Source organism: Parafrankia sp. EUN1f, assembly GCF_000177675.1.
Lineage (GTDB): Bacteria > Actinomycetota > Actinomycetes > Frankiales > Frankiaceae > Parafrankia.
Genome location: NZ_ADGX01000057.1, coordinates 1 through 49387 on the forward strand (window position 1 = coordinate 1; position 49387 = coordinate 49387).

A 49387-nucleotide genomic window follows, 5' to 3' on the forward strand; every position below is an offset into this window, starting at 1 on the left:
CAGCCAGAACCGGCCGTCACGGTGGCGCAGTGTCGGCGCGAAGATGCCCGCGTTCGCGCCGGCCAGACCGGCTGACACGTTCAGCTGGGTGCGGCGGGTGAGCACATTGCCGATCTGGTCCCAGTCGGTCAGGTTCGTGCTGTGGAAGATCGGCACGCCCGGGAAGTACTCGAAGCTGGACGTGGCGAGGTAGTAGTCGTCGCCGACCCGGCAGATCGTCGGGTCCGGGTGGAATCCGGGCAGGATCGGATTCACGTTCACGGTGCTGAGCTTCCCTTCGCGGAGGTCAGTGCGGAGGTCAGCCAGGCCGTCATCCGGTCCAGGCTGCGTTCGGCGGCCGCTGTGAACGGCTCGTTCAGATGCCCGTGGAGGGAACCCGGCTCGAACTCGACGCGGACCGGGACGCTGGCCGTGGCGAGCTGCGCGGCATAGGCCTCTCCCGAGGCGCGCAGGAAGTCCGTGTCGGAGTTGAGCACGTACACCGGCGGCTGACCCGCCACGTCGCCGTTGGCGGGGAACGCGTACGGGTCGGCCAGCGCGGCCTCGTCACCGGTGAAGTTCCGGTTGATCTCGGGGGCCATGTCGGGGGTGAGGAAAAGTCCGGTCGCCGAGTCCGTCCTGGCCCGAAGATCCGCGCTCGCGGGCGGCAGCTGCGCGTGCAGGACGCCGTACACGATCACCAGAGATGCGGGCAGCGGTCCGGCGCCGTCCCGCAGCCGTTTGGTCACGCCGGCGGCCAGGTTTCCGCCCGCGCTGGCCCCGCCGAGGTGCAGCCCGGACGGTTCGACCCGCAGTTCCCCGGCGCGCTCGACCGCCCACTGCCAGGCGGCGAGGACGTCGTCGGACGGTGCGGGGAAATGCGTGCCCCGCAGGCACTTGCGGTACTCGACCGACAGCACCGGAACACCCCGCGAGGCCAGGGTCAGGCCGACCCAGTTCGCCTCGGGCATGTCGAGGTCGCCACCGACGAAGGCGCCGCCATGCACCCAGACCAGCGCCGCGCCCGTCGCGTGGCCCGGCTCGCGGTAGAGGCGGGCAGCCATCCCGCCGGCGCCGCCGATGGTCACGTCCTGTACCTCGACCCGGGCCAGCTCGGGGTAGTGGGCGGTGAGGGCCGCGGTGTCCGGGCCGGCCGGCATCCGCTCGGCGACCAACTCCGGACTTGTGGTCTCCAGGAACCGGACCCAGCCGGCGAAGGGCGTGAGGCCTCCCTCGCCGGCGGCCTCGGTGGTCATGATGCCTCCAGGAGCTGTGGCGCCTCCGGCGTTGCGGTGCGCGCGGGAATGGTGATCGTGGCGCCGGCCCGGATGTCGTCGCTGCTGAGGCCGGCGAGCAGAGTCACCTCGCCGGCCTCGACACCCCGCGTGCCGTCGACCTGTGTGTAGAAGAGCCGCTCCACGGGAGCTTCGAGCGAGACGGTCGTGCGCTGCCCCGCCGCCAGCGTCAGCCGGGTGAAACCGATCAGCCGCCGGACGGGGCGGACCACGGTCGCGGCCTCGTCGCGGGCGTAGAGCTGGATGACGGTCGTGCCGTCGACGTCGCTGGTGTTGGTCACGACGAGCCGGGTCCGCAGGAGCCCGTCGACCTCCTCGACGGCCGGCCCGGCGGAGTCGTCGAGGGCGACGTCGAAGGTGCTGTAGGACAGGCCGTGGCCGAAGGGGTAGAGCGGGCTGTTGTCGGCCAGGTCGTTGTAGCCGTGCCGGGAGCCCGTCGGGTGGTCGTAGCCACTGCCGTAGTGGTGCCCGTGGTAGATGGGCACCTGGCCGAGGTGGCGGGGGAAGGTGCTGGGCAGCTTGCCGCTGGGGTTGACCGTGCCGAAGAGCGTGTCGGCGATCGCGGGGCCCGCCTCCTCGCCGAGCAGCGGCGCGAGCAGGACCGCGTTCGACGCCTCGGCGACCGGGCCGAGCAGCAGCGGCCGCCCGGAGACCACCACGGTCACCAGCGGCTTCCCCGTGGCGGCGAGCAGCGCGACGAGCGCCTCCTGGTCACCCGGCAGGGTGGGGGAGGCGGTCGACTGGCCCTCGCCGGCGGTGTTGTTGCCGACCCAGCCTGTCCGCTCGCCGACCACGGCGATGACGATGTCAGCGTCGGCCACCGCCTGCTCGACGGCGGCGCTGTCCAGCGGGTGTCCAGCGTCGGCCTCGAACCGCCCGAGTGGGACGTACGTGACGGACGGGTCGGCCTGCCGCAGCGCGTCGAGCACGGTGGGCGCGTCGGGGTGCAACCTGCGGGCCTCGGCCTCGAACCTCCCGTCCATCCCCGGCATCCGGGGCTGGAAGATGTCGGTGAAGACGAAGGTCGCCGGGTCGACGCCGGGGACCTGCCCGGTCATCACCGCGACCATGCCCAGCGGCACCTCGGCGTTCGAGGCCGAGGTGTAGGCGCCGAAGTGGATGCGCAGCTCGTCGGCCGCGGGGCCGACCACGACGACGCGGCCGGCCCGGGGTGTGAGCGGGAGGGTGCCGTCGTTGCCGAGCAGGACGATGCCCTGCTCGGCGATGGCGCGGCGCACCCTGCCCGGCTCGCCCGGCTCGCCCGGCTCGCCCGACCCGGCGGGGTCGGCCGGGTCGGCCGGGTCCGGCGTCCCGGCGGCAGGAGCGGGAGCGGACCGGCGTGCCGACAGGCCGGGGACGAGACCGGCGCTGGCCTTGGCGGCGAGGACGCGGGTGGTCGCGATGTCGATGATCTTCTCGTCGAGCCGGCCGCCGCGGACCTCCTCGACCAGGAAGGAGTAGTTCGTGTCGCCGGGGAGCTCGACGTCGAGACCGGCGGTCACCGACTGCACGGCGGCGTGCCCCGGCGTGACCGCGGTGTGGAAGAAGCGGGTCTGCAGCGTCACGGAGTCGTAGTCGCTGACGACCAGGCCGGTGAAGCCGAGCTGGTCACGCAGCAGCTCGGTGAGCAGCCAGCGGTCCGCGGCGCACGGGACGCCGTCGATCTCGTTGTAGGAGTTCATGACGGTCGCGAGGCCCGCCTCGGCGATGGCGCGGCGGAACGGCTCGGCGTACTCGTCGACGAGGGCCCGCCGCCCGAGCTGGGTGACGGCCTGGTTGAGGCCTCCCTCGGAGGCGCCGTACCCGACGAAGTGCTTGGCGCAGGCGAGTACTCCCGACTCGCCCTCGGCGCCCTGGATGCCGCGCACGAAGGCGACGGAGAACTGCGCGGCGAGCTCGGGGTCCTCCCCGTAGGTCTCGTGCACCCGGCCCCACCGCGGGTCGCGGGCGAGGTCCATGACCGGGGACAGCGCGTGCTGGATCCCGGCGGCGCGCATCCGGGCGGAGGTCACGGCCGCCGCCCGCGTCACGAGCCCGGGATTCCAGGTGGCGGCCTGCGCCCAGGAGGTCGGGAACTGCGGGCCTGAGCTGTGCAGCAGGCCGCTGATCGCCTCGAAGTGGATGAGCGCCCCGATCCCGAACGGCGTCACCTCGCGCACCGCCGCCTGGACCCGCGCGAGGTCGGAGCGCAGGCTCTCGGCGTCGTGGCCGAGGAACCACGCCAGCGACAGGTGCCCCACACCGTGGGGCCGCAGCGCCGGCAGCCGGTCGACGTCGATGGCGGGGCCGGCGTTCTCCGCGCCCGCGCCGCCGCCCGCGCCGCCGCCGGCACCGGGGCCGGGGCTGGTTGGACGCACGACGAGGTCGGTGACGGCGAATCCGGTGAGCTGCGCGACCTTCTGCTCCAGCGTGAGCTGGGAGACCAGGTCCGGGACCTTGCCGGGGGTCAATGTGGTGGCGGTCAAGACTTTTCCTCTTCGTGTCGCGGCCCGCCCGGCAGGCGCGGGGCGCCGGCGTGCACTGAGTCTTTTACGTCGTCGGCTCGGACCTGCGGAAACCTTCTCGGACAGCCGTGAGGTGGAAAAGGCTCACTGGTGGTTCCGAACGCCGCCCGGCCGTTGTCGCCGGCCGGGCGGCATGCGCACGGAGGCTGATCAGCCAGCGGTGAGGAATCCCTTCCTCGCCGGATCCCACGGCAGGATCCGCGGCGGGACATTGCCGGCCGGCGACTGGCGGCTGTATGTCGCGGCGTCGACGAGGACCGGTATGCGGAAGGTGCCCAGGGAGAACTCGGCATCCTGGAAGGACTTGTATGTCAGGTCCTTGCCCGCCTTCTCGGCGATGGCCTGGAAAAGGGTCAGGTAGCGGCAGGCGACCGATTCGGAGGTGCCCCATGACGGCTGCCCGGAAGGCGTGTCAGCCGGCTCGATGATCTTTCCTCTGGTCTGGGGAAGAGCGGCCTCGACCGTGGGAATGCACGTGTTGATCTTCGGGTCTGTGTAGTTCGCCGCCTGCCCCAGGGCGAGCGAGTTGTCGAGCACGCCGAGATTGTTGTCTCCGGCGGTCACCACGTAGGAGCTCGCGGTGGAGGAGTTCGCGAACAACAGGCGGGGACGGTAGTCGGTCTTCTGGAGCTCGGCGGGGAAGGCGGCCTGGGAGCCGCCGACGAGAAGAACGGTGTCCACGCCCGCGGACTGGAACTTCTGGATGAAGACGTTGAACTGCGACGAGACGGCGGCCGGGTCCGTGGTGTCGGCGTCGAGCACACCGGTCTCGGCGACCGGGATGTTCTTGGCGCGCAGGGTGGACAGGACGACCTTGTCCAGGACGGCCTGATCGTCACGGTAGGCGACGACCGCGAGCTTCTTGCCCTTCAGTACGCCCTTGTCGATGTACAACTGGAGGCCCTCGGCGAGCTCGTCGCCGCCGCGGAGGTCGGAGACCCACGGTGCCTGGGCCTTGGCGTAGCGCTCGGCGGTGAGATCGCCGCCGACGACGAGTGTCTTGTGGGTCTGCGCGTAGCAGTTCACGTCTTCGGCGTTGAGGCTGCCGATGACGGCGAAGACCTTCTCGTCCTCGGTCAGCTTGACGCAGGTCTCCGAGGCGCCGGCGGGCGACAGCACATCGACCGCTCCGTACACCGGCTCGAGCTTGCGGCCAGCGACGCCGCCATCCTTGTTGATCTTGTCGATCAGTGCCTGGAAGACGGCCTTGTAGTCGCCGTGGTCGACATCGACAAACTGCTTGACCTTCTCCAGGTCGGGATAGACGACGCCGATCTTTATGCTGTCGGCGGTGACCCCGGGTGCCGTCGCCGATGCCGGCGGAGGTGGATATGCCTCGGGGGTGGCCCCGCCTGCGGGCGGAGTGTCGCCGTCGTCCTTCGACTCGACACTGCACGCGGCGAACGTCAGCGCGGCGGTGGCCGCGAGGAATAAGGACCCGAATCTGCGAGCATGGCGACGCGAATTCATCTGAGAGAACTCCAGGAAGGTGATGGACGGTGGAAAGCAGAAATCTGGGTGGATGTCGCGGGTGTTCTGCTCACGGGGAAGTCGTCATGCCGATGACCTCGTGGTCGTTCGCCGCCGGTTTCGGCGCGCTGCCGCTTCGGCTGATGGCGCGTTCGTCGGTGCCGAGATAGCTGGCGATGACCCTGGGGTCGTTGCGGACGACGTCGGGGGCGCCTTCGGCGATGACCCGTCCGGTCTCGAGGCAGTAGACGCGGTCGCTGATGCCCATGATCAGTGGCATGTCGTGCTCGATGACGAGCATGGCCGCGTCCAGCTCGCGGCGGATCTCCTGGATGAGGGGCCCGAACGCCTCCGTCTCCCGCTGGGCGACTCCCGCGGTGGGCTCGTCGAGGCAGAGCAGGCGGGCGTCGAGGGCGAGCAGGCCGGCGAGCTCGACGATGCGGCGGGTGCCGGTGGACAGGTCGGCGATGAACGCGTCGGCGTAGCGGCCGAGGCCGAGGAAGCCGATCAGGTCGTCGGCCGCGGCACGTTGGGCGCGTTCGCGGCGGAAGGTGTGGGGCAGGTGCAGCGCGGTGCTCAGCAGCCTTGTGTGACCGCGTGCCTCCAGGGCGATCTGGACGGTCTGGCGGACGGTGAGCTCGGGAAACAGGGTGGCGGTCTGGAAGGTGCGGCCGAGCCCGGCGCGGGCGCGGGCGGCCGGGCTGGCGCCGGTGATGTCCTGGCCGGCGAGTTCGACGGTGCCGTCGGCGGCGACGAAGCCGCCGAGGGCGTGCATCAGGGTGGACTTGCCGGCGCCGTTGGTGCCGATCAGCCCGACGATCTCGCCTGGTCGGACCTGGAGGGACACCCCGTCGACGGCGGTGAGACCACCGAACCGGACGCGCAGGTCGGTCGCGGTGAGAACAGCCTGCTCGGCGGGGAGCGGCTCTCGGGTGATGGTCCGGCTCAGCGCCTTTGCGGCGACGACCCGCGGCGTGCTCGCGGGCGCGGGGCCCAGGCGCCGCTCGGCGGCGCGCAGGAGCGCGTCACGGGCGCTGTAGCCGAGCTGGACGAGGCCGCCGGGGAAGTAGAGCAGGAGGATGAGCAGGCCGAGGCTGGAGGTCAGCAGCGGGACGAGATCGTTGTCGGGGAAGATCGCGGGCAGGCCGATGACCCACATCGCGCCGAGGACGGGGCCGTAGACGGAGCCGAGGCCGCCGATGACCACGATCGACACGAGCGCGAGCGAGTCGGCGGACAGGAAGTACCGGTCGGCGTAGGGGACGTTCTGGACGGCTCCGGCGAGCAGGCTGCCCCCGAGGCCGGCGATGCCGCCGGCGAGCGCGAACGCGCGCAGCTTCACCCGGGTCGTGCCGACGGTGTACGCGGCGGCGGTCGCCGGGTTGTCCCGGACCCCGATGGTGGTCCGGCCGATGCCGGAGCGGCGCAGCCGGGCGACGACGGCCAGCACGACGGCGAGGACCACCAGAACGAGGTAGTAGTAGCTGCGCTGGCTGGTGATGTCGATGCCGAAGGCGGTGGTGCGGGGGAACGAGGCGCTGTGGGCCCCTTCGTCCTGGAACAGCTCGCGGCGGTAGAGGTACTGCTCGGCGGCGATGCCGAAGGCGAAGGTGCTGACCGCCAGCAGCAGCCCGCGCACGCGTAGCGCCCCGGTGCCGACCAGCGCGGCGATGGCGGCCGTGACGAGGCTCGCGATCAGAACGGCCAGCGGGAACGGCAGCGCGTTCAGGCTGATGGTGCTGCCCCCGAGCGAGATCCGCAGGCCGCGGTTCAGCGCAGCGGCGGTGAGGGCCCCGAGGCCCGCGAAGGCCATCTGCCCGAGGGAGAGCTGCCCGGCCCAGCCGGTGAGGATGGTGACCGAGGCGGCGCAGATCGCGTAGCAGAGAATGACCGTGTAGAGCAGCTGCCGGGATGACTGGTGGACCAGCAGCGGCAGGACGATGGCGAGTACTCCGAGCAGCAGGAGCGGGGCGCGCTCCAGGTGGCGCACCCACCAGACGTCACGCAACCGTTCAGGGACCGGCGCGGTCCTGGGTGCGAACGAGAACGCCGAGGTCCCGGTATCCCGGACGCGGCTGACGACGAGGACCGCGGCCAGGACCAGCAGGAGGATGACCAGGTCGGTCAGACCCGGCTGGTCGAGCCAGTTGAACTGGACGAACGACTGCAGCAGCCCGAGCGCCACACCGGCGAGCATCGCGACCCACAGCGACACCATCCGGGCGATCACCGCCGCGGCCAGCGCCCGGACCAGGGTGGTGGGGCCGAGCGTCGCGATCTGGTCCAGCGACTTGTTCTGCGCCGAGATCAGGATGAGGCTGAGCGTGCCGATCAGCCCCGCGAGGGCCCACATGGCGGTGGAGACGGCCTTCGGGCTGATGCCCTGCAGCCGGGCGAGCTCGGGGTTGCTGGCCGAGGCCCGGACGGTGCGGCCGAGCACGGTACGGCTGAGGAAGAGACCGAGCAGGAGGGCGACGACAGGCACCGTGACCAGGACGCTCAGCTGCGCCCCGGTGATCCGCAGGTCACTCGTCGGCGACCAGGCGCCGCCCCAGGGCACCGGGTAGTACTCCGACGGGTAGTCGTCGAGGTCGGGCAGCCCGGTGACGACGGTGAGCGCGAGCTGGGCGACCCCGATGGTGGCGACCAGCAGGATGACCCGCGGCGCCCGGAACAGCCGCCGGATCACCGTGAGGTCGACGAGCGCGCCGAAGGCCGCGCCGATGAGCAGCGACAGCGGCAGCGCCACCCAGTAGGGGACGTTCCACCGGACGACGAACAGCGCGAACAACGCCGAACCGATGAGGCCCATGTTCGCGACAGCGAAGTTGATGACCCGGGTGGAGCGGTGGACGAGGACGATGCTGATCGCGAGCAGGCCGATGACCAGCCCGCTGACGGCGCCGTCGAAGAGAAGCTGTGCGGTGGGCATCTGCATGGTGGTCAGCCGCCTTCCCGGCCGAGGAACACGGCGCGGGCCAGGTCGTCGCGTTCGGCGAGCTCGCGGGTGGGGCCGGTGAAGCGGACCTGCCCCTTCTCCAGGAACACGGCCCGGTCGGCGATGGCGAGGGCGATGTTCAGCGACTGCTCGACGACGACGATCGTCAGCCCGTCGGCCTTGAGCCGTTCGAGGATGGCGAGCAGGTCCTGCACCACCGCCGGCGCGAGCCCGAGGGAGAGCTCGTCGATCAGCAGTACCTCGGGGTCGTGCAGGAGGACCATCGCCAGCGCCAGCATCTGCTGCTGGCCGCCGGACAGCGACCCCGCCAGCTGCGACTGGCGGCCGGCGAGGTCGGGGAAGAGTTCGAGGACGTAGGCGAACCGGCGGTCGCGGCCGGCGCGGTCGCGGCGCATCCGGAACGCCGCCATCTCCAGGTTCTCCCGGATGGTCATGTCGGCGAACACGCCCTTGCCGCCCGGCAGCAGGTGCACGCCGTACTTCCCGCGCTGCTCCGGCGAGACGTAGGTGATCGTCCGGCCGCCGAGACGCACGACTCCGCGTGACGGGGTGCCGAGCCCGCAGACGACCTTCAGGATCGTCGACTTGCCGGCGCCGTTCGTCCCGAGCAGCGCCAGCGTCTCGCCGCGGCTGACCTCGAAGGCGACGTCGAACAGGACCTGCACGTTGCCGTAGGAGAAGTCGATGTTGTTGACATGCAGCACCGGGATGTTCTCGGGATCGGCCTTCTGCCGGTCGCGCTCGGCGAGCTCCTCGCGCAGGTCCGCGACCACCATCGACAGGTCGCTCTTCACGAACGACGCGCCGCGGATCATCATCAGGCCGCCGACGAGGGTCGCCGGGATCCCGATCACCAGGACGGCGACCCGTGGGTCGTAGGCGTTGCTGATCAGCCCGGAGAGGATCGCGCCACCGGTGGCGCCGACGAAGAACATGTAGACGGCTGCCAGCGCCATGCCGAGCCCGCGCAGCCGGTAGGGCGTCACCGACTGCACCACCGGGCCGACCATCGCGAACGCGACCGAGGCGAAGACCGCGCCGGGGATGCTGAGCACCATGAACGCGATCCAGTTCGGCATGAGCCACTGGATCGGCAGCAGCACCGCGCCCGGCAGCACGCACAGGCCGAGCAGCTTCACCGCGCGCTGCGGGTCGCGGTGGTAGAGCCGGTCGTAGCGGGGCGCGACGATCGGCAGCGCGACGACCAGCGCGGCACCGCCGAGCGAGCCCATCAGTCCGCGCTGGAACGTCGACATGCCGTAGTGGTCGTCAGCCCGCAGGTTCGCCAGGACACTCGTGGTGAACAGGCTGAACCCCAGCGCGGAGAAGGCGATGACCGCCGTCCTGACCGTGCGGATGCGCATCAGCCGGGCGAACGCGGCCTCGATCGAGATCGGCATCGGCTCGGCGTCCTCCACCACCTCGCCGAGGACCGACTTCATCTCCTGCTGGCCCCGTGCCGGCTCCGGCAGCCGGAACGCGATGATCGCGACGACCAGGGCCGGCAGCCCGAGGATCAGGAACGGCCAGCGCCAGCCCTCGTCCCCGCCGGCCAGGGTGGCGATGCCGGCGACGATCAGCGGGCTCAGCGCGCCGGCGACGCGCGCCGCGCCGTAGACGGAGGCGGAGAGCCGGCCCCGTACCCCGATCGGGTAGGCGTCGGCGATCAGCGAGCCGTGCACCGTGTTGTTGCTCGACTTCGCGATGCCGACGCCGAACCGGGCCAGGAAGAACAGGAACGCGTTTGCCGCCAGGCCGGAGGCGAGCACCATCGCCGAGAAGGCGACACCCGCCCAGCCGATCACGCGGCTGCGCCGCAGGTGGTCCGCCAGATAGCCCATCGGCAGAGCGCCCAGCACCAGGAAGGCGCCGGCCGCCGCCGAGATGAACACGATCGCGCCGTCGGAGAGCCCGAAGGAGTCCCGGATGTCCGGCGCCAGCACCGACAGCGCCGCCGACTCCAGTTCGTCCAGCGCGTTCAGCAGTACCAGGATCAGGAACGTCAGCGACCCGCCCGCGGCCAGCCCCTCGCGCAGTGACAGCGCCTCGCCACCGACACCTGGCAGGAGTTCGTCCGCGAACAGAACGTCCCGGCTGTCCTGGGCCTGCCGTGCCCGCCGATCCGCCTCCGCGTCGATGAGCCCGGCGGCTAACCCGGCTACCGAGGTCGTGGTCTCCGGAGCGGAGGCCACGACCTCCGGAGTATCCGGATTAGCGACCTCCGGAGTGTCCGGATTAGCGACCTCCGGAGTATCCGGATTAGCGACCTCCGGAGTGTCCGGAGTAGTGGAGACGTCAGGGGTGCTCATGGGCGTGCCAGGTCTGCGGGTCCTACCCGGAACCCGAACATGTCGGACACCGTTGGCCTGCTTTCGGAGGGTTGTCCGCGACGCCGGCGAGGCGTCGCCGATGGTGACAGCGGACAGGTAGGTGCGGCGGCCCTCGAGAACCACCGGTTCGCCGACGACCTCGAAGACCCCCCGCAGGCGGATGTCGTCGGATGAGCCACCCACGAGAACCTGGATGTGCCCGGGCTCCAGGAGGAAGCGCCCGTCGAGGCCGACGTAGCCGAGCTGGCTCATGGCCACGGTGAACTCGACAGTCGACGACGCCCCGGGTGCGAGGCCGATCCGGGTGAACCCGACCAGCTCCTGGGCGGGCCGGGTGACACCGGTGGCCTGGTCGGCCAGGTAAAGCTGGACGACTTCGTCGCCGGCGCGTTCGCCGGAGTTCCGCACCGTCAGCCGGACGGACACCGCCGCGTCGACGTCGACCTGGGACGGGCTGATCGCGAGATCGGTGTAGTCGAACGTGGTGTAGCTCAGACCGTGACCGAACGGGAACAGCGGGGTCGACGGCATGTCCAGGTAGCCCTGATGCATGTCGTGTCCGGTCCGCCGGAAGCCGGAGCCGGTGGGCTGGCCGACGTGGATCGGAACCTGCCCGGAGTGGCGGGGAAGCGAGATCGGGAGCCTGCCGCCGGGGTTCGCGGTACCGAAGAGAACCTCGGCGATGGCCGCGGCCGCATGCTGCCCGCCGTAGTAGCCGTACAGCAGCGCCGGCAGGGCATCGGCGATCGCGTTCAGTGCCAGCGGCCGGCCCGTCTGGACGACGCCCACGCACGGGGTGCCGGTTGCCGCCACCGCCTGGACGAGCGCGACCTGGTTCGCCGGAAGATCGATGTTGGCGGTGTCGCTGCCCTCGCCTTCGGTGATGTTGGCTGTGAACCAGCCGCCCCGGCCGCCCAGGGCGAGGATCACCACGTCGGCGTCCTGCGCCGCCGCCACCGCCGCGGGGATGTCGGCGGGTTCCCCGTCGAGCACACCGCACCCGGCGGCCACCGCCACCTGGGCGTCGGGGACGGCCGCGCGGACCGCTTCGGCGATGGACTGCGCGCCGTACATCTCGCGCAGGTAGTCGTCGATCGTCTTTCCCAGCGGGCCGGAAAGTTCCTCGATCATCAGCCGGACGGCATCCTCCGAGACCGCTCCGGCCATCTGCTCGGTTCCGGGAATGGTGGCCCGTTCTCCCCGGAACCGGGCGGCGAACATCTGCAACGCGCCCGGGTAGGTGTAGGCGGGGAAGGCGACCGCGACGCTGTCGGCGTGCGGGCCGATGACCGCGATGCGCCGCAGGCCGCGGGACAGCGGCAGCAGCCCGTCGTTCTTGAGCAGAGTGACGGACTGCTCGGCGAGACGACGCGAGAGCTCGACGCCGTCCCGGGCCGTCGCGTTGATGACCACCGGGTCCTCGGGGACGTAGGGCTGGTCGAACAGGCCCAGGGCGAACTTGTCCCGCAGTACCCGCCAGCAGGCCTGATCCAGCTGCCCGATGGGAACGTCGCCGTCGCGGACCGCCCGGGCGAGCACGGGGCCGTAGCCTTCGGCGATCGGCAGCTCGACGTCGATGCCGGCCGCCAGTGCCAGCGTGCCGGCCTCCGCGGCGTCGCGGGCGACACGGAGCCGCCGGTGCAGGTGGCCGATGGTGTCGTAGTCGGAGACGACGGTGCCGGCGAAGCCGAGACGGCCGCGCAGCAGCCTGGTGAGGACCTCGTGGCTCGCACCGGCCGGGACGCCGTCGACGGTGCTGTAGGAGTTCATCACCGCCGCGAGCCCGGCGAGCTTGATGGCGGCCTCGAACGGGCGGGCGTACACCTCGTAGAGCTCGCGCGCCCCGACGGTGGTCGCGGCCATGTTCTGGCCGGCCTCGGTGGCGCCGTAGCCGAGGAAGTGCTTGCCGGTCGCGATGGCGCCCTCGCGCAGGTCGCCGCCCTGCAGGCCGCGGGTGAACGCGACACTCATCGCCGAGACCAGATACGGGTCCTCGCCGTAGGTCTCGTGCACCCGCCCCCAGCGCGCGTCCCGTGCCACGTCCATCACCGGGGAGAGCACGAACGGGTGGCCGATCGCCCGGACCTGCCGGCGCAGGACGTCGGCCATCTCCTCGACCCCGTCCGGGTTCCAGGTCGCGGCCAGCCCGATCGCGGTCGGGAACGTGGAGAAGCCGGGCGACACCACCCCGTTCAACGCCTCGACGTGGAAGATCGCGGGAATGCCGAGCCGGGTGCGGGTGACCAGGAACCGCTGGATCTCGTTGACCGCCCTCGCCACCTGGTCGGGCGTCTTGTGACCCAGCATGCCCAGCGCGGCGACGTGCCCGATTCCCAGCCCGAGCTGACGATCCGCCTCGTCAGGCAGCAGACCGCCGACACCGAGCAGACCGACGGGCATGATCCCGGTGACCTGCTGTGCCTTCTCCTCGACGGTCAGCTTCCGCAGGAGTTCGGTCGCGCGCGTCTCCGGACTCGAGGTGGTGTTCAGCGGCATGGATGGCTCCCTGCCGCGCTGTGATCGGGGCGACCCGAGGGTGTGCCGGTCATCGGGAGTTCCTCGCTCTGGCCCGCCGGTGCCGCCTCAACGTGGACGTCCACGGGTGGGCAGCCGTCGGCGGTGACGGTCACTGTGATCACGCCCGCTGCGCTGGGACGAATGACGGCGAGCACCCGCCCGTCGAAAGTCGTCCGCACTGTGTCGAAGAAGTTCTCCTCCGACCGCGGGTCCGCGCTGCCGAATCCCTGCAGCATTCCCGGCCCGGCCAGCTCGATGGCGACCTGACGATCGGCGGTGTTGTACAGATTGCCGTCGGCGTCGACCAGCGTGACGGACACGAAGGCCAGATCACGGTCGTCGGCCGTGATCCGGCTCCGGTCGGCCTTGACGTCGAGCCGGACGTCGCCGGCGGCGGAGCGCAGGCAGGTTCGGCCGGTCTCGATGCCGTCGGTGTAGGCGACGGCGGTGAGCTCGCCAGGCTTGTAGACGGTGTCGAAGGAGGCGGTGAACCGGTTCTTCTCCCCGGCCGGAGCCCTGCCGACCGAACGCCCGTTGACGAGAAGCTCGATCTCATCCGCGGCGGAATAGACGTCGATACGGACCGGCTTTTGTTCGTGACCGTTCCAGCTCCAGCTGGAGACCGAGTCGCTCCACGACCACCAGGTCGCCAGCCGGACCGGCTCGCCGTGCCGCTCGGGGCGATGGACGGCGATGTAGGGCTCGGTTCGCAGCCCGAAGACGATCTCCCGATAGTACGAGGCCGGGCGTCGATGGCCGGTGATGTCGATGTCACCGCACCAGGCCGTGAGCCACGGAAAAGGACCCTGGTGACCCGGTGCGCCACCGGCCGGCGGCGTGGGATCGCTCTGGTACTCGACCCTGCCGATCCCGGGCTCGCCCAGATAGTCCCAGCCGGTCCAGGTGAAGTCCCCGATGACGTGGCTGTTGTCCCGCACCATCCGCCAGTTGCGGTCGATGTCCGAGGGGTACGTCTCGGTCCCGACGATCACCCGGTTGGGGAACAGCGTCCGGTCGAGCTCGTACCGGGATTCGAGGTAGTTGTAGCCGGCGACATCCAGGTAGGCCATGGACTCCGCGGTCCGGTTCGTCACGAGCTCCGAGGTCATCAACGTCGGCATGAACTCGCGAAAGCGGGTCATGAGGTCGTTGACGTCGCCCGACCCGCCGCCGTCCGGGGTGCTGGCCGAGCCGGCGTCTTTCGTGCCGCCCTCGGCGGATTCGGTCCTCCCTGCGGCCATGGCCGAGAAAAGCTCCGGTCCCGCGGCGAGCAGGCCGTTCACGGCGTTCGTGACAAGCCGGGTGCCGTCGAGTTCACGAACCTTCTCGGCGAGCCGGCGGCCGAGCACCGCCCCGGCGGCGGTGCCCACCTCCGGAATCTCGTTTCCTATGGAGTAGAGGACCACGCTGGGATGGTTGCGATCCTTGATGACCATCGAACGCAGGTCCGACTCCCACGAGCCGGCGAAATCACCGGCATAGTCCTGAGCGGACTTCGAACGGGTCCAGACATCACTCAGCTCGTCCATCACGAGCATGCCGAGTTCGTCGCAGGCCTCGAGCAGCGCCCTGCTGATCGGGTTGTGCGCGCTGCGGATCGCGTTGAACCCGGCCTGTCTGAGGATTTCCACCCGGCGCCACTCGGCCCGGTCGATGGTGGCCGCCCCGAGCACCCCGCTGTCGTGGTGCACACAGGCGCCGCGCAGCTCCACGGTCTCACCGTTGATCCGGAGGCCGCGCCGCGGGTCGACGGTCAGCGAACGGATGCCGAAGCGCGTCGTCCGACCGTCGAGCCGCTCGCCGTCGGCGGTGACGGAGGTCCGGCAGGTGTAGAGGTCGGGGTGCTCGACACCCCACAGGCGGGGCTCGGCGACGAGCAGTCGCTGACGCAGGACGGCTGCGTCACCGGGGAACACGGTGACCGGTGTGACGTCCCTGGCGACGATCGCGCCGCCGGCGTCCACGATCTCGTTGGAGACCTCAACGGTCCGTGTCACCGGCGACTCGTTCTGGATCTCGGTCGCCACGGCGACGACCGCCTGATCGCTCTCGATGACGGGGGTCGTGATCCGTACACCGTCCAGTGTCAGGTGAACCAGCCCGGAAACGATGATGCTTGTACCGCGGTAGATACCGCCGCCGGTGTACCACCGGCTGTCGTCCTGGCTTTGGGCCTCCACCCGAACCTCGTTGTCCGTGCCGTAGCGCAGCAGGTGGTCGGCGCGAATCCAGAATGTCGAGTAGCCGCTGGCGCACTGCCCGGCCAGATCGCCGTTTATATAGACACGGCCATGGCGGTAGACGCCTTCGAACTCGAAGGTGACCCGGCGCTCCCGGTACTCCTCCGGAACGAAGAAGGCCTTCTTGTACTCATAGCCGTCCGCCGGGAAGTAGCCCCGGTGACCTGCTTCCGGATCGGTGCCACTCCGCTTGCGGCGGATCATCGCGTCGTGCGGCAACCGCACCGGTTCCCAACCCTCGTTCGCCCTGCCGAGCAGGGCCTGGAAGGCGTCGGGTTTCCGGCGGTACGACCAGCCGTCGTTGAACGATGTACGGATCAATCCAGCTCTCCTGGTCAGGTACCAAGCAGGCCGTCGCCAGCGACGGCAGCCGACGGCAGGACGGACCCCGCGGCAGGCCCGCGCGCCTGGAACCGGGGGTGGGCTCGGCGGCGCGACCTCTTCCGTGGCCGACGCCACTAGCGGGGGCTAGTGGCGTGCGACGTAAGCTAGCATCAGCAACTAGCGCGCACAAGTCCGATCTGCCTCGGGCTGAGAGGGAGAGGGCGAGACGGTGGCCGTGTCGGAGCCGACCGCCAGCCGGCGGGTGACCGCCCTGGATGTCGCCCGCGAAGCGGGAGTGTCCCGGGCGACCGTTGGATTCGTCCTGAACAACACCCCGGGCCAGACCATCCCCAAGAGCACCCGCGAACGGGTACTGGGAGCGGCGGAACGCCTCGGCTACCGGCCCAACAGCGCCGCACGCACGCTCGCCAGCGGCCGCAGCCGCATCATCCTGCTCGTGCTGCCGGACTGGCCGATGGAGTTCCGGCTGCGCAACTACCTGGACGAAGCCTCCGACGCGCTCGACAAGGCCGGGTACTCACTGGTGACGTACACCCGCCACTCCGACCAGACGGCCCGGCCGCTGTGGGAGGCACTCAGCCCCGACCTGGTGGTCGGTGCCGCCCCGTTCAGCCCCTCCGACGTCGCGTCCATGGTCGCCTGCGGTGTCCGGAGGATCTATCCGCGTCCCGATCGGGCGGAGCCCGTCGACGCGTCCCTGGCGATCAGCGCGGGGCCGGAGCAACAGGTCGACCACCTCCATGAACGCGGCCACCGAAACCTGGTCTATGCCGCCTTCGCGCAGGCACACAAATCCTCGATGATCACCGCCCGATACCAGGCCGCGGTCGACAGGGCTCGTACCCTCGGCATGGCGGAACCCGGCCTGGAATGGATCGACTACCGTGACGGCTCCAGCGAAGTGGTCCGCCGATGGCTCGACGCCGGCATCACCGGCGTTGTCGCCTTCAATGACGACGTCGCCGCCGCGGTGGCCAGCGCGGCGGTTCGCACGGGCCTGCGGATGCCCGCTGATCTCGCGGTGATCGGTCACGATGATGCTCCGATCGCGACGATGTTCGTACCCGGGCTGTCCACCATTCGGATCGACACGGTCGCCCTCGGGCGCAGGTTCGCCGACTTCGTCCTCCACAAGGTCGAACAGCGACCTGCACCCGTCTCGCACACCGTGCCAGGGCCTGTTCTCGTCCAACGCGAATCCACCTGAACTGGACCTTTACGTCGCGGAAGGCTCAGGACGGCGACAGTGGGACCGCATCGCCAACGGTGTTTCCGCGGGTCTGATCAGCCGGCCGGTGCGGGGTGCGCTACCCAGCCGACAACGCCCGACGATGCGGTGGTGGTCGTACCTCTGCCTGTAGGCCGAACAGCAGGCTGGCGGTTGCCGGTACCCGGGGCGGTCAGGGCGCCGGTGGTAAGCCGGCCGCTGCCGGAGCCGGCAGGTACTCCGGTTGGAGTACGGCAGCCTGGAAAGGTACTGCGTCATACGTAGCCGGTAGTGCCTGCGGATGGACGATGACGGAGCGGCCCGGTCGGGACAGTATTGCGCGGGGTGCATAGACGCCCGGGCACGGCCGTCGACCAGATCAGGATGGGCGGCCGGCCCCGGCTCGGATGAAGGTAGCGGTGGAGACTGCGCGCGGCGTGTTCGTCCCGGGTGAACCCCTGCTTCCGCACGAGCCGACCGTCATCGGCCCGTATGTGCTGATGAGCCGGTTGGGCGTGGGTGGGATGGGTGCCGTCTACTACGCGCGCGACCAGCGGGGGAGGCCGGTCGCGGTCAAGATGATCAGGTCGGATCGGGCGAGGGACCAGGAGTTCCGCAGGCGATTCCGGTGGGAGGTCGAGGCGGCTCGCAGCGTCGCCTCGTTCTGCACCGCCGAGGTTCTCGACGCCGACCCGGAGGCGTTCGCGCCGTACCTGGTGACGGAGTTCATCGACGGCGCCCGGCTGGACAACGCTGTCGCCGACATGGGGCCGCTCGACTCGTCGACTCTTACCGGGCTGGCAGTCGGCGTCGCGACGGCGTTGACCGCGATTCATCATGCCGGGCTGGTCCACCGGGATCTCAAACCCAGCAATGTGATCCTCTCGCTGTCCGGCCCGCGGGTCATTGACTTCGGTATCGCCCGTGCTCTGGACAGCGCCGGTGAGCCGACGGCCTGGGGGTTCGGCTCGGCGGGCTGGATGGCACCCGAGCAGATCAACGGTCAGCCGATCGGGGCGGCGGCTGACGTGTTTGCCTGGGGAATTCTTGTCGCCTACGCGGGCACCGGGCGGCACCCTTTCGGGGACGGTCCGGATGTCGAGCTTTCCCGCCGGATCACCGCCGCCGAACCGGACCTGACCGGCCTGCCCGGGCAGGTGAAGGATCTCGTCCGCGATGCGTTGACGAAAGACGCGGCCGGCCGGCCTGATGCCCGGGACCTGCTCCTGCGTCTGGTCGAGCGCCGGCCGGGGGACCACTCCACCGATCCGGCTGTCCGCCTGCTCGGGCTCACCGCGGAGCTCGCGCATTCGCCGGACCGGTCCGCGGACCGGTCCGCGCATGTGCGGCGGCGGCTTCGGGGACGTGGCCGCGTTCTGCTGACCGTAAGTCTGGTGCTGGTCATGGTGGCCCTCACCGCGATCAGGCTGGCGGCGAACCGTGATGACGGGACGTCGGCTGAGCCGGCCACTCCCGCGGCCACGCCGGTGGAATCCCCGGAGGAATCCCCGGCATCCCCGGCCGGGTCGGTGGCGTCCCCAGCCGTACCGGCGGACTCCTCGGCCATGCCGCTTTCCGACCCGCGTACCGCACCGGGCCCCGGCGCCTTCCGGGACGGCCCGTTGTCGTTTGCCGTGGACGGCGTCGAATGCGGGGTCGAGCAGCTCGGCCTCGGGTTCCTGGCCCGCCACCCGGATGGCCAGTTCTGCCTGGTCGCCATAACGATCCGTAACACCGGTACGTCGCCCCGTGCCCTGGACAATTCCTACCAGTACGTGTACGACAGCACCGGGGCGCGTCGCACCGCCGACTACCTGTCGCGCTATTACCTGCCCGGCGAGACGATCTGGAACACCGCCGAGCCGGGTGCGTCCATTCACGGCAGGATGGTGTTCGATATACCGCGTGACGCCACGCTGCGGCGGCTGGAACTCCATGACAGCCCGACCAGTGGCGGCGGTTCCATTCCGTTGTAGTCGGGGCTGTCGCCCGTCCTGAACAACGGTATTACGGCGCTGTCGGCGTGCCCCTGGTGCCAGCGGTTTCACCATTCGAGAAGACAGGAGCCGTCCATGACCCTTATCGCGGCCCCGTCCCGGACGGCATCCGGAGAATCCGGATTCGGCGCGCGACATGCATTGATCCTGCTGGTGCTGATGTGGGCATCCCGGCTCCTGGGGCTGGGCGGCCTGCTGTCCGGCAACATTCGGGCCGAGATCGCCATAAATTTTCACACCGGGAGAATGCGGAACACCCGGACGGCTCGTCGGGTCTGACCCACGGGCCGCTGGTCGCGCTGGTATCGCGTCGCACGAGGGAGGGTTTCGGCGGGGCCCGTGAGGCGGGGGTCAGGGGGTGGGGCAGGCCTTCCAGCCCGCCGACGGCGGCGAGGTGCGCTCCGTCCCGTGATCCATTGGTAAGGAGCAATGCACCAAGAGTATGGTCTCTTGTATGGCGACGAAGAAGGTCACTGTGACGATTCCCGCGGATCTCCTGGACGAGATCCGCGCGGAGGCGGCGGAGCGGGGCCTGTCGGCGTACGTCGCCGACGCGCTGCGCTTCAAGCGCGACCGGGACCGGCTCCTCGAACTGGTCGACTGGCTGCAGGCAGAACACGGCCCCGTCACCGAGGATGAGCGTGCGGCAGCGCTCGACGAGTTTGAGGAACTCGACGCCGAACATGAGCGGCGCCGCACCGCCAGGCAGCGCGACGCCGGAGAGGCGGCGTGAGGCAACAGACCGGCGAGCGCGGGCGACGACCTCTCCGTGTCCTCGTTCTGGACTGTGAAGCACTGTCCCTCGCGGTGCGCGGCGATCGGAAGATGATCGCTCGGCTCGACGCCGCGGCGCGAGGGGAGGCCGAGGTGGTGACCTCTCCGATGACGCTCGTCGAGGCGCACGATGGCCGAACGACCGAACAGCGCTGGGACTGGGTGCTGTCCCGGCTCCAGGTCGTCGACATCGGGAAGGACGAGGCCCGCCAGGCACGCCGACTCCTGGCCGACGCCAGGTTGCACGGTCACAGGTACGCAATCGATGCCGTGCTCGCCGTCGTCGCGCGACAGCAGAAGGGGCAGGTCACCGTCTTCACGTCGGACATCGACGACCTGGCGAAACTGGTCCCTGACACGATCGTCGTCAGGCAGGTCTGACGTCGATCAACTTAGCGAACGAACGTTCGTACTTCAAGGGTGAACACCCGGTCGCTATGCTGTGGTGATGGCAGGCCGCCGATCCGTCGCCGCCGCGCTCGACACCCGCGCGGCGATCGTGCGATGCGCCGCCGACATCGCCTCGGTCGAGGGCATGGAGGGCGTCACGATCGGCCGGCTCGCCGCCGAGCTGGAGATGAGCAAGTCCGGCGTGATCGGCCACTTCGGGACGAAGGAGCAGCTTCAGCTCGCCACCCTCGAGTACGCGGTCGACCTCTTCAGAACACGTGTGTGGGATCCGGTCAGCCACCGACCGCCAGGCCTCGACCGCCTGCTCGCGATCTGCGAGTCCTGGACACGTCACGAGGACAAGCCGGGTTTCCCCGGCGGCTGCTTCATCGCGGCCGTGACGTTCGAATGGGACGGCCGTACCGGCCCGGTGCACGACGCGCTCGTCGTGACCACGGAGCGCTGGCGCGGCGTCCTGCGCCGGGAGATCGAGACCGCGGTGGCCGCGGGTGAGCTCGCCGCCGACACCGACCCGGGGCAGGTCGTCTTCGCCCTGGAAGCGCTGGCCGTCGGTGTCAACCCGGCACGCCAGCTCCACGGCGACGACCTGGCCCCCGCCTGGGCGCTGCGCGCCATGCACGCGGTGCTCGGAGTCCCCGCGCCGTCGAGCACCTGACACTGACCCGTCCGGCCGCCGTGCCGGTGCCGAGGTCTGCACGCTGCCCCCTCCGCTGGGGCCGGGCCTGATGGCCAAGTACGAGCACGAGCTGTCCGCCTTCGATGACCTGGGTCTCTCGGACGTCGACCGGGACGACTGCCTGACCTATCTGCTGTCCTTCGTCCAGGCCAATGCCCGCGCGGCCCGTGAGTCGGCCAGCGTGGCGGCCGGCCCCGACGGCGACGACACGCGGTGGTGGGCGCGGGTCGGCCCCCTGCTCGCCCGCGTGCTGGACGAACAGCGCTACCCGCGTGCGAGAGCCGCGTCGGCACGGCCGCCGGCCAGGCACACGGCAGCGCCCACGACCCTGACCACGCCTACCGCTTCGGCCTCGCCCGCCTTCTCGACGGCCTGGCACCTCTCATCGACGGGAGGTGACGGGCGTCCTGATCTGCTTGCGCGGCTCGGTGCCGGGGACACCGGTGGTGTTGTTGCGGACAACGGGCGTCCACTGTGCTGCCAAGAGGGCGTCGGACCGTCGGTCGAGGCGAGGTGACGTACGCGGTCGGTGGGCGTCGGGCGATGGCGGATGGGGGTCGGTGGGCGACGGCACAGTCCAGGACACGCGCGGATGTACCGCGGTCCCTGAGCGCCCGTGGCGCCGGGGGCGCTGGTCGGCCTGTCTCGTCCCGGGCTGCGGGGCGCGGGCGTGGCACGCTCCCGGAGTCGCTGTTCGCGGCATGCGGCGCGGCGGGCCAGGTGCTGGCGGCCAAGGACTGGTCCGCCACGACACTGGATCCGCCTCAGTTCTGGAGCCCGAGCCTGCGGACGGTGGTGTGCCTCTGTCTGGAGTCCCGGTTCCCGATGTTGGTGATGTGGGGATCGGAGCTCGCCTGTATTTACAACGACCCGTGTATACCTACGCTCGGTGACAAGCATCCGGCTGCTATGGGCATGTCCCTCCGGCGGGTCTGGCCGGAGGTCTGGGACGAGTTGCGCCCTTTGTCAGCCCAGGTGATGTCCGGGGGCGGGGCGACGTGGTCGTCGAACAAGCGCCTGTTGATTCACCGGCACGGCTACCTGGAGGAGACGTACTTCACCTTCTCGTTCAGTCCCATAAGGGACATCTCTGATGGTGGGCGAATAGCGGGAGTACTGTCGACGCATCAGGAGACGACCCGGGAAGTGATCCGTTCCAGGCGTCTCGCCTGTCAGCGGGAGCTGACCGCCGCCCTGACGCGGTTGCGGACGCAGCGGTCAGTATGCACTCGCACCCCCTCCGTGCTGGAAAAATATCCGGCGGATGTTCCATACAGCCTCGTGGCGCTCTGGGACGGGTTCCCGTCCTTGTCCGCGCCGTTGGCGGTCGCGGCATCAGGGCTGGGAGGGCGACGGGCGACCCGGCGCGCGCTCGCGGTGCTCGGCCGCAGTGGCGTTCTGCCGGAGGTGGTCAATGCGACGTCGCTGGCAGGCGTACGGGTTGTCTCGCGGCTTCCGGGGTGGGAATCCGTCCAGCTGGCCGACGGTTCTCCCGCGCCGGAAATCGCGATGATGGTGGCGTTGAGAAACCGCACGAGTGCCGCGCCCGTGGGCCTCCTCGTCATCGGGGCCAGCGATTTGCTTGCCTTGGATCAGGACTATCAGGATTTCGTCGAGACGATCGCCGGCCAGATCTCGCTTGCTCTGATGCTGGCGCGTTCGCGTGAGGCTGAGCGCACCCGGGCGGCCTCGGCGCGGCGCAGCTCGCTGCACGACGCTCTCACCGGGCTGCCGAACCGGACCTCGTTCCTGCGGAGTCTCGGCAGGGCACTTCTCCAGTCCCAGCGGAGAGGCGGTCGTGCGGCTGTCCTTTTCGTCGATCTCGACGGCTTCAAGGCAGTGAACGACACGCTGGGTCATCGCGCGGGTGACGATCTTCTCCGTGAGATCGCGGGCCGGTTGCGGCGAGCCGTCCGACCCGCCGATGTCGTCGCACGGTTCGCTGGTGACGAGTTCGCGGTGCTCTGCGAGGAGATCGCGACGGTTGGTGACGTCGAGGCGATTGCCCGCGACGTTGTCGATGCGCTTGCGCTGGCCAGGCGCGGCGACAGGCCGACGGTCGCCGCCAGCGTCGGCGTCGCGCTGTCCGGCCCGGGGCTCCTTGACCCCGAGGAACTGCTCAACGCGGCTGACATTGCGATGTATGCCGCCAAGCGGCAGGGCCGGGGGCGCTACCTCCTGTACGAGGAGGGCATGAGGAGTTGAGCTTCGCCGCCTATGTCCCCAGCGGGCGGCGGGCCAGCAGCTGTGCCTGGCGGCCCCGTTCCCCGTCTGTCGGTGTTCGTACCAGCTGCGCGACCTCGACCAGCCCGGCCTGCGTCGCCAGCTCCGTGAGCTGGCCGGGTGGCCAGCGGTAGGCGCCGGTCACCCGGTGGTCGTAGGTGTGCACCTCGGCGTCGGGCTCGTCGGTGGCCAGGAAGCCGAGCAGCAGATGGCCGCCGGGCGCCAGCAGGCGGTGCACCTCCGCGAGGGCGTCGAGAAGGTCGGCGGGCGGGGTGTGGATGAGCGAGTAACGGCAGAGGGCACCGCTGAGCGTGCGGTCCGGCAGGTTCAGCGCGGTCATCGTGCCCACCTCGAACCGCAACCCCGGATGAGAGTTCCGAGCCAGGGCGACCATCTCCGGTGACAGGTCCACGCCGAACACGTCCAGCCTCAGCCCGTGCAGGTAGGCCGTCACGTGGCCCGGCCCGCAGCCGAGGTCCGCGACGGGGCCGGGCAGCGGGCGCACGATATCGGCGAACGCGGACAGCAGCGCACGCTCCAGCGGCTGGCGGTCGAGCACGTCGGCGAAAAGCTCCGAATACACCTCGGCCACACCGTCATACGCCGCCGCGACGGTCGCCAGATAGCCCGGGGCGGATTCAGCCATGGCTGAATTATCCGCCACGAGGCCACCCGCGGGTGCGGCGGTTGCTGCCGGCAAGGTCGGATGTCCGTGCCCCGCCGCACGGCGACCTGCCGGGGATCCCGCTCCGCCGCGCAGCGCCAGCAACTCACATCAATAGCCGCAAATGGGGCGAAAAGTCGCCTGACAGTCCGCAAGAAGTGAGGATTTCGGTCGTGCTAGCAGCCGAAATCCTCAATCTTTGCTCGGAAGCGGCGGCGGCCGCCGCGCCCGCCGTGACTATTCGCGGGCGAGCATGGCCTCGGCCTCGCGTTCGAGGTCGACGTACGGCTCACCGCTGACATCGACCGCCACCCGGTGCAGGGTTCCGCCGGTGAAGGCGAAGGGGGCCTGCCCGCGGTAGTCGGAGGCGACGGCGTCGGCGCCGTCCCGGCCGACGTTGAGGCCCTCGCCGGCGAGGGTGAACCTGCCGGGCTGGGTCCTGATGCGCCCTTCGCCGACCTTCCGGTCACCGTGGTAGAGGCTGAGAATGCCGGTGGCGACGCCGGGGGACGCCTCCCCGTCCTTGTCGAACGAGGCCGCAAGAATGATCTTCTCGCCGGTCGGCAGGGCCTCGGTGGCGACGATCCGCTGCTCCTCACTGCCGAGGAAGTTGTACACGTACGTCAGCCGGCCGTCCTTCGCATAGAGCGCGTGACCGCCGAAACGCCCGCCGTGGGCGAACAGCACACCGGAGGCCTCCGCGCCGCCGGGCAGGTCGACGAGCGCGCCGATGGCGTACGAGCGGTTGCGGATGTTGACCGCCACGGACTCGGGGACCTCGGCGCCGCCGGGCCGGTAGACGTACCGGTTACGGGCCGGGGTGAGCTCGGGGCGCGAGGTGGACAGGATCTCCAGCGGGGAGCGGTCGTCGAGGGGAAACGCCTGGTTGACGCCGGCCTCGTAGAACCACCGGCCGATCAGCTCGGCCAGCCGCCAGGGTTCCTGCTCGGCGAGGTCGGTGATCTCGGAGCGGTCGACCTCGGCGTGGTAGAGCTCCCAGGTGTCGCGCGGGAAGTCGCCCCAGCCGCTGAGCGCGGGGTGGGTGGTGACGGCCTTCCAGCCCTGGTGCCAGATGCCGCGGGTGCCGAGCATGGCGTAGAACTGCGTGCGTCTGGCGGACGGCAGGGCGGCCGCGTCGAAGCTGTAACGCATGCTCACGCCCTGCAGCGGGATCTGCGTGGCGCCCCTGACCGTCCCAGGCAGCTCGAGGCCTAGGCAGTCGAGGAGGGTGGGGACGATGTCGATCGCGTGGTGGTACTGGTCGCGGACCTCGCCGCGGGCCGTGATGCCGGCCGGCCAGGCGATGATGCACGGGTCGCAGGTGCCGCCGTTGAAGGAGTACCGCTTCCACATCTTGAACGGCGTGTTGAAGGCCATGGCCCAGCCGTTGGGGTAGTGGCCGTACGTCTCGACACTGCCGAGCTTGTCGAGCATGGCGAGGTTCTCGGTGACGTCGTCGGCGACGTTGTTGAAGACCTTGTTCTCGTTGACCGAGCCGTTGGGGCCGCCCTCACCGCTGGCACCGTTGTCGGAGACCACAACGAAGATCGTGTTGTCGAGCTGCTCGATCTCCTCCAGGTAGGCGAGCAGCCGGCCGATCTGGTGGTCGCAGTGCGACAGGAACCCGGCGTAGACCTCGGCCATCCGGGCGAACAGCCTGCGCTCGTTCTCGTCCAACTCGGCCCAGGGGCGGGTGTAGTCCAACGGGGGGAAGGGCTCCCCGTTGGGGCCCGTGCGCGTCTCGGGGGTGCCGATCGGGTTCAACGGCGGCAGTTCGGTGTTCTGCGGGACGAGGCCGATCTTCTTCTGGCGGGCGAGGATCTCCTCGCGCATCGCCTCGTACCCGGCGTCGAACCGGCCCCGGTACCGCTCGATCCACTCGGGGGGCGCCTGGTGCGGGGCATGGGCGCAGCCAGGTGCGTAGTAGAGGAAGACGGGCTGGTCGGGTGCGATCGCCTTGACGTCGTCGATGTACTGGATGGCCTTGTCGGTGATGTCGACGCTGAGGTGGTAGCCGTCCTCGGGCCGGGCCGGCTGCTCGACGGGGTGCTGGTCCTCGACGAGGTCGGGATACCACTGGTTGGTCTCCGCGCCGAGGAATCCGTAGAACCGCTCGAAGCCGCGGCCGGTCGGCCAGTTGCGTCTCGTGGAGGCGAGGTTCATCTCGTCCTCCGGGGTCAGGTGCCATTTGCCGACCAGCGCGGTGCGGTAGCCCTGGTCGACGAGGAGCTCCGCGAGGGTGGCGCACTCGGGCGGGATGTGGCCGTTGCCGTTGGGGAAGCCGATCGAGGCCTCGCTGATGCAGGCCATGCCGTTGGTGGTGTGGTTGCGTCCGGTCAGCAGCGCCGAGCGGGTCGGTGAACACAGTGCCGTGGTATGCCACTGGGCGTAGCGCAGGCCGTTCGCGGCGATGCGGTCGATGTTCGGTGTCTCGATCGGGCCGCCGTAGCAGCTCATAGCCCCGAAGCCGACGTCGTCGAGGACGATGTACACGATGTTCGGCGAGCCGGCGGCCGCCTTCGGCTGCTCGTACGGGCCCCAGTCGGGCACCGAGTCGCGGACGTCCAGATTGACGACACCGCGGAACGTGTCTGGCATGGCCCAACTCCTCACGCGCGCGGCGGTACCCAGCCCCCGTGGCGGTACCCAGCCCTCGTGCACGGCGCCGGCGAGCGGCGGCTGCCAGCAGTCTCGGGCCTGCGTGGGCCGGCCGCCTCCCGGCGCGGGCGAGCGCGAGCAATGCCCGATACGCGGCCAGAGCCGAGGACCCGCTCGGCGCGGGCGCGTCGCAGCCGCGGTCGCGCGGTGTACGTCTGAGCACGGGGTGCCGCGCGGGCGAAGAACTCCCGGATGTGCGCCGCCAGGGTGGTCGTGTCCAGGCCGCGCTGGGTGGCTCATCGGTTCCTCAGTTCTGGGCGGGGCGGCCGTCGGGCCGGTCAGCGGATGACGCAGCGAAAGCCGAGGTGACAGGTCGCGGTGTCCTCGCTCTGGGCGCTGCGGGCGGCCGGTCGGTAGCGCAGGCAGTAGTTGGGCGCGCACAGGTGCGAGCCGCCCTTCGTCACTCGGCGCGGGAACCGTTCCGCCGGTGCCGGTGCCGGTGCCGGCGTCGCTGTGGTCGCGGTCGCGGTCGTGGTCGCAGTCATGGCCGCGGTCGCGGCTGGACGGTCGACACGCGGGTTGCGCGGAGCACAACAGGGCCGGGGGCGGGGTCCGGATGCCGGTCGGTGTAGTGGTCGGCCGTCCACTCCCATGTGTTGCCGGCCATGTCGTACAACCCGTAGCCGTTCGGCGGGAACGAACCCACCGGTGTCGTACCGGGCATCGGCTGCCCCGCCGACGCCGGGACGTACTGCCAGGGAAAGGCGCCGTGCCAGGTGTTGGCCATCCGCCGCCCCTTCGGCGTGAACTCGTCGCCCCAGGCGAAGACCGCCCCGTCCAGGCCGCCCCGGGCGGCGAACTCCCACTCCGCCTCCGTCGGCAGGTCCTTGCCCGCCCACGCCGCGTACGCTGCGGCATCCGCGAACGCCACCTGCGTCACCGGATGCCGTTCCCGCCCGTGCACCGTGCTGCCCGTGCCCAGCGGCCGGTGCCAGCAGGCCCCCGGCTCGTACGACCACCAGCGCCGCCAGTCGTCCAGGTCCACCGGACCGGACGTCATCCGGAAGACCAGCGCCCCGGGCACCAGCCCGGCGGGGTCGGCGCCCGGGTAGTCCGCCGGGTCGACCTGCCGCTCCGCGACCGTCACATGGCCGGTCGCCTTCACGAACGCGCGGAACCTCGCGACCGTCACCGGATGCTCGTCCATCCAGAACCCGTCCACCGCCACCGGATGAACGGGCCGCTCCTCGGCATAGAACTCATCGGACCCCATGAGGAACGTCCCGCCCGGGATCCGCACCATGCCCTTGGGGGACCGCGTGCGCTGGGGGGACCGCACGTTTCCGGCGCTGTGCTCCGGCTCGGCTGGGGCGCTCACGTACCCCACCGTGCCCTACCTCCGCGCATCGAGCCCGCAGCGACCCGCGCCAGGCGGCCGGCGGCCTTCGGTCCGAACGGGCTCGCCCGCCTTGGCCGTGCGTTCTTACTGAACCCCGGGCTCGCGTGTCACCTGCACGAGCTCGACGCGGATGCCGTCGGGGTCCGCGAGGAACAGGACGTCCATCGCGCCGTCCGGCATCGGGACGCGGGTGCGGGTGCGCTCGATCGGTGTGGCGCCGAGGCTGACGAGGAGTGCCTCGGTGGCGGCGAGATCGTCGACGTAGACCGACAGGTGGGTGAATCCGATCTGCGCCCGGGTGGTCAGGGCTGAGCCCTCCGCCGTCGGTGTCTTCCAGCCGAGCAGCTCCAGCTTCGTGTGGCCTTTGACGATCATCTGGGATCTGCAGCGGACCGGGGGCTCGACCTCGGCCAGCCCGGCGAGGGAACTGCCGATGTCGTACCCCTCGGCGACCTCGAACCCGAGCCCCTCGGTGTAGAAGCGCAGCGACCGTTCGTAGTCGGACACGCAGAGCCCGATGTGTGACACGACGCCGGCCGAACCCGCGGCCTTCTCCGGTAATTCAGGCATTCTTCGCTCCCTGTCCTGTGAGTCGCCGCCGGCGGGGGTGGCTGGGCGCCCTCGCACGCCTGGGTGGCGACCGAGCCCCGGCCTGCCCCGACTGACCTCTGGACAACGTTTTACAAACGTATAGCATCGCGCCTTACATCCGTACAAGATGCCGCTGTGTGGGGTGCTTTGTGCCCGTGGCCGAGCGACGAGGAGGCGCAGGTTGAGCAGGTTGGGTCGGGTCGCTGTGGTGACCGGCGGTGCGTCGGGGTTAGGGCTGTCGATCTGCGAGCATCTGGCTCGCCAGGGCAGCACGGTGGGCGTGCTCGACCTGGACTTCGACGCCGCGGAACGGGTGGCAGCCCGGCTGCGGTCAGAGGGGAACCGGGCGGTCGCCGCCGGGGTGGACGTCGCCGACCGGGCCTCGGTGGACAAGGCGTTCGACGTGGTGCGGGCCGAGCTCGGGCCGGTCGGGATCCTCGTCACCAGCGCCGGTGTCTCGGGGTTCGTGCCGTTCGAGGACCTGACCAACGAGGTCTGGTCGCGGGCCCTCGAGGTCAACCTGACGGGTACCTTCCACTGCGCGCAGGCGGCGATCGCCGACATGACGGCGGCCGGCTGGGGCCGCATCGTCACGATCTCCTCGGCGGCGGGCCAGACCGGGGTGGCCCGCCAGGCGCACTATGCGGCGTCCAAGGGCGGCGTCATCGCGCTGACCAAGACGTTGGCGCTGGAATACGCCGCCAGCGGGATCACGGTGAACACGATTCCGCCGTTCACCGCCGACACCCCGATGCTGCGGTCCATGCAGGCGTCGAGGCATCTGCCCAGGGCCGAGACGCTGGCACGGATGGTCCCGGCCGGCCGGCTGGGAACCGGTGACGACATCGCCGCGGTCTGCGCGTTCCTGTGCACCGACGAGGCCGGCTATCTCACCGGCCAGGTCATCGCCGTCAACGGAGGGGCCGTCACATGAGGGGGCGCCACATGAGGGACCGTTTCGCGCTCGACGGGCGGGTCGCCGTCATCACCGGCGGGGGGACCGGGATCGGCCGCGGCGCGGCGTTGGCGCTCGCCGAGTACGGCGCCGACGTCGTGCTCGCCGGGCGCCGGGCGGAGCCGTTGGAATCCACGGTGAAGGAGGTCGAGGCGTTGGGCCGCCGCGCGCTCGCGCTGCCGACCGACGTGACCAGCGCGCAGCAGTGCCAGCGGCTCGTCGACACCACCCTGGCCGAGTTCGGCCGGCTCGACATTCTCGTCAACTGCGCGGGCGGCGCGGAGACGAAGTCGCTACGGCGATGGACGGAGGACGAGTGGCACCAGGTGCTGGCGCTCAACCTCGGCAGCGTGTGGTTCCTCTCCCGGGCCGCCTCGGAGCCCATGCTGAAACGGGGCGGGGGCGCGATCGTGAACATCTCCTCGGGTGCCAGCCTGCTCGGAATGCCGCAGGCCGCGCCGTACGGTGCGGCGAAGGCCGGGGTCAACAGCCTGACCCGGTCGATGGCCGCCGCCTGGACGGGCAAGGGCATCCGGGTCAACACGATCGCCGTCGGGGCCGTCCGTGCCGCCACACTGACCGATGACGCCGCCCGCTACGGCCTCGACCCGGACGCGATCGGCCTGATGAACGGGTCCGGGCGGCTGGGGGAACCCGACGAGATCGGCAGCGCCGTGCTGTTCTTCGCCTCCGACGCCGCCAGCTTCTGCTCCGGGCAGACCCTCTACGTCCACGGCGGCCCTGGCCCGGCTGGCGTCTGACCCCCGCCGCGAATCCATTCAGGCACCATGCGCGTCCGCGCGCGCAGTCGAAGGGAACGTCGCACTGTGAAGAAGAAGCTGTTCCGATCGTCCCGATTACTGGCGGCCGCGATCGCCGTCGGGGTGGTGGCCGCCGCCTGCTCGAACTCCGGTGGCGACGGCGCCGACCCCGCGGCGTCGCGGGCAGCGAACGGATCGCCGGGAGTCACCGACTCCGAGATTCGTTTCGCCATGGTCGGCACGAAGTCGAACAACCCGCTGGGCACCTGCATGCTGGACTGTTTCGAGCAGGGCGTGAACGCCTATTTCGCCTACCGCAACAGTGCGGGTGGCGTGGATGGCCGCCAGCTGAAGGTCACCACGACGATCGATGACCAGCTGGGCCAGAACAAGCAGGCCTCCCTGCAGATCATCACGAAGAACGACACCTTCGCGACCTTCAGCGCCCCGATGATCGCGACCGGCTGGGCGGACCTCGCCGAGCAGGGCATTCCGGTCTACTCGCTGCCGTGGTACCCGCAGGACATGAACGACCGCAACTCGATCTTCGCGAGCAACGGCGTCGAGTGCATCGCCTGCACCCGGCGGATGCACGCCTATGCCGCGCAGACCGTCGGAGCCACCAGGATCGCCACGCTGGGCTACGGAGTCTCCCAGAGCTCGAAGGACTGCGCGGACTCCGCGGCCAGGACCATCGAGCTGTACAAGAACGACACCGGTGAGAGCGTCGTCTACTCGAACGACACCGTCGCCTTCGGAATGCCCAACGGAATCGGGCCCGAAGTGACCGCGATGAAGGCGGCCGGAGTCCAGTTCATTGTGAGCTGCTTCGACATCAACGGGCAGAAGACACTGGCCCAGGAGCTCAAGCGGCAGGGAATGGCGAACATTCCGGTCTACCACTCGAACTCCTACGACCTGGAGTTCATGAAGGCGGCCGGGGACCTGTTCGAGAGCGACATCGTCGGGATCACCTTCCGCCCGTTCGAGGCCGACGCGGAGGGCAACGGGCTGGCATTGTTCAAGAAATGGATGGGTGAGGCCGGAGCGGAACTCACCGAGGTCGCCGCGTACGGATGGATCGCCGCCGAGACCGCGTACGAGGGAATCAGGGCGGCCGGTCCCGGCTTCACGCAGGCGTCCGTGGTCGAGGCGACCAACCGGCTGACCGACTTCACGGCCGGCGGGCTGGTCCCGGCGATCGACTGGAGCCGCCAGCACACGATGCCGACCCAGGACGACCCGGCGGCCCATGGCCCGAAGCAGGAATGCCTGAGCATCCTCACCTACAAGGGCGGGAAGTACGAGTTCACCGGTGGCGCGACCCCGGAGAAGCCCTGGGTCTGCTGGTCCAACGACAACCGGGCCTGGTCCGACCCCGTCCCGACCAGTTTCGAGTAGCACCGCCGGCGGAACAGAGCCCCGCGGCGAAGACCGGAGACGACCATGGGAGTGCCCCGGGGGCCGTCCAGCCGCGCCTGACCCGCGATCTGCGATCTGCTGGCTCCTCCACGGGGCTGAGCCGGCGGGCGGGCCAGGAGTCGCCCGGCGGGCGGAGGTGAGGCCTGCCCCGCCCCGCCGGATTCCGCGACGGTGACCGCCGGTCGGCAGTTCTCCGCCCCGTCAGTTCTGTACGAATGTAAAGCGCTGTGCTATACGCTTGTAAAATCAGGTTCGAGGAGGATCCGTGAGCCAGGGCGATCTCTACTACGATCCGTATGACATCGACATCGATGTGGATCCCTACCCCACCTACCGCCGGCTGCGGGACGAGTCGCCGCTCTACTACAACGAGAAACTTGACTTCTGGGGGTTGAGTCGTTTCGCCGACGTCGGGGCCGCGCTGAAGGACCTGAAACGCCTCAGCTCGGCGAAGGGTGACATCCTCGAGGTCATCAAGGCCGACCCGGTCATGCCGCCCGGCGTTTTCATCAACGAGGACCCGCCGCTGCACACGGTGCACCGGGTCCTGGTGTCCCGCGCCTTCACCCCGAAGAAGATGAAGGCCCTGGAGGACAAGATCCGGGCCTTCTGCGTCGCCTGCCTGGAGCCCTTCGAGGGAGCGGACCGGTTCGACTTCGTCGTCGACCTCGGCGACGAGCTGCCGATGCGCGCCATCGGCATGCTCGTCGGCATCCCCGACGCGGAACAGCCGACGGTGCGTGACCATGCGCAGCGCGGCCTGCGCAACGAGCGCGGAAAACCACTCAAGGTCACCAAGGAGAAGTACTTCGACGGCGAGTTCTACGCCGACTACGTGGCCTGGCGGGAGAAGAACCCGTCCGACGACCTCATCACCGACCTGCTGAGCGTGGATTTCGAGGACGCCTCGGGCAGGACCCGGCGCCTGACCAAGGAAGAGATTCTGATCTTCCTCGCGGTCATCGCCGGAGCCGGTGTCGAGACCACCGGAAACCTGTTCGGCTGGCTCGGCAAGGTCCTCGCCGAACACCCCGACCAGCGGGCGCAGCTCACCGCCGACCGCTCACTCATCCCGAACGCCATCGAGGAGCTGCTCCGCTTCGAACCGCCCGGCCCGCACGTCGCCCGGTACGTCACCGACGACGTCGAGTACCACGGGCAGACGGTGCCGGCGGGCAGTGCCCTGCTGCTCATGCTGTCGTCCTCCAACCGGGACGAGCGGCAGTTCACCGACCCCGACCGCTTCGACATCCACCGCAGGATCAGCCAGCACCTGACCTTCGGCCACGGCTCGCATTTCTGCCTCGGTGCCGCCCTCGCCCGCATGGAGGGCCGTATCGCCCTCGACGAGGTGCTCAACCGCTTCCCCGAATGGGAGGTCGACCTGGCGAACGCTACCCGCAAGCCCACCACCACCGTGCGCGGCTGGGACAGCATGCCCGCGCAGATCGGCTGACACCTCAGGGCCCAGTGCCACCTGCCCCCACAGAATCCCGAAAGGATCCCGAATCAGCATGCGGCCTGACGACCTGATTCTTGTCAGCATCGACGACCACATCATCGAACCGCCGGACATGTTCGCGAACCATCTGCCGGAGCGGTACCGGGCGGACGCGCCGCGGGTGGTCAGCCTGCCGGACGGGGCGGACGCGTGGAAGTTCCGGGACACGGTGATCCCGAACGTGGCCCTGAACGCGGTGGCGGGGCGACCGAAGGAGGAGTACGGGCTGGAACCGCAGGGCCTCGACGAGATCCGGCCGGGCTGCTATCAGGTCGACGAGCGGGTGAAGGACATGGACGCGGGCGGGATCCTGGCGTCGATGAACTTCCCGTCGTTCCCGGGATTCGCGGCCCGGTTGTTCGCCACGGATGACCCGGATTTCTCGCTCGCGCTGGTAAGGGCGTACAACGACTGGCACATCGACGAGTGGTGCGGGGCGCATCCGGGGCGGTTCATCCCGATGGCACTGCCGGTGATCTGGGATGCCGAGGCGTGCGCGGCGGAGGTGCGCCGGGTCGCCGCCAAGGGCTGTCATTCGCTGACGTTCACGGAGAACCCGGCGGCACTGGGGTATCCGAGCTTCCATGACCCGTACTGGAACCCGCTGTGGGGGGCCGTCTGTGACACGGGCACCGTACTGTCGATCCATATCGGCTCGTCGGGGAAGCTGACGATCCCGGCTCCGGACTCGCCGCCCGACGTACTGATCACGTTACAGCCGATGAACATCGTCTCGGCGGCGGCCGATCTGCTGTGGTCGCCGGTTCTCAAGAACTTCCCGGACATTCGGATCGCGTTGTCGGAAGGTGGAACGGGGTGGATTCCCTATTTCCTGGAGCGGATCGACCGCACCTACGACATGCATGCGACGTGGACATTGCAGGACTTCGGTGGGAGGTTGCCGTCCGAGGTCTTCCGGGAGCACTTCCTGACGTGTTTCATCAGTGATCCGCTGGGGGTGGAGCTGCGGCACCGGATCGGCATCGACAACATCGCGTGGGAGTGCGACTACCCGCACAGTGACTCGATGTGGCCGGGCGCGCCCGAGGAGCTGGGTGAGGTGATGAACCGGCTCGCCGTCCCTGACGCCGAGATCAACAAGATGACTTTCGAGAACGCGCTGCGCTGGTACTCGTTCGACCCGTTCGCGCATGTCCCGCGGGAGCAGGCGACGGTCGGGGCGCTGCGCGTGCGAGCCGCCGGGCACGACGTGTCGATCCAGGCGCGCAGCCACCGCAGCTACGAGCGCGGGGAGAAGCTCGCCGCCTACCAGGCCATGGCCGCCTCCGCCCCGCAACGGTAGGCCCGGGATGCCGCCGGGCGCGCTCGTTCGCTGGCAAACTGCGCGGAGTGACAAGAAATCGAGCGGCCGCCTCCGCTCGGCGGGTCGGGTCGGCCAGCTCCACCACCCGCAACGCCCTGCTCGACTCCGTCCAGTCGATGATGGTCGAGCAGGGCTACGCGGCGGTCAGCTACCGGGCCCTGGCCGCGCGGGCCAACGTCGCTCCCAGCCTCGTGCAGTACTACTTTCCGACACTGGACGATCTGTTCCTGGGCCTGCTGCGCCGCAACACCGAGACGCTCCTGGGCAACCTCGCCGACGTGGCGGACCTCGACCGGCCGCTGCGTGCGGTGTGGCGTTACGCCAACAGCCGGGGCGGCGCCGTGCTGTTGCTGGAGTTCATGGCGCTGGCCAACAACCGCGAGGCTGTCCACACCGAGATCGGTCTCGGCGGCGAGCGGATCCGCCAGGCCCAGCTGCAGGCTGTCACCCGGGCATGGGGCCGGTACGGCCTGGAGGGCGAGGACCTCACGCCGGCGGCGCTGCTGTTCATGATGAACGCCATCCCGCGGATGATCCTTTTGGAGGAGACGTTCGGCACCCACACGGGGCACGCCGACACCGTCGAGATCATCGAGCGCTTCCTCAACCGGATCGAACCCGAAGTCGAGGCCGCGGTCGAGGCCGGGCCTGGTACCGGGGCGCTGGACTGACGCTCGCGCGCCACCCGTATCGCTGTACAGTCGTACCAACAGATTGGTACGACTGTACGGCAGGGTTGTCGCGCATGATCAGGAGTGCCGTCCATGTCTGTCACCGTCACACCACTCGGCCCACATCTGGGCGTGGAGATCGCCGGTGTCTCCGGTGGAGATCTCCCCACCGCCGAGGCTGCCGCCGAATGCCTGGAGCTCCTCGCTCGGCACGGGGTCGTCATCTACCGAGAAGCGCACATCAAGGACGGCGACCTGGTCGCCTTCAGCCGCCTGCTCGGCGAGGTCGTCCCGAACCCGACCGGTGAACACGAGCTCCCCGAGATCGCCACCATCACCCTGGATCCGGCGAAGACCGACGCGACCCTCGCTTGGTACCGCAGGGGCAACTTCCTGTGGCACATCGACGGCGCCACCGACCAGCTGCCCCAGAAAGCCACGCTGCTGACGGCGCGTGAGGTCGACCCCGCCGGCGGCGACACCGAGTTCGCCAGCACCTACGCCGCGTACGAGGCCCTCCCGGAAGCGGAGAAGGCGGCGTTCGCCGATCTCCAGGTGCTGCACAGCTTCGCCGCCGCTCAGCTGCGCGCCCACCCCGACGCGACGGACGAGCAGAAGGCGTCCTGGGGCAGGGTGCCCGTGCGCCGGCACCCGCTCGTCTGGACCCGGGGAAACGGCCGCCGGTCGCTCCTGCTCGGGGCGACGGCCGGCGAGGTGATCGGCCTGCCTCCCGAGGAGGGCGAGGCCCTGCTGGCCCGTCTGCTCGACTGGTCGACCCAGCCGCAGTTCGTCCTGCGGCACCGGTGGCACACCGGCGACCTCGTCATCTGGGACAACACCGGCATGCTGCACCGGGCGCTGCCGTTCACCGCCACCTCACGGCGCCTCATGCACCGGACCACCCTCGTCGGCGAGGAGGCCGTCGCCTGAGCGAGTAAGGACATAGATCCTCAGCCTTGGGCGGCGTGCACGGTCGGTATGCGGTGCGCCCAGGGCAGCGCTCGTTCGAGCTGCCCGGCGACCTGCAACAGCAGATCCTCCCGGCCGTGCGCGGCGACGACCTGCACCCCGATCGGCAGCCCGTCGGTGCTCTCGCCGAGCGGAAGGCTGATCGCGGGCTGGCCCGTGATGTTGAACACCGCGGTGAAGGGGCCGTGGTCGAACAGGCGCCGTAGCCAGCTCTCGACGGTGTGCCCGTCCTCGTCGTAGTCCAGTGTGCCGTGCGGAGCGGGCGGGTGTGCCAGGGTGGGTGTGATCAGCAGGTCGGTGTCCGCGAAGAACCGGGCGACCGTCCGGCTGACCCGCCCGGCCGCGTTCAGCCCGGCCACCAGGTCGACGGCGCGGCGCTCCCGGGCAGCGGCGATCATCACCCGGGAGACCGCCTCCAGCCGCTCGGCCGGTGGCTGCCGCGGCGCCAGCAGGAAAGGCGCCGCGGCAGCCGTCGCCTCCGCCGCCACGGCGCTGACCACGCTCTCCCAGTCGACGGACGGGCTGGCGACGTCAACGTGATGGCCGAGCCCGGCGAGACATTCGGCGGCCCGCACGGCCACCTGTGCGACCTCACCGTCCACCGCGCCCCCGGACCAGGCCCGGGTGGTGACGGCCACCCGGAGTCGACCCGGATCCGCGGTGACCTCGTCGGCGTAGCGGCGGGTGGGCGCCGCGGCGGCGAACGGATCACCGGGCGCCGGACCGGCGACGGCGTCCAACAACCAGGCGGTGTCGCGGACGGTTCTGGTCAGTGCGAACTCGCTGAGCGTCCCGAGCAGGCCCATCCCGGTGTCGGCGCCGACGGGGGTGCGTCCGCGGCTCGGCTTCAGCCCGACCAGCCCGCAGCACGACGCGGGAATGCGCAGTGAGCCCGCGCCGTCGTTGCCGTGGGCAAGCGCGACGGCGCCGGCCGCCACGAGGGCCGCGGCGCCGCCGCTCGAGCCGCCGACCCCGCGGTCGAGGTCCCAGGGATTGCGGGTCGGCCCGTACCGGACCGCTTCGGTGGCGAAGTTGAGACCCAGCTCCGGCGCGGTCGTCAGGCCCATCGTGACCAGCCCCGCCGCCCGGAAACGCGACATGAGCTCGTGGTCCTCCTGGGCCGGCACGCCCGGGCCGAGGGCACGGCTGCCGCAGAAGAAGCGGACGCCCCGGGCCATCGGGCCGATGTCCTTGATGAGGAACGGCACCCCGGAGAACGGGCCGTCCCCGTACTCCAGAGCTGGGCTGAACAGCGGCGCAGCCAGCCCGTTGATCTTCTCGTTCATACTCGTCAGGGCGTTGCGGGCGGCCTGCTCGACCTCGGTGGCACTGACCTCGCCCCGGCGGATCAGCCCGCTCAGGCCGACCCCGTCATGGCATGCGTATTCGTGAGTCTCCATCAATCATTCCTGTGCGAAGGCAGGAGGAATCTGCGGCTGGTGCCGTCCGGGCACCGGCCGCTGAGATGATCGATCGGATGGCGACTCAGGCTCGCATGAGGCGCAGCATGCCGCCTTAGCCGACTGCCGTCCACCTGATTTCCAGGCGGGTCGGGCGCCGGTCGGGGTTACCGGGGCGGGCTCACCTCGACGACCTGTGTCAGCCGGCGAAGCGCTGGGCCGGATCAGCGCTCGCCGGGGCCGGTTCAGTGTGGTCTGAATGTGCCGACCTGGCCCGGACTGGGCCGAGAGCAGCCGTCACCGGCGAGTGGGGCGCCATGATGGTGACGTGGCTGCCGTGGTGCTCGAACGCGAGATCTACTCGATGGGCGAGGATGCCCGTCTGCTCGTCTGCTCGCGGTGAAGCCGGCTCGGCTGCGGTCGTGGATCGATGGTTACACGCGGGGGCAGATCCACTACGAGCTGGTGATCCGTCCCGAACACACGGGAAGCGAGCTGGTGACCTTGGGGGGAGTTCGTTGAGACGGGGTATCTGCGGGAGTACCGCGTCCCCCGCCAGTGGTTCCTTGAGGGCCGACTGCCCGTGCCTGCGCGCAAGGTGGGCGGACTGATCCTGGTCGACGAACCGGCCCGGCCGGTGGCGGTGGAGACGGTGGCGGTGTACGCCCGGGTGTCCTGCGCCGACCAGAAGGCTGACCTGGACCGGCAGGTCGCGCGGGTCACCACGTGGGCGGCCGGGCAGGGCCTGCGCGTCGGCAGGGTCGTGACCGAGGTCGGCTCCGCGCTGAACGGCCACCGGCCGAAGTTCCTCGCGCTGCTGCGCGACCCGGCCGTGACCACGATCGTCGTCGAGCACCGGGACAGGTTCGCCCGGGTCGGCGCCGAGTATGTCGAGGCCGCGCTCGCCGCGAACGGCCGCCGGCTTCTCGTGGTCGACCCGGCCGAGGTGGATGACGACCTGGTCCGCGACATCACCGAGATCCTCACGTCGATGTGCGCCCGGCTCCACGGCCGCCGGGCCGCCGCGAACCGCGCCCGCCGCGCGGTCGCCGCCGCCACCGAGGCAGCCGAATGAGGACATTGCGGGCGTACCGGTTCGCGCTCGACCCGAACGACAGCCAGCTCGCCGGGCTTCGTCGTCACGCCGGGGCGGCCCGGTTCGTCTACAACTGGGGCCTGGCGTTCGTGAAAGCCGCGCTGGCGCAGCGCGACGCCGAGAAGTCCTACGGGCTCGACGGTGACGCCCTGACTCCGGTGCCGTGGACGCTGCCCGCGCTACGGCTGCGCTGGAACCAGGTCAAGAACGACGCCACGCCCTGGTGGGCTGAGTGCTCCAAGGAGGCGTTCTCCGCCGGGCTTGACCAGTTGGCACGGGCGTTGAAGAACTTCTCCGCGTCGAGGAAGGGCACCCGGAAGGGTCGGCGGGTCGGTTTCCCGAGGTTCAAGAAGCGTGGAAAGGCCCGCGACTCGTCCCGCTACACCACCGGCACCTACGGCCCGGCTGGCGCCTTGGCCGTGAAGCTGCCCCGGATCGGCCGGGTGAAGGCCCACGAACCGATGCGCGCGCTCACCTCGTGTCTCACCGACGGGTCGGCCCGGCTGCTGGGCGCGACTGTGTCCCGTACCGCCGGCCGCTGGTTCGTCGCGTTCACCGTCGAGGTCGACCGGGAGGTCCCGCAAGCCCCGTCGAGGCGGCAGCGGGCCGGTGGCCCGGTCGGCGTCGATCTGGGCGTGAAGCACCTGGCCGTCCTGTCGACAGGCGAGACGGTGCCGAACCCGAAGCACTACCAGCGCGCCGAGCGGAAGCTCCGCACGGCCTCACGGGCCTACGCCCGGTCCAGGCCCGGTAGCGCCGGACGGGTGAGACGAGCCGCTGCCCTGGCAACGATCCAGGCCCGGATCGCGAACCGGCGCCGCGACGGTCTGCACAAGTTCACCACCCGCCTCGCCCTCGACCATGACGTGATCGTCGTCGAGGACCTGCACGTGGCCGGGATGGTCCGCGGCCGGCGGCTCGCGAAGGCCGTGGCGGCCGCCGGCTTCGGTGAGATCCGCCGGCAGCTCGACTACAAGACCGTCTGGTACGGCTCCCGGCTACGCGTCGCGGACCGCTGGTACCCGTCCTCGAAGACCTGCTCCGGCTGCGGCTGGCGAAACCCAAGCCTGACGCTGTCGGACCGCGTGTTCCACTGCCAGTCCTGCGGGCTGGTGGCCGATCGCGACCACAACGCCGCGATCAATCTGGCGAACCTCGTCGCCGCCAGTACATCGGAGACGCGAAACGCCCGTGGAGCCGACCGTAAGACCGTGCTTGCGCGGCAGGTGGCTGGGAAGCGGGAACCGGGCACGGAACAGGCCGGTCAGGCCCGGGGTGCCCCGCCGAAAGGCGAGGCGGCATGAACGGCGCTATCCAGCGCTCTCATGCAACGGAGGTTGGCGTTTCACCAGGAGGGCAGCCCTTCCCTGAGACGTCGTTCGGGGCAGCGCCCCGGATGTGGACCGACGACGGGACCTCCGATCAGGTCCTGTGACGCTCCGGGTCAGATGCCGGCAGGCGGCTGCCGGGAGCGGACGGAGGAGTTCACATGGACATCGGCACGGTGCGTGATCTCTATGCTTCACCCGGCCGGTACGTGACCGCGTACGCGAGCAGCAACCCCGTCCTGGAGAACGCGGCGCACCTGTACGACCTGCGGTGGCGCGACATCGTCGCGGAACTCGAACGGCTCGGTGTCGGGCCGGAGGTCCGCGAGCTGCTCATGGCGGAGCGGGGCGACCGGTACCAGCGTGAGGGCGGCACCCGGGTGGTCGTCGTGTCAGGCGAGGGGAAGCAGGCGCGGACGTGCCTCACGCAGTGGCTGCCCGGCCGGTCGGACGTCGACGTCCTCGCGGTGGGCGGGCTGCCGCACCTGCTGCCCGTGCTGGACTGGATGGATTCCCGGCTTCCCCATGTGGTCGCCGTCGTCGACCGGCTCGGGGTGGACGTCCTCGCCTATGCCGGCGGGCCGCTTCCGGCGGAGGCGATCTCGCAGGACACGACCCTTCCGCCGTGGCACAAGGCGCATGCCGGCGGCTGGGCGCAGCGGCGGTACGAGAGCCACGTCGAAGAGCACTGGAAGCACGGCGCGAAGGACGACGCGGAGCTGATCGCCCGCGCCTGCCGCGAGACCGGCGCGGACGTGGTGATCCTCGCGGGCGACCCGAAGGCACTGAGCCTGCTGCGTGACGAGCTGCCGTGTGAGGTGGCGGCCAAGGTGGTGGTCGTCCAGGGCAGCCGGGCGCGGGACGGTTCAGCGGATCATCTCGCGACCCGGGTCGCGGAGGTTCTCGCCGTGCAGGTGGCGCGACGCCGGTCCGAGCTGCTGGCCGAGTTCCAGCGGTACCGCGGTCGTGCCCGGACCCTCGTCGGCGCTGGCGTCGGCGTGGCGGCAGGCGTCGGCTCTGCCGGGCAGGCCGGCCTCGGCGGGCCTGCAGGCGCCAGCGGTCCTTCAGGTATCGGGCCCGCCCCGGCGGGATCGCCGGGCCGGCCGATGCTGGCGGCCTCCGACGGGGCTGCGGCCACGGCCTACGCTCTGAGCCGCAGCCAGGTGAGCCGACTGCTGCTCGCCGAGAGCCCGTCGGCGGACGAACCGGCGTGGATCGGCGACGACGCCACCGAGATCGCTCTCGACCCGGCGGGCGCTGACGGCCTACGGCGGCCGGTGCGGGCCGCGCGGGAGGACGCGCTGGTCCGGGCGGCGCTGGGAACAGGCGCCTCCATCCATGCCATCCCACCGGACACGCCCGAATCACCGGCCGATGGTGTGGGGGCCCTGCTCCGCTACTCCCTGCAGGCAGGTCTGGACTGAGGCAGGACGCCGTTCAGGAGGCCAACCACTTGTCGAAGGAGGGCCGGTCCTTCACCTGGGCGAGGCCGCCGCGCCGGTGGGTGCGGAGGATCTGCACGTAACCCCAGAGGTCGTCGGCGTCGATCCATCCGGCCCGCCTGGTCGCGATCTTCAGCAGGTCCCAGGTGGTGACGACCTTGATGCCTTCGCGGGCGGCGAGCTGCGCGGCGCTGCGATCGTCGGTGACGAAGAAGGCCTGCAGGCGACGGCGCAGCATGATCGCGACTGTCTCGGCCTCGCCGAGATGCTGGTAGGGACGGTCACCGGGGCTCGCGAGCTCCGCCCGGAAACGCCGCGCCTGCGCAAGCTCCGCCGGGCTCGGTGACAGCGGCGGGCCGAAGATGTCGTGCGCGCGGACCAGTTCGTCGAGGCCGGCCTTCCGCGCCGAACGGTCGCATTCCGAGGCAACCGTCGCGCACCAGCGGCCCCTGCCGTTGGCCAGTTTCTCCAGCAGGTCCATACGGCCGATGATCGCGAAATTGATCAGCACGGTGTTGTCGGGGAAGAGGAGTGCTTTGGCATTCTCACCGGCCTGAGGGCCGGTGATTCCTACCCTCACGGGCAGGTTTTCCTGCTTCATCGACAGAAGCCTCCCCGCTCCAGGAACGGGGTGGTCTCACTCCATCTCCACAGGCTGACACCGTGAGCCCCGCGGCCAGAAGGTTCCGTGCCGCATTCACATCCCGGTCGTGCACCGCGCCACACCGGCAGGCCCATTCCCGGATGTTCAACGGCAGGACTTCGACCCGCGCCCCGCAGGACGAGCAGGTCTTGGAGCTTGGATACCAGCGGTCGACGGCGATGACCTCCCGGCCATACCAGTCGGCCTTGTACTCCAGCATCCGCCGAAGCTCGGACCACGACGCATCCGAGATCACCCGGGCCAGTGAACGATTCCGAACCATGTTCCGGACCGCCAGATCCTCGATGACCACCGTTTGGTTCTCGCGGATGATCCTCGTGGACAGCTTGTGCAGATGATCCCGGCGCCGGTCGGCGATCCGACCATGGACCCGGGCGACCCGCAGCCGGGCTTTCGCCCGGTTCGCCGAGCCCTTCGCCTTGCGGGACAGCGCCCGCTGCGCCCGGGCGAGGCGTTCCCGATCCCGCCTCTCGTGCCCCGGGTTGGCCACCTTCTCCCCGGTCGACAACGTGACCAGCGACGTGACGCCGGCGTCGACGCCCACCCACCCCGCCGACGCCGGCAGGGCCGCGATGGTCTCCTCGACCAGGATCGAGACGTGGTACTGGCCACGGCTGTTCCGGGACACCGTGACCTGCGACGGCACCGCACCAGCCGGCAACGGACGAGACCACACGATGTCCAACGGACTGGTCTGCTTCGCCAGCGTGATCCGCCCCTCCCGGAAGGTGAAACAGTTCCGGAAGTAGGTCGCGGAATCGGTGGTCTTCCCTCTCCTCTTGAATGCCGGGTAGCCAGCCCATTTCGCCCAGAAGTTCACATACGCGGCCTGCAGATACCGTAGTGTCGCCTGCAGTGGTCCCTTCGACGGCTCGGCGAGCCACCGTGTATCCGGCTCGCGTTTCCACGACGTGAGCATTTTGTCGGTCTCGGCATGGCTGACCCGGCGCCGCTCCTCGGTCCAGGCACGGTGTCGTTCGGCCAGCGCACGGTTGTACACATAGCGCACACAGCCGAAGGTTTTCGCGAGGTTCTCGACCTGTTCTGGATTCGGGTAGAAACGGTACCTGTATGCGCGCTTCACCGCCCGATTCCCCATAACCGGCAGAATACAACACACGGCTGTCATCTTGACGGCGGAGTTGATGCGCTAACCCCGCCCTGAAGGCCGGGGCCCGCGCACCACCTTTATTGGTCACGGTTCAGAGGCCCAGTGCCTCTGCGAGATCGTCGACGTCGACCTCGGGCACGCTCGGGGTGTCGACTTCGAGCGCCTCAGGATCGACCCCCAGTAGCCACGCAAGCGTTCCCTTCCCCAGCCGGCCCGCCGCGATCGCCTCGATGTGCGCATGTTGCAGGGCGAGGGGAATCCGCCGCTGGGTGGCCTCGTCCATCCGCAGGGTGATCTCGTCGACGCCCGACTCGCTCACCCAGTGGCGGCGCAGCAGACGCTGGGTCGCGTACCCCGCCCACTCCCGCACGAGATCGGGAACGTAGCTGTTCACGGCTTTGAGCCGCCGCGCGAGCGCGTCCGTGGACACGCCGCAGCGCCACACGACCTCGGCCAGCTCGCCTGCGCCGACCGCCTCCCAGTCGACGGCGGCGAGTGTCTCCCGCGGGAGGAGGAGGTCCGCGGCGAAGGCGTTCGCCGCGGCCTCGTGCCCGTCCCACTCGGCGCCGGTGAGGCCCTGGTCGTGATGGCCGAGCACGTGGTGCCCAAGCTCGTGAGCCAGGGACCAGTTGTCCCGGAACCAGTTCCCGGTGATGGGAAGCGCGATCACCCGATGCCCGCCGATCGCGAACGAGTAGGCGGTCGAAAGCCCGGTGACCCGCACGACGTCGACCCCCAGGTGGCCTTCCAGCCTGGCCGCGAACGGGCGCACGAAATCCTCGCCCAGCGCGACCGCGATCTTGGCGGGGCTGTCGGGAAGGTCCGGCTGATGGCACGGGTCGGGGTAGGCCTGGCGATAGGCCAGCGCGATGCTCTGCAGCACCTCGTCGTCGGCCTCCCGCCCGGGTACGGCCCGCCGGCCCGTCCCGTGGTCGAAGTCGTGACGTGCCGCTACGACGAGCCGGTGCGGGTCGGGCTCCCCGGTGATCAACCAGTGAACATCCGCCCCCAGATGGTCGGCGAGGCGCGCCAGCTCGATCGAGGAGAACGCCCGTTTGTCGTTCAGAGCACGGGAGAAGGCATCAGGGGTCATCCCGACGTGGGCCGCGATGACCCGGTGCGGGACGGTCGGACAGGACTCGCGGATGTGCTCCAGCACGCGACCGCCGATGCTGCGCATACCTGCCATGCTACCCGCCTGTTGGGATTTTCCCAACAGGCATGGTGCCCGGTCGGCCGCGAGCGTCCGGGTGCCCCGGGCCGACGGTGGCACCCGGGCCGACGGTGGCCCCGGAGCGGTTGCGCGGGTTTCATTGGTCCGGTGAAGCTGACGAAGCTCGCCCGGATGAGTCCGGGGCGTGTGACTGCCGCGTTTCTGATCAGCGGCACGGTCCACCTGATACGGCCCGCAGTGTTCGAACCGGTCGTCCCCCGGTGGCTGCCGCGCCGCCGCGAGATCGTCTATGTGAGCGGCGTGGCGGAGCTGATCTGCGCGGGCGGGCTGCTTGCGGGAGCGCCGTGGGCCAGGAAGGCCAGCGCCGCGCTGCTTCTCGGAGTCTGGCCGGGCAACCTGCAGATGGCCCTGGACGCGACCGCGCAGGCACGCGGAGACGACAGGCGGCCACGCGACCTCGCGTTCGCCACCGTGGCCTGGGCCCGGATGCCGCTGCAGATCCCGATGATCCGGGCCGTCCTCTCCAGCGGCCACACGCGCGGAGCTGCTTGACAACCCGCAAGAAGTGAGGATTTCGGTTGCTGCAGCAGCCAAGATCCTCACTTCTTGCGCGGAAGCGGAAGCGGAAGCGGCGGCGGTAGCGGAAGCCCGGGATTCTGCGACGAGCTCTGGAACGGCGAAAATCCTCAGGTCCTGGAGCGGCATCTTTGGGCTGTCGCGGCTGTCGCGGCTGCCGGGCAAGGGGCGGCGGCGTGCGGTTGGCCCTACTGGGCGGCGCGGATCTGGTCCGAGAGCCGGACGAAGCGGTAACCGGCCGCGGCCAGCTGGGGCAGGGCCTTGGCGAAGCCCTGCGCGGTGCCGCCCTCGGGGTGGTTCAGATGGGCGATGACAATCGACCCTGGCCGCGCTGTAAGCGCGGCCCGGGTGACCTGGCCGGCGCTGAACGTCGCGCCGGCGTCACCGTTCACGTCGAAGTTGACGACGTGCTCGCCGAGATCGGCCACGATCGCGGTCGCCACGTTGTCGCAGTGTGCTGTACCCGCCCGGAAGAATCGCGGCGGGCGTCCGACGAGCGCCTGGATCCGGTCGCGGTTGACGGCTATCTCGTCGAACACCTCGCCGGCATCGTGCGTCCCCGAGATTCCGTATGCGGATCGGCCGGAGACCGAAAGCGGACGGTGCACGGTGCCATGGTTCGCGATCTCGAACAGCGGTTCGGCGGCGAGGTCGCGGCACACCCGCGGGTTCGCGTCGATCCAGCGGGAGTTGAGAAACAGCGTCGCCGGAATTCCGTTCTCGCGGAGATTGTCGATCAGGGCCTGGTCGTAGCCACTGCCGTGCGGTCCACCGCAGGCGTCGAAGGTCAGCGCGATCACACGGTCACGGGTGGGCAGCCTCGTGATGACGCCGGTCACCTCCAGGCCCCAGGCGGTGGGCTGTACGCCCTGATATCGGGAGATGATCTCCGCACGGGTCGGTGTCGCGGACGCCGTTGAGCGCGCTGTCGCGTGCGCCGTATCGGCCGGTGCCCCGGTCGGTGATGCGGTGTCGACGGATTCCGCGGTGACGATCGAAGGGTCGGCTCCGGGGGGCCGCGGTGGCCCTGAGCGCGGGGCCCGGTCCGCGGGGAAAGGCGCCGGCGGGTCCGCGGAACGTTGTTGGACGCCGCACGCCGCGATCGTGGGAAATGCGAGTACCGGCGCCGTGAGCAGCGCACGCCGACTGAGAGACAACCGTTCCCCCCGTGACCACCGTGTGCGGCCTGCTGCGCTGGAGTGGGAACAGTGAGGGCAGGCCGATCCCCCCGCCGCGGGTGGCTGCGCGGCTGAGAACAGAGGTACCACGGTTCGCGATCGCGTGTGCTGTCGAAGGCAGGCCGCCTCGGCTCCGGGATGGGGTGGGTGTCCGCAGGAAGGTCTTGCCCTCCGGGTGTGATGGATATTATATCCATATTACGCTGCTCTTCGTTCGAAGAGCGCTCCTGGTCGGCGGTCGGGCAGCGGGCGTCGAATCGACCTCTGGCGAACGGAGTCGCGGGTGGATCTTGGCCTTGGTGGTGCGACGGTGGTTGTCAGCGGCGGATCGAAGGGGATGGGTCGGGCCGCCGCCGAGCGGTTCGCGGCCGACGGGTCGCGGGTCGCGGTGCTGGCCCGGGGCAGGGCGGCGCTGGACGAGACGGTCGAGAAGCTGAACGCGCTCGGCGCGCCGGACGCCGTCGGCATCGCGACCGACCTGACCGACGCGGGCTCGGTGACAGCCGCGTTCGAACAGGTCGCCAGCCGTTTCGGGGGAGTGCTCAACGTGCTGGTGAACGCTGCCGGCCCGGTGGAGGTGGGCGTCCGCCGGTTCGATGATCTCGACGACGCCGAATGGGCGGCGACCTTCGACATCGGGACGCTCTCCGCGGTGCGCTGCGTCCGCGCGGCACTGCCGCTGCTGCGGGCGGCCGAATGGGCACGGATCGTGAACGTCTCCGCGCATTCGACGCGACGCCAGTCGCCGGACCTCGTCGCCTACACCGCGGCGAAGGCCGCGCTGACCAGTTTCAGCAAGAACCTCTCCCTCTCCCTGGCCCCGGACGGGATCCTCGTCAACACCGTCTCGCCGGGTTCGTTCCTGTCCGAGGGCATGAAGGGCTATCTGCGTGAGCTGCCCGCCGAGCGGGGCATCGACCCCGAAAGCCTGACCGACGCCATGACCGTCATCAGGGATGACTTCGGTCACCCGGCGCACCTGCCGCGTGCGGGCGATCCCGCGGAGATCGGCCCGGTCATCGCCTTCGCGGGCTCCCGGGTGAACAGCTACATGACGGGCGCGAACATCAACGTCGACGGCGGGAGCGACTTCTGACCGTTCGTGGCGCCCGGCGGTGCCCCCGCCGTGATCTTCACCTGCGGTGGCCTGCGTCGCAATGACTTCCGCCCGCGGGAGGACGCAGGTCAGCCGATGATGCGGCGCGCGGCCTCGACGGTCTCCTGGATGGTGGCGGTGGTGTCGAGGTTGTGGGCGGCCGGCCAGAGGTCGAAGTGGGTCGCGGCCTCCAGGTAGGCGGCGACGTCCGCGTGCGACATCTCGGCTCCCGACCCGCTGGCCTGTACGGCCTGGCGTGAGGCGACCCGGGCGACGGCCACCCGGGGCGGTGCCACGCACCGCAGCCGCACCAGATCGGCGCCGGTCTCGTCCGCGGCCTCCGCGACGAGATCCTGGGACTCCCGCGACGGCCAGGGGGCGTCGAGCACCACGCTCTGCCCACGGACGAGCGCTCGCCGGGCCTGCTCCACGAGCTCGGCGAGCCCCGGCCCGCCCCAGTCCGCAGCGGAGCCCCAGTCCGCGGCGGAGCCCCAGTCCGCGGCGGAGCCCCAGTCCGCGGCGGCGCCTCTGTCAGGGCCGTCAGCCCGCTGCGCGGCAGTGCCTCGTCCCGGGGCGCCGGCCGGGTCCTCCCGCGCCAGCAGCACCCACTCGCCCTCGCCCTCGGCGAGGTTGCGGGCCAGGGTCGACGTGCCGGTGCCGGGCAGGCCGCTGACGAGGACCAGCCGGACCCTGGCCTGGCGCAGGTGCCGCAGCGCGATGGCGGCCAGCCGGCGGGCCTCGTCGGCGGCGCCCGGCTCGCCCTGATGGTGGCGGATGCAGGCGATCCGTGTGCGGACGAACGCGCGGTAGGCGATGTACAGGTGCTCCAGCGAGGCCGGGTGGGTCTCGCCGCTGAACTCCCGGTAGGCGTCGAGGAACGTCCGGGCCGCTTCGGGTGCGCCGAGCCGCTCCAGATCCATCGCGAGGAACGCGACATCGGCGAGGACGTCCCCGACGCGCAGCCGGTGGTCGAAGTTGATGCAGTCGAGCACCCGCGGGCCGTCGTCGAGGCAGTAGATGTCCTCGGCGAGCAGGTCGCCGTGGCCGTCGCGAACCCGGCCGGCCCGCTGGCGCTCCACCAGCAGCGGCACCCGCCCGATGAGGTAGCGCAGCGCCAGCCGGCCGATCTCGTCGACCACCGGGGCGTCGAGGATCGAGCCGCGGAAGGGCGCGACGCCGTCCATCGCCTCCAGCCACAGCGCCTCGAGCTCCGCGACGCCGCCCGCCCTGCTGATCTCCGGGGATGTCTCGCATCGCTCGTGGAAGGCGGCCAGCTGTCGCGCGATCGCACGGACCTCGCCGGTGACGTCGGCACCGCCGCGCACCAGCTCGGCCAGGCAGCGGCCCGCGGGCAGCCGACGCATCACCACCATGTGGTCGCGCATCTGCCCGGCCTCGTCGCGGATGTCGGCCACCCCGAGGTACACATCCGGTGCCAGCCGACGGTTGAGCCGCACCTCGTTCTCGCAGGCCGCCTGCCGTGCCTGGCGGCTCCGGAAACTCACGAACCCGAGATCAACCGGCTTGCGCACCTTGTAGACCCGGTCGTCGGTCAGGAAAAGAATCGAGGTGTGGGTCTCCACGGTTTCGCAGCCGCTGAGGCGAAGCTCGCCGGAAATCGTTTCCTGGCCCCACCCGGCCGCCGAACCGGACGGAATGTCGGCCACAACATCAGGTGAAGGCGTGGCATTGATCGAAAGAGCGTTCCCCGGTGCGGGCATCCGACGTCTCCAGACAAGTAATCGCAGACGGCCATCGGTTTCGACCGCCTTCTCCTGCGGGCGTGCCGGTGGTGGTCTGCATATCCGGCCGTGGAGATCGTCCGACCTGGTACGACTCTCTCCGCCGCACACGATTCCCCAGTTGTGGCGGGCTGTCAGGGGGCGTAGCGGGTACCAGTCCGACTGACCTGGGTCCCGACGATGACGGGACGTTCGGGTAACGCCGGCGCCGCGCGGGCCCCACCGCCGTCCGGGCGGTGGGGCGCAGGTGAACGCAGGCGCTGCGTGTGACGCGGGTGGTGCTGGATCGGTTACTCGCCGGCCTGCTTCATCAGGTAGACCGCCGCCTGCGTGCGGCTGGCCAGGCCCAGCTTCTCCAGAATGCTCGACACGTAGTTCTTCACGGTCTTCTCCGACAGCCCCAGCCGGGTACCGATCTGCCGGTTCGTCAACCCGTCCGCGATCAGCTGCAGGATCTCCCGCTCCCGCTGGTTCAGCGTCGCCATCGCCGGATCCTCGTGCGGCCCGTCCCGCAGCCGCTCCAACACCCGACGCGTCACCGACGGAGCCAGCAACGACTGACCCGACGCCACCGTCCGGATCGCACCCACCAGGTCGTTGCCCCGGATCTCCTTCAGCACATACCCCGCCGCACCAGCCATGATCGCGGAGAACAGCGCCTCGTCATCGTCATACGACGTCAGAATCAGACACGCCACCCCGGCAACGCCGACCGGATCTCCCGGCACACGTCGATGCCACTGCCGTCAGGCAACCGCCCGTCCAGCACCGCCACATGCGGATGCAACGCCGGAATAC

36 protein-coding genes and 4 pseudogenes are annotated in these 49387 nt (G+C 70.1%); 21 read left to right on the forward strand and 19 right to left on the reverse strand.

All coding sequences use genetic code 11. The features are described from left to right. The 8 genes and pseudogenes from FREUN1FDRAFT_RS18260 to FREUN1FDRAFT_RS18295 form a co-directional block, all read right to left on the reverse strand. A partial coding sequence (locus tag FREUN1FDRAFT_RS18260) for a family 43 glycosylhydrolase (RefSeq protein WP_006541604.1) occupies positions 1-261 on the reverse strand: 261 nt, incomplete at its 3' end. Continuing rightward, entirely contained in the window at positions 258-1235 is a 978-nt protein-coding gene (locus FREUN1FDRAFT_RS18265) for an alpha/beta hydrolase (RefSeq protein WP_006541605.1), read from the reverse strand. The genes FREUN1FDRAFT_RS18260 and FREUN1FDRAFT_RS18265, both read right to left, overlap by 4 nt. Beyond that, positions 1232-3739: a glycoside hydrolase family 3 N-terminal domain-containing protein gene (locus tag FREUN1FDRAFT_RS18270; RefSeq protein WP_006541606.1), complete on the reverse strand. Its 2508-nt coding sequence runs from the start codon at positions 3737-3739 to the stop codon at positions 1232-1234. Before FREUN1FDRAFT_RS18270 ends, FREUN1FDRAFT_RS18265 begins: the two co-directional genes overlap by 4 nt. Before the next feature lie 189 nt (positions 3740-3928). Beyond that, positions 3929-5248, reverse strand: a complete 1320-nt coding sequence (locus FREUN1FDRAFT_RS18275) for an ABC transporter substrate-binding protein (RefSeq protein ID WP_006541607.1) — start codon at positions 5246-5248, stop codon at positions 3929-3931. Between the two features lie 70 nt (positions 5249-5318). After that, positions 5319-8186, reverse strand: coding sequence for a branched-chain amino acid ABC transporter permease/ATP-binding protein (locus tag FREUN1FDRAFT_RS18280; protein ID WP_006541608.1), 2868 nt, complete (start codon positions 8184-8186; stop codon positions 5319-5321). A 5-nt stretch (positions 8187-8191) separates the two neighbouring features. Then, entirely contained in the window at positions 8192-10399 is a 2208-nt protein-coding gene (locus FREUN1FDRAFT_RS18285; protein WP_035952190.1) for an ATP-binding protein, read from the reverse strand. Between the two features lie 318 nt (positions 10400-10717). Next, a pseudogene (locus FREUN1FDRAFT_RS18290) lies at positions 10718-13033 on the reverse strand (glycoside hydrolase family 3 N-terminal domain-containing protein); the annotation flags it as partial. Next, the gene (locus FREUN1FDRAFT_RS18295) at positions 13024-15615 is read right to left on the reverse strand and encodes a glycoside hydrolase family 2 TIM barrel-domain containing protein (RefSeq protein ID WP_006541610.1); all 2592 of its coding nucleotides are present in this window, start codon (positions 15613-15615) and stop codon (positions 13024-13026) included. The pseudogene FREUN1FDRAFT_RS18290 and the gene FREUN1FDRAFT_RS18295, both read right to left, overlap by 10 nt. Before the next feature lie 232 nt (positions 15616-15847). Between FREUN1FDRAFT_RS18295 and FREUN1FDRAFT_RS18300 the strand changes: the two genes are divergently transcribed. From FREUN1FDRAFT_RS18300 to FREUN1FDRAFT_RS18330, 8 genes and pseudogenes are all read left to right on the forward strand, one after another. Then, positions 15848-16846 carry a LacI family DNA-binding transcriptional regulator gene (locus FREUN1FDRAFT_RS18300; RefSeq protein ID WP_006541611.1) on the forward strand — a complete coding sequence of 333 codons (999 nt, stop codon included), beginning with the start codon at positions 15848-15850 and terminating at the stop codon, positions 16844-16846. A 419-nt stretch (positions 16847-17265) separates the two neighbouring features. Beyond that, entirely contained in the window at positions 17266-18822 is a 1557-nt protein-coding gene (locus tag FREUN1FDRAFT_RS18305; RefSeq protein WP_232295262.1) for a protein kinase, read from the forward strand. A 96-nt stretch (positions 18823-18918) separates the two neighbouring features. After that, positions 18919-19122, forward strand: a complete 204-nt coding sequence (locus FREUN1FDRAFT_RS43970; RefSeq protein ID WP_006541613.1) for a hypothetical protein — start codon at positions 18919-18921, stop codon at positions 19120-19122. 175 nt (positions 19123-19297) lie between these two features. Further along, a complete protein-coding gene (locus FREUN1FDRAFT_RS18310) occupies positions 19298-19576 on the forward strand; it encodes a CopG family transcriptional regulator (protein ID WP_035952178.1) in 279 nt (92 codons plus the stop codon). Continuing rightward, positions 19573-19998 carry a PIN domain-containing protein gene (locus FREUN1FDRAFT_RS18315; RefSeq protein WP_006541615.1) on the forward strand — a complete coding sequence of 142 codons (426 nt, stop codon included), beginning with the start codon at positions 19573-19575 and terminating at the stop codon, positions 19996-19998. The genes FREUN1FDRAFT_RS18310 and FREUN1FDRAFT_RS18315 overlap by 4 nt, the downstream gene beginning before the upstream one ends. A gap of 67 nt (positions 19999-20065) precedes the next feature. Next, positions 20066-20683: a TetR/AcrR family transcriptional regulator gene (locus FREUN1FDRAFT_RS18320; protein ID WP_006541616.1), complete on the forward strand. Its 618-nt coding sequence runs from the start codon at positions 20066-20068 to the stop codon at positions 20681-20683. 28 nt (positions 20684-20711) lie between these two features. Further along, positions 20712-21103, forward strand: a pseudogene (locus FREUN1FDRAFT_RS18325) (TetR/AcrR family transcriptional regulator C-terminal domain-containing protein); the annotation flags it as partial. 321 nt (positions 21104-21424) lie between these two features. Further along, on the forward strand, positions 21425-22909 hold the full coding sequence (locus FREUN1FDRAFT_RS18330; RefSeq protein ID WP_006541618.1) for a GGDEF domain-containing protein: 1485 nt from the start codon (positions 21425-21427) through the stop codon (positions 22907-22909). Between the two features lie 10 nt (positions 22910-22919). Here the strand turns inward: FREUN1FDRAFT_RS18330 and FREUN1FDRAFT_RS18335 are convergent, their stop codons facing one another. The 4 genes and pseudogenes from FREUN1FDRAFT_RS18335 to FREUN1FDRAFT_RS18350 form a co-directional block, all read right to left on the reverse strand. Continuing rightward, entirely contained in the window at positions 22920-23573 is a 654-nt protein-coding gene (locus FREUN1FDRAFT_RS18335) for a class I SAM-dependent methyltransferase (RefSeq protein WP_006541619.1), read from the reverse strand. A gap of 255 nt (positions 23574-23828) precedes the next feature. After that, positions 23829-26189, reverse strand: coding sequence for an arylsulfatase (locus tag FREUN1FDRAFT_RS18340; RefSeq protein WP_006541620.1), 2361 nt, complete (start codon positions 26187-26189; stop codon positions 23829-23831). Positions 26190-26527: 338 nt separating this feature from the next. Further along, a pseudogene (locus FREUN1FDRAFT_RS18345) lies at positions 26528-27492 on the reverse strand (formylglycine-generating enzyme family protein). A gap of 180 nt (positions 27493-27672) precedes the next feature. Further along, positions 27673-28158 carry a VOC family protein gene (locus tag FREUN1FDRAFT_RS18350; protein ID WP_006541623.1) on the reverse strand — a complete coding sequence of 162 codons (486 nt, stop codon included), beginning with the start codon at positions 28156-28158 and terminating at the stop codon, positions 27673-27675. A gap of 211 nt (positions 28159-28369) precedes the next feature. On the opposite strand from FREUN1FDRAFT_RS18350, the gene FREUN1FDRAFT_RS18355 reads away from it, so the two are divergent. The 7 genes from FREUN1FDRAFT_RS18355 to FREUN1FDRAFT_RS18385 all read left to right on the forward strand — a co-directional run bounded on the left by FREUN1FDRAFT_RS18355 (position 28370) and on the right by FREUN1FDRAFT_RS18385 (position 35743). Next, positions 28370-29113 (forward strand): SDR family NAD(P)-dependent oxidoreductase, encoded by a 744-nt coding sequence (locus FREUN1FDRAFT_RS18355; protein ID WP_232295268.1) that lies wholly within the window; start codon positions 28370-28372, stop codon positions 29111-29113. 11 nt (positions 29114-29124) lie between these two features. Continuing rightward, a complete protein-coding gene (locus FREUN1FDRAFT_RS18360; RefSeq protein WP_035952183.1) occupies positions 29125-29895 on the forward strand; it encodes an SDR family NAD(P)-dependent oxidoreductase in 771 nt (256 codons plus the stop codon). A 66-nt stretch (positions 29896-29961) separates the two neighbouring features. Further along, the gene (locus FREUN1FDRAFT_RS18365; protein ID WP_006541626.1) at positions 29962-31296 is read left to right on the forward strand and encodes an ABC transporter substrate-binding protein; all 1335 of its coding nucleotides are present in this window, start codon (positions 29962-29964) and stop codon (positions 31294-31296) included. A 286-nt stretch (positions 31297-31582) separates the two neighbouring features. Continuing rightward, entirely contained in the window at positions 31583-32773 is a 1191-nt protein-coding gene (locus FREUN1FDRAFT_RS18370) for a cytochrome P450 (RefSeq protein WP_006541627.1), read from the forward strand. 58 nt (positions 32774-32831) lie between these two features. Continuing rightward, complete coding sequence (locus tag FREUN1FDRAFT_RS18375; protein ID WP_006541628.1) at positions 32832-34121, forward strand: amidohydrolase family protein; 1290 nt, start codon at positions 32832-32834, stop codon at positions 34119-34121. 47 nt (positions 34122-34168) lie between these two features. Next, positions 34169-34813 (forward strand): TetR/AcrR family transcriptional regulator, encoded by a 645-nt coding sequence (locus FREUN1FDRAFT_RS18380; RefSeq protein WP_006541629.1) that lies wholly within the window; start codon positions 34169-34171, stop codon positions 34811-34813. 93 nt (positions 34814-34906) lie between these two features. Further along, a complete protein-coding gene (locus FREUN1FDRAFT_RS18385) occupies positions 34907-35743 on the forward strand; it encodes a TauD/TfdA family dioxygenase (RefSeq protein WP_006541630.1) in 837 nt (278 codons plus the stop codon). A gap of 20 nt (positions 35744-35763) precedes the next feature. Here the strand turns inward: FREUN1FDRAFT_RS18385 and FREUN1FDRAFT_RS18390 are convergent, their stop codons facing one another. Next, a complete protein-coding gene (locus tag FREUN1FDRAFT_RS18390) occupies positions 35764-37182 on the reverse strand; it encodes an amidase (RefSeq protein ID WP_006541631.1) in 1419 nt (472 codons plus the stop codon). A 259-nt stretch (positions 37183-37441) separates the two neighbouring features. Between FREUN1FDRAFT_RS18390 and FREUN1FDRAFT_RS46485 the strand changes: the two genes are divergently transcribed. The 4 genes from FREUN1FDRAFT_RS46485 to FREUN1FDRAFT_RS18405 all read left to right on the forward strand — a co-directional run bounded on the left by FREUN1FDRAFT_RS46485 (position 37442) and on the right by FREUN1FDRAFT_RS18405 (position 41030). Next, positions 37442-37585 (forward strand): hypothetical protein, encoded by a 144-nt coding sequence (locus FREUN1FDRAFT_RS46485; RefSeq protein ID WP_157474953.1) that lies wholly within the window; start codon positions 37442-37444, stop codon positions 37583-37585. A gap of 129 nt (positions 37586-37714) precedes the next feature. Then, positions 37715-38257, forward strand: a complete 543-nt coding sequence (locus FREUN1FDRAFT_RS18395; protein ID WP_035952185.1) for an IS607 family transposase — start codon at positions 37715-37717, stop codon at positions 38255-38257. Continuing rightward, complete coding sequence (tnpB, locus tag FREUN1FDRAFT_RS18400) at positions 38254-39582, forward strand: IS607 family element RNA-guided endonuclease TnpB (protein WP_006541633.1); 1329 nt, start codon at positions 38254-38256, stop codon at positions 39580-39582. Before FREUN1FDRAFT_RS18395 ends, tnpB begins: the two co-directional genes overlap by 4 nt. A 185-nt stretch (positions 39583-39767) precedes the next feature. Beyond that, positions 39768-41030, forward strand: a complete 1263-nt coding sequence (locus tag FREUN1FDRAFT_RS18405; protein WP_006541634.1) for a Vms1/Ankzf1 family peptidyl-tRNA hydrolase — start codon at positions 39768-39770, stop codon at positions 41028-41030. 13 nt (positions 41031-41043) lie between these two features. Here the strand turns inward: FREUN1FDRAFT_RS18405 and FREUN1FDRAFT_RS18410 are convergent, their stop codons facing one another. The 3 genes from FREUN1FDRAFT_RS18410 to FREUN1FDRAFT_RS18420 all read right to left on the reverse strand — a co-directional run bounded on the left by FREUN1FDRAFT_RS18410 (position 41044) and on the right by FREUN1FDRAFT_RS18420 (position 44012). Beyond that, positions 41044-41628, reverse strand: a complete 585-nt coding sequence (locus FREUN1FDRAFT_RS18410; RefSeq protein ID WP_232295264.1) for a hypothetical protein — start codon at positions 41626-41628, stop codon at positions 41044-41046. Then, complete coding sequence (locus tag FREUN1FDRAFT_RS18415) at positions 41594-42811, reverse strand: RNA-guided endonuclease TnpB family protein (protein WP_006541636.1); 1218 nt, start codon at positions 42809-42811, stop codon at positions 41594-41596. Before FREUN1FDRAFT_RS18415 ends, FREUN1FDRAFT_RS18410 begins: the two co-directional genes overlap by 35 nt. A 103-nt stretch (positions 42812-42914) precedes the next feature. Next, positions 42915-44012, reverse strand: coding sequence for an ImmA/IrrE family metallo-endopeptidase (locus FREUN1FDRAFT_RS18420; RefSeq protein WP_006541637.1), 1098 nt, complete (start codon positions 44010-44012; stop codon positions 42915-42917). A gap of 171 nt (positions 44013-44183) precedes the next feature. Here FREUN1FDRAFT_RS18420 and FREUN1FDRAFT_RS18425 point away from each other — a divergent pair, with 171 nt between their 5' ends. Continuing rightward, positions 44184-44549 carry a DoxX family protein gene (locus FREUN1FDRAFT_RS18425; protein ID WP_232295266.1) on the forward strand — a complete coding sequence of 122 codons (366 nt, stop codon included), beginning with the start codon at positions 44184-44186 and terminating at the stop codon, positions 44547-44549. A 212-nt stretch (positions 44550-44761) separates the two neighbouring features. On the opposite strand, the gene FREUN1FDRAFT_RS18430 is transcribed toward FREUN1FDRAFT_RS18425, so the two are convergent. Continuing rightward, positions 44762-45412: a polysaccharide deacetylase family protein gene (locus tag FREUN1FDRAFT_RS18430; protein ID WP_232295267.1), complete on the reverse strand. Its 651-nt coding sequence runs from the start codon at positions 45410-45412 to the stop codon at positions 44762-44764. 622 nt (positions 45413-46034) lie between these two features. Here FREUN1FDRAFT_RS18430 and FREUN1FDRAFT_RS18435 point away from each other — a divergent pair. Continuing rightward, entirely contained in the window at positions 46035-46847 is an 813-nt protein-coding gene (locus FREUN1FDRAFT_RS18435) for an SDR family NAD(P)-dependent oxidoreductase (protein WP_035952188.1), read from the forward strand. Positions 46848-46936: 89 nt separating this feature from the next. Here FREUN1FDRAFT_RS18435 and FREUN1FDRAFT_RS18440 read toward each other — a convergent pair whose 3' ends face one another. Continuing rightward, complete coding sequence (locus FREUN1FDRAFT_RS18440; protein ID WP_006541641.1) at positions 46937-48568, reverse strand: AAA family ATPase; 1632 nt, start codon at positions 48566-48568, stop codon at positions 46937-46939. A 311-nt stretch (positions 48569-48879) separates the two neighbouring features. Further along, positions 48880-49387 (reverse strand): annotated as a pseudogene (locus tag FREUN1FDRAFT_RS18445) (LuxR C-terminal-related transcriptional regulator); the annotation flags it as partial.

Coding starts and splice junctions, on each gene's coding strand:
- FREUN1FDRAFT_RS18265 (WP_006541605.1), bottom strand. CDS start 1,235: ATGACCACCGAGGCCGCCGGCGAGGGAGGCCTCACGCCCTTCGCCGGC.
- FREUN1FDRAFT_RS18275 (WP_006541607.1), bottom strand. CDS start 5,248: ATGAATTCGCGTCGCCATGCTCGCAGATTCGGGTCCTTATTCCTCGCG.
- FREUN1FDRAFT_RS18280 (WP_006541608.1), bottom strand. CDS start 8,186: ATGCAGATGCCCACCGCACAGCTTCTCTTCGACGGCGCCGTCAGCGGG.
- FREUN1FDRAFT_RS43970 (WP_006541613.1), top strand. CDS start 18,919: ATGACCCTTATCGCGGCCCCGTCCCGGACGGCATCCGGAGAATCCGGA.
- FREUN1FDRAFT_RS18310 (WP_035952178.1), top strand. CDS start 19,298: ATGGCGACGAAGAAGGTCACTGTGACGATTCCCGCGGATCTCCTGGAC.
- FREUN1FDRAFT_RS18320 (WP_006541616.1), top strand. CDS start 20,066: ATGGCAGGCCGCCGATCCGTCGCCGCCGCGCTCGACACCCGCGCGGCG.
- FREUN1FDRAFT_RS18335 (WP_006541619.1), bottom strand. CDS start 23,573: ATGGCTGAATCCGCCCCGGGCTATCTGGCGACCGTCGCGGCGGCGTAT.
- FREUN1FDRAFT_RS18340 (WP_006541620.1), bottom strand. CDS start 26,189: ATGCCAGACACGTTCCGCGGTGTCGTCAATCTGGACGTCCGCGACTCG.
- FREUN1FDRAFT_RS18350 (WP_006541623.1), bottom strand. CDS start 28,158: ATGCCTGAATTACCGGAGAAGGCCGCGGGTTCGGCCGGCGTCGTGTCA.
- FREUN1FDRAFT_RS18360 (WP_035952183.1), top strand. CDS start 29,125: ATGAGGGACCGTTTCGCGCTCGACGGGCGGGTCGCCGTCATCACCGGC.
- FREUN1FDRAFT_RS18375 (WP_006541628.1), top strand. CDS start 32,832: ATGCGGCCTGACGACCTGATTCTTGTCAGCATCGACGACCACATCATC.
- FREUN1FDRAFT_RS18385 (WP_006541630.1), top strand. CDS start 34,907: ATGTCTGTCACCGTCACACCACTCGGCCCACATCTGGGCGTGGAGATC.
- FREUN1FDRAFT_RS18390 (WP_006541631.1), bottom strand. CDS start 37,182: ATGGAGACTCACGAATACGCATGCCATGACGGGGTCGGCCTGAGCGGG.
- FREUN1FDRAFT_RS46485 (WP_157474953.1), top strand. CDS start 37,442: ATGTGCCGACCTGGCCCGGACTGGGCCGAGAGCAGCCGTCACCGGCGA.
- tnpB (WP_006541633.1), top strand. CDS start 38,254: ATGAGGACATTGCGGGCGTACCGGTTCGCGCTCGACCCGAACGACAGC.
- FREUN1FDRAFT_RS18405 (WP_006541634.1), top strand. CDS start 39,768: ATGGACATCGGCACGGTGCGTGATCTCTATGCTTCACCCGGCCGGTAC.
- FREUN1FDRAFT_RS18415 (WP_006541636.1), bottom strand. CDS start 42,811: ATGGGGAATCGGGCGGTGAAGCGCGCATACAGGTACCGTTTCTACCCG.
- FREUN1FDRAFT_RS18420 (WP_006541637.1), bottom strand. CDS start 44,012: ATGGCAGGTATGCGCAGCATCGGCGGTCGCGTGCTGGAGCACATCCGC.
- FREUN1FDRAFT_RS18440 (WP_006541641.1), bottom strand. CDS start 48,568: ATGCCCGCACCGGGGAACGCTCTTTCGATCAATGCCACGCCTTCACCT.